General features: G+C 66.0%; 63 protein-coding genes (1 of these 63 cut by a window edge). 28 read left to right on the top strand and 35 right to left on the bottom strand.

What is annotated here, in order from left to right; all coding sequences use genetic code 11:
• Both purD and L0963_RS01415 read left to right on the top strand, forming a co-directional pair.
• Nucleotides 1-128, top strand: the end of a protein-coding gene (gene purD, locus L0963_RS01420) for a phosphoribosylamine--glycine ligase (protein WP_062901722.1). Its footprint begins 1,150 nt before the window's first position; 128 of the gene's 1,278 nt are visible here — the last part of the coding sequence; its start codon lies off the left edge, out of view; the stop codon is at nt 126-128.
• Between the two features lie 59 nt (nt 129-187).
• The gene (locus tag L0963_RS01415) at nt 188-817 is read left to right on the top strand and encodes a hypothetical protein (protein ID WP_062901721.1); all 630 of its coding nucleotides are present in this window, start codon (nt 188-190) and stop codon (nt 815-817) included.
• Nucleotides 818-838: 21 nt separating this feature from the next.
• On the opposite strand, the gene L0963_RS01410 is transcribed toward L0963_RS01415, so the two are convergent.
• From L0963_RS01410 to mdh, 9 genes are all read right to left on the bottom strand, one after another.
• Entirely contained in the window at nt 839-1,738 is a 900-nt protein-coding gene (locus tag L0963_RS01410; RefSeq protein ID WP_062901720.1) for an alpha/beta fold hydrolase, read from the bottom strand.
• A gap of 55 nt (nt 1,739-1,793) precedes the next feature.
• Nucleotides 1,794-2,042 carry a hypothetical protein gene (locus L0963_RS01405; RefSeq protein ID WP_202988223.1) on the bottom strand — a complete coding sequence of 83 codons (249 nt, stop codon included), beginning with the start codon at nt 2,040-2,042 and terminating at the stop codon, nt 1,794-1,796.
• Between the two features lie 96 nt (nt 2,043-2,138).
• Entirely contained in the window at nt 2,139-2,762 is a 624-nt protein-coding gene (locus L0963_RS01400; RefSeq protein ID WP_186402888.1) for a trimeric intracellular cation channel family protein, read from the bottom strand.
• A 139-nt stretch (nt 2,763-2,901) separates the two neighbouring features.
• Entirely contained in the window at nt 2,902-4,314 is a 1,413-nt protein-coding gene (gene lpdA / locus L0963_RS01395) for a dihydrolipoyl dehydrogenase (protein ID WP_062901718.1), read from the bottom strand.
• Between the two features lie 40 nt (nt 4,315-4,354).
• Nucleotides 4,355-5,587, bottom strand: coding sequence for a 2-oxoglutarate dehydrogenase complex dihydrolipoyllysine-residue succinyltransferase (gene odhB / locus L0963_RS01390; RefSeq protein ID WP_062901717.1), 1,233 nt, complete (start codon nt 5,585-5,587; stop codon nt 4,355-4,357).
• 31 nt (nt 5,588-5,618) lie between these two features.
• Nucleotides 5,619-8,441, bottom strand: coding sequence for a 2-oxoglutarate dehydrogenase E1 component (locus L0963_RS01385; protein ID WP_062903108.1), 2,823 nt, complete (start codon nt 8,439-8,441; stop codon nt 5,619-5,621).
• A gap of 80 nt (nt 8,442-8,521) precedes the next feature.
• Entirely contained in the window at nt 8,522-9,412 is an 891-nt protein-coding gene (sucD, locus tag L0963_RS01380) for a succinate--CoA ligase subunit alpha (protein WP_062901716.1), read from the bottom strand.
• Between the two features lie 27 nt (nt 9,413-9,439).
• Nucleotides 9,440-9,748 (bottom strand): hypothetical protein, encoded by a 309-nt coding sequence (locus tag L0963_RS01375; RefSeq protein WP_062901715.1) that lies wholly within the window; start codon nt 9,746-9,748, stop codon nt 9,440-9,442.
• Nucleotides 9,748-10,710 (bottom strand): malate dehydrogenase, encoded by a 963-nt coding sequence (mdh, locus tag L0963_RS01370; RefSeq protein ID WP_062901714.1) that lies wholly within the window; start codon nt 10,708-10,710, stop codon nt 9,748-9,750. The genes L0963_RS01375 and mdh overlap by 1 nt, the downstream gene beginning before the upstream one ends.
• A 355-nt stretch (nt 10,711-11,065) precedes the next feature.
• On the opposite strand from mdh, the gene L0963_RS01365 reads away from it, so the two are divergent.
• The gene (locus L0963_RS01365; protein WP_062901713.1) at nt 11,066-11,617 is read left to right on the top strand and encodes a phosphatase PAP2 family protein; all 552 of its coding nucleotides are present in this window, start codon (nt 11,066-11,068) and stop codon (nt 11,615-11,617) included.
• 82 nt (nt 11,618-11,699) lie between these two features.
• Nucleotides 11,700-12,743: a polysaccharide deacetylase family protein gene (locus tag L0963_RS01360; RefSeq protein ID WP_062901712.1), complete on the top strand. Its 1,044-nt coding sequence runs from the start codon at nt 11,700-11,702 to the stop codon at nt 12,741-12,743.
• Here L0963_RS01360 and zapE read toward each other — a convergent pair.
• Genes zapE through L0963_RS01345 form a run of 3 tightly spaced genes read right to left on the bottom strand, consistent with a single transcriptional unit; the run spans nt 12,714 to nt 15,102 of the window.
• Nucleotides 12,714-13,835, bottom strand: coding sequence for a cell division protein ZapE (gene zapE, locus L0963_RS01355; protein WP_062901711.1), 1,122 nt, complete (start codon nt 13,833-13,835; stop codon nt 12,714-12,716). The two genes, L0963_RS01360 and zapE, sit on opposite strands and share 30 nt — an antisense overlap.
• Entirely contained in the window at nt 13,832-14,323 is a 492-nt protein-coding gene (locus L0963_RS01350; protein ID WP_003041146.1) for a PaaI family thioesterase, read from the bottom strand. The genes zapE and L0963_RS01350 overlap by 4 nt, the downstream gene beginning before the upstream one ends.
• Nucleotides 14,320-15,102, bottom strand: coding sequence for a succinate dehydrogenase iron-sulfur subunit (locus L0963_RS01345; protein ID WP_003041149.1), 783 nt, complete (start codon nt 15,100-15,102; stop codon nt 14,320-14,322). Before L0963_RS01345 ends, L0963_RS01350 begins: the two co-directional genes overlap by 4 nt.
• A gap of 126 nt (nt 15,103-15,228) precedes the next feature.
• Between L0963_RS01345 and L0963_RS01340 the strand changes: the two genes are divergently transcribed.
• Nucleotides 15,229-15,921, top strand: a complete 693-nt coding sequence (locus tag L0963_RS01340; protein ID WP_234178492.1) for an HAD-IB family hydrolase — start codon at nt 15,229-15,231, stop codon at nt 15,919-15,921.
• Here L0963_RS01340 and L0963_RS01335 read toward each other — a convergent pair.
• On the bottom strand, nt 15,918-17,084 hold the full coding sequence (locus tag L0963_RS01335; RefSeq protein ID WP_062901709.1) for a hypothetical protein: 1,167 nt from the start codon (nt 17,082-17,084) through the stop codon (nt 15,918-15,920). The genes L0963_RS01340 and L0963_RS01335 overlap by 4 nt on opposite strands.
• A complete protein-coding gene (locus L0963_RS01330) occupies nt 17,081-18,490 on the bottom strand; it encodes a lipopolysaccharide biosynthesis protein (RefSeq protein WP_062901708.1) in 1,410 nt (469 codons plus the stop codon). Before L0963_RS01330 ends, L0963_RS01335 begins: the two co-directional genes overlap by 4 nt.
• 123 nt (nt 18,491-18,613) lie before the next feature.
• Between L0963_RS01330 and L0963_RS01325 the strand changes: the two genes are divergently transcribed.
• Nucleotides 18,614-19,699, top strand: coding sequence for a glycosyltransferase family 2 protein (locus L0963_RS01325; RefSeq protein WP_082819894.1), 1,086 nt, complete (start codon nt 18,614-18,616; stop codon nt 19,697-19,699).
• Entirely contained in the window at nt 19,696-20,715 is a 1,020-nt protein-coding gene (locus L0963_RS01320; RefSeq protein WP_186402881.1) for a glycosyltransferase family 2 protein, read from the top strand. Before L0963_RS01325 ends, L0963_RS01320 begins: the two co-directional genes overlap by 4 nt.
• 10 nt (nt 20,716-20,725) lie before the next feature.
• Here L0963_RS01320 and L0963_RS01315 read toward each other — a convergent pair whose 3' ends face one another.
• Entirely contained in the window at nt 20,726-21,508 is a 783-nt protein-coding gene (locus tag L0963_RS01315; RefSeq protein WP_217372708.1) for a nucleotidyltransferase family protein, read from the bottom strand.
• Nucleotides 21,505-22,428, bottom strand: a complete 924-nt coding sequence (locus tag L0963_RS01310; RefSeq protein ID WP_062901704.1) for an alpha/beta hydrolase — start codon at nt 22,426-22,428, stop codon at nt 21,505-21,507. The genes L0963_RS01315 and L0963_RS01310 overlap by 4 nt, the downstream gene beginning before the upstream one ends.
• 137 nt (nt 22,429-22,565) lie before the next feature.
• On the opposite strand from L0963_RS01310, the gene L0963_RS01305 reads away from it, so the two are divergent.
• From L0963_RS01305 to L0963_RS01290, 4 genes are all read left to right on the top strand, one after another.
• Nucleotides 22,566-23,396 carry a diacylglycerol/lipid kinase family protein gene (locus L0963_RS01305; protein ID WP_234178491.1) on the top strand — a complete coding sequence of 277 codons (831 nt, stop codon included), beginning with the start codon at nt 22,566-22,568 and terminating at the stop codon, nt 23,394-23,396.
• On the top strand, nt 23,396-24,241 hold the full coding sequence (locus L0963_RS01300; RefSeq protein WP_062901702.1) for a metallophosphoesterase family protein: 846 nt from the start codon (nt 23,396-23,398) through the stop codon (nt 24,239-24,241). Before L0963_RS01305 ends, L0963_RS01300 begins: the two co-directional genes overlap by 1 nt.
• Nucleotides 24,242-24,303: 62 nt before the next feature.
• Nucleotides 24,304-25,395 carry a hypothetical protein gene (locus L0963_RS01295; RefSeq protein ID WP_202988221.1) on the top strand — a complete coding sequence of 364 codons (1,092 nt, stop codon included), beginning with the start codon at nt 24,304-24,306 and terminating at the stop codon, nt 25,393-25,395.
• Nucleotides 25,392-26,435, top strand: coding sequence for a phosphotransferase family protein (locus L0963_RS01290; protein ID WP_217372710.1), 1,044 nt, complete (start codon nt 25,392-25,394; stop codon nt 26,433-26,435). The genes L0963_RS01295 and L0963_RS01290 overlap by 4 nt, the downstream gene beginning before the upstream one ends.
• Here the strand turns inward: L0963_RS01290 and L0963_RS01285 are convergent.
• From L0963_RS01285 to L0963_RS01265, 5 genes are all read right to left on the bottom strand, one after another.
• Nucleotides 26,432-26,992, bottom strand: a complete 561-nt coding sequence (locus L0963_RS01285) for a type 1 glutamine amidotransferase domain-containing protein (protein WP_062901700.1) — start codon at nt 26,990-26,992, stop codon at nt 26,432-26,434. The genes L0963_RS01290 and L0963_RS01285 overlap by 4 nt on opposite strands.
• A 141-nt stretch (nt 26,993-27,133) precedes the next feature.
• Nucleotides 27,134-27,631 carry a 30S ribosomal protein S9 gene (gene rpsI / locus L0963_RS01280; RefSeq protein ID WP_003041184.1) on the bottom strand — a complete coding sequence of 166 codons (498 nt, stop codon included), beginning with the start codon at nt 27,629-27,631 and terminating at the stop codon, nt 27,134-27,136.
• Entirely contained in the window at nt 27,631-28,110 is a 480-nt protein-coding gene (gene rplM / locus L0963_RS01275; protein ID WP_003041188.1) for a 50S ribosomal protein L13, read from the bottom strand. Before rplM ends, rpsI begins: the two co-directional genes overlap by 1 nt.
• A 177-nt stretch (nt 28,111-28,287) precedes the next feature.
• Complete coding sequence (locus L0963_RS01270; RefSeq protein ID WP_234178490.1) at nt 28,288-29,067, bottom strand: hypothetical protein; 780 nt, start codon at nt 29,065-29,067, stop codon at nt 28,288-28,290.
• The gene (locus L0963_RS01265) at nt 29,064-30,107 is read right to left on the bottom strand and encodes a COX15/CtaA family protein (protein ID WP_062901698.1); all 1,044 of its coding nucleotides are present in this window, start codon (nt 30,105-30,107) and stop codon (nt 29,064-29,066) included. The genes L0963_RS01270 and L0963_RS01265 overlap by 4 nt, the downstream gene beginning before the upstream one ends.
• 99 nt (nt 30,108-30,206) lie before the next feature.
• Between L0963_RS01265 and L0963_RS01260 the strand changes: the two genes are divergently transcribed.
• The 6 genes from L0963_RS01260 to galU all read left to right on the top strand — a co-directional run bounded on the left by L0963_RS01260 (nt 30,207) and on the right by galU (nt 35,132).
• Nucleotides 30,207-31,178 carry a M48 family metallopeptidase gene (locus L0963_RS01260; protein ID WP_062901697.1) on the top strand — a complete coding sequence of 324 codons (972 nt, stop codon included), beginning with the start codon at nt 30,207-30,209 and terminating at the stop codon, nt 31,176-31,178.
• Between the two features lie 84 nt (nt 31,179-31,262).
• A complete protein-coding gene (gene msrA, locus L0963_RS01255) occupies nt 31,263-31,796 on the top strand; it encodes a peptide-methionine (S)-S-oxide reductase MsrA (protein ID WP_058812172.1) in 534 nt (177 codons plus the stop codon).
• Nucleotides 31,797-31,936: 140 nt separating this feature from the next.
• A complete protein-coding gene (locus L0963_RS01250) occupies nt 31,937-32,479 on the top strand; it encodes a YfiR family protein (protein WP_234178489.1) in 543 nt (180 codons plus the stop codon).
• Nucleotides 32,476-33,684: a diguanylate cyclase domain-containing protein gene (locus L0963_RS01245; RefSeq protein ID WP_062901695.1), complete on the top strand. Its 1,209-nt coding sequence runs from the start codon at nt 32,476-32,478 to the stop codon at nt 33,682-33,684. Before L0963_RS01250 ends, L0963_RS01245 begins: the two co-directional genes overlap by 4 nt.
• A 20-nt stretch (nt 33,685-33,704) precedes the next feature.
• The gene (locus L0963_RS01240) at nt 33,705-34,214 is read left to right on the top strand and encodes an OmpA family protein (RefSeq protein WP_186402874.1); all 510 of its coding nucleotides are present in this window, start codon (nt 33,705-33,707) and stop codon (nt 34,212-34,214) included.
• A gap of 54 nt (nt 34,215-34,268) precedes the next feature.
• The gene (gene galU / locus L0963_RS01235) at nt 34,269-35,132 is read left to right on the top strand and encodes a UTP--glucose-1-phosphate uridylyltransferase GalU (RefSeq protein WP_062901693.1); all 864 of its coding nucleotides are present in this window, start codon (nt 34,269-34,271) and stop codon (nt 35,130-35,132) included.
• Nucleotides 35,133-35,180: 48 nt separating this feature from the next.
• On the opposite strand, the gene aqpZ is transcribed toward galU, so the two are convergent.
• On the bottom strand, nt 35,181-35,906 hold the full coding sequence (aqpZ, locus tag L0963_RS01230) for an aquaporin Z (protein WP_234178488.1): 726 nt from the start codon (nt 35,904-35,906) through the stop codon (nt 35,181-35,183).
• Between the two features lie 109 nt (nt 35,907-36,015).
• Nucleotides 36,016-37,299 (bottom strand): methyl-accepting chemotaxis protein, encoded by a 1,284-nt coding sequence (locus tag L0963_RS01225; RefSeq protein ID WP_186402873.1) that lies wholly within the window; start codon nt 37,297-37,299, stop codon nt 36,016-36,018.
• A gap of 173 nt (nt 37,300-37,472) precedes the next feature.
• On the opposite strand from L0963_RS01225, the gene L0963_RS01220 reads away from it, so the two are divergent.
• On the top strand, nt 37,473-37,778 hold the full coding sequence (locus L0963_RS01220) for a hypothetical protein (protein WP_062901691.1): 306 nt from the start codon (nt 37,473-37,475) through the stop codon (nt 37,776-37,778).
• A 59-nt stretch (nt 37,779-37,837) separates the two neighbouring features.
• On the opposite strand, the gene soxR is transcribed toward L0963_RS01220, so the two are convergent.
• Complete coding sequence (gene soxR / locus L0963_RS01215) at nt 37,838-38,308, bottom strand: redox-sensitive transcriptional activator SoxR (RefSeq protein WP_186402872.1); 471 nt, start codon at nt 38,306-38,308, stop codon at nt 37,838-37,840.
• An 88-nt stretch (nt 38,309-38,396) separates the two neighbouring features.
• Between soxR and L0963_RS01210 the strand changes: the two genes are divergently transcribed.
• Both L0963_RS01210 and L0963_RS01205 read left to right on the top strand, forming a co-directional pair.
• Nucleotides 38,397-38,792: a VOC family protein gene (locus L0963_RS01210; protein WP_062901690.1), complete on the top strand. Its 396-nt coding sequence runs from the start codon at nt 38,397-38,399 to the stop codon at nt 38,790-38,792.
• Nucleotides 38,793-38,854: 62 nt separating this feature from the next.
• A complete protein-coding gene (locus L0963_RS01205; protein ID WP_062901689.1) occupies nt 38,855-39,319 on the top strand; it encodes a pyridoxamine 5'-phosphate oxidase family protein in 465 nt (154 codons plus the stop codon).
• Here L0963_RS01205 and L0963_RS01200 read toward each other — a convergent pair.
• Nucleotides 39,316-39,801: a MarR family winged helix-turn-helix transcriptional regulator gene (locus L0963_RS01200; RefSeq protein WP_186402870.1), complete on the bottom strand. Its 486-nt coding sequence runs from the start codon at nt 39,799-39,801 to the stop codon at nt 39,316-39,318. The two genes, L0963_RS01205 and L0963_RS01200, sit on opposite strands and share 4 nt — an antisense overlap.
• A gap of 50 nt (nt 39,802-39,851) precedes the next feature.
• Nucleotides 39,852-40,838: a dipeptide epimerase gene (locus L0963_RS01195; RefSeq protein ID WP_234178487.1), complete on the bottom strand. Its 987-nt coding sequence runs from the start codon at nt 40,836-40,838 to the stop codon at nt 39,852-39,854.
• Nucleotides 40,839-40,862: 24 nt separating this feature from the next.
• Here L0963_RS01195 and L0963_RS01190 point away from each other — a divergent pair, with 24 nt between their 5' ends.
• From L0963_RS01190 to L0963_RS01180, 3 genes are all read left to right on the top strand, one after another.
• On the top strand, nt 40,863-41,258 hold the full coding sequence (locus tag L0963_RS01190) for a YkvA family protein (protein WP_062903106.1): 396 nt from the start codon (nt 40,863-40,865) through the stop codon (nt 41,256-41,258).
• 108 nt (nt 41,259-41,366) lie between these two features.
• A complete protein-coding gene (locus tag L0963_RS01185) occupies nt 41,367-41,930 on the top strand; it encodes a hypothetical protein (RefSeq protein ID WP_062901686.1) in 564 nt (187 codons plus the stop codon).
• Nucleotides 41,931-42,053: 123 nt separating this feature from the next.
• On the top strand, nt 42,054-42,506 hold the full coding sequence (locus L0963_RS01180) for a Dps family protein (protein ID WP_062901685.1): 453 nt from the start codon (nt 42,054-42,056) through the stop codon (nt 42,504-42,506).
• A gap of 78 nt (nt 42,507-42,584) precedes the next feature.
• On the opposite strand, the gene L0963_RS19775 is transcribed toward L0963_RS01180, so the two are convergent.
• A complete protein-coding gene (locus L0963_RS19775) occupies nt 42,585-43,382 on the bottom strand; it encodes a cold-shock protein (protein ID WP_062901684.1) in 798 nt (265 codons plus the stop codon).
• 260 nt (nt 43,383-43,642) lie between these two features.
• Between L0963_RS19775 and L0963_RS01160 the strand changes: the two genes are divergently transcribed.
• From L0963_RS01160 to L0963_RS01145, 4 genes are all read left to right on the top strand, one after another.
• Entirely contained in the window at nt 43,643-44,260 is a 618-nt protein-coding gene (locus tag L0963_RS01160) for a ribonuclease D (RefSeq protein WP_003041249.1), read from the top strand.
• Between the two features lie 16 nt (nt 44,261-44,276).
• The gene (locus L0963_RS01155) at nt 44,277-44,915 is read left to right on the top strand and encodes a hypothetical protein (RefSeq protein WP_062901683.1); all 639 of its coding nucleotides are present in this window, start codon (nt 44,277-44,279) and stop codon (nt 44,913-44,915) included.
• Nucleotides 44,912-45,490: an LptA/OstA family protein gene (locus tag L0963_RS01150; protein WP_062901682.1), complete on the top strand. Its 579-nt coding sequence runs from the start codon at nt 44,912-44,914 to the stop codon at nt 45,488-45,490. Before L0963_RS01155 ends, L0963_RS01150 begins: the two co-directional genes overlap by 4 nt.
• 103 nt (nt 45,491-45,593) lie before the next feature.
• The gene (locus tag L0963_RS01145) at nt 45,594-45,743 is read left to right on the top strand and encodes a hypothetical protein (protein WP_156000971.1); all 150 of its coding nucleotides are present in this window, start codon (nt 45,594-45,596) and stop codon (nt 45,741-45,743) included.
• A 48-nt stretch (nt 45,744-45,791) separates the two neighbouring features.
• On the opposite strand, the gene L0963_RS01140 is transcribed toward L0963_RS01145, so the two are convergent.
• On the bottom strand, nt 45,792-47,117 hold the full coding sequence (locus L0963_RS01140) for a hemolysin family protein (RefSeq protein WP_062901681.1): 1,326 nt from the start codon (nt 47,115-47,117) through the stop codon (nt 45,792-45,794).
• Between the two features lie 212 nt (nt 47,118-47,329).
• Between L0963_RS01140 and L0963_RS01135 the strand changes: the two genes are divergently transcribed.
• Nucleotides 47,330-48,019 carry an OmpA family protein gene (locus L0963_RS01135; protein ID WP_062901680.1) on the top strand — a complete coding sequence of 230 codons (690 nt, stop codon included), beginning with the start codon at nt 47,330-47,332 and terminating at the stop codon, nt 48,017-48,019.
• Nucleotides 48,020-48,077: 58 nt separating this feature from the next.
• Here L0963_RS01135 and L0963_RS01130 read toward each other — a convergent pair whose 3' ends face one another.
• Genes L0963_RS01130 through L0963_RS19770 form a run of 7 tightly spaced genes read right to left on the bottom strand, consistent with a single transcriptional unit; the run spans nt 48,078 to nt 54,167 of the window.
• Nucleotides 48,078-48,707 carry a MarC family protein gene (locus L0963_RS01130; protein WP_003041264.1) on the bottom strand — a complete coding sequence of 210 codons (630 nt, stop codon included), beginning with the start codon at nt 48,705-48,707 and terminating at the stop codon, nt 48,078-48,080.
• Nucleotides 48,704-49,378: a hypothetical protein gene (locus tag L0963_RS01125; protein ID WP_062901679.1), complete on the bottom strand. Its 675-nt coding sequence runs from the start codon at nt 49,376-49,378 to the stop codon at nt 48,704-48,706. The genes L0963_RS01130 and L0963_RS01125 overlap by 4 nt, the downstream gene beginning before the upstream one ends.
• Nucleotides 49,378-50,283, bottom strand: coding sequence for a bifunctional methylenetetrahydrofolate dehydrogenase/methenyltetrahydrofolate cyclohydrolase FolD (folD, locus tag L0963_RS01120; RefSeq protein WP_062901678.1), 906 nt, complete (start codon nt 50,281-50,283; stop codon nt 49,378-49,380). The genes L0963_RS01125 and folD overlap by 1 nt, the downstream gene beginning before the upstream one ends.
• The gene (locus tag L0963_RS01115) at nt 50,283-50,582 is read right to left on the bottom strand and encodes a YggT family protein (protein WP_003041270.1); all 300 of its coding nucleotides are present in this window, start codon (nt 50,580-50,582) and stop codon (nt 50,283-50,285) included. Before L0963_RS01115 ends, folD begins: the two co-directional genes overlap by 1 nt.
• A 45-nt stretch (nt 50,583-50,627) precedes the next feature.
• Complete coding sequence (argB, locus tag L0963_RS01110; RefSeq protein WP_186402864.1) at nt 50,628-51,536, bottom strand: acetylglutamate kinase; 909 nt, start codon at nt 51,534-51,536, stop codon at nt 50,628-50,630.
• Nucleotides 51,533-52,210 carry a queuosine precursor transporter gene (locus L0963_RS01105; RefSeq protein ID WP_003041276.1) on the bottom strand — a complete coding sequence of 226 codons (678 nt, stop codon included), beginning with the start codon at nt 52,208-52,210 and terminating at the stop codon, nt 51,533-51,535. The genes argB and L0963_RS01105 overlap by 4 nt, the downstream gene beginning before the upstream one ends.
• Before the next feature lie 43 nt (nt 52,211-52,253).
• Nucleotides 52,254-54,167, bottom strand: coding sequence for an alpha/beta hydrolase family protein (locus L0963_RS19770; RefSeq protein ID WP_234178486.1), 1,914 nt, complete (start codon nt 54,165-54,167; stop codon nt 52,254-52,256).
• Nucleotides 54,168-54,331 lie beyond the last annotated feature (164 nt).

The raw sequence follows: 54,331 nt of genomic DNA, 5'->3' as shown, positions 1-54,331 counted from the left end.
CCGCGACGGGCAAGAGTGTCACCGAAGCGCAGGCGCGCACCTATGCCGCGGTCGACAAGCTCGATTTCCCGAGCGGCTTCTGCCGCCGCGACATCGGCTGGCGCGAGGTCAACCGAGAGGCGCGCTGAGCGGTGCTGGACGCGCCACCCCCGTCGGCTTAGGCTGACAGTGAAACAGGGAGATCATCATGACGTGGCTTCAGGAAAATTGGATCATCGCGGTCGTCGGACTGGTCGTCGCGGTCGTCCTGCTGTGGTGGCTGTTCGGCCGCAAGCGGCCCGACGAAGCAGCGCCGCCCGCAGCGATGCCGGCCGAGCCGAAAAAACCGCTGGAAGTGGCGAAGCCCGACATCGTCAAAGCCGAACCAGCGCGCTTCAAGCCAAAGGAACCCGCGCCCGCGTCGCCGCCTCCGGTGCCGGCTGCACCGCCCACAGCCTCCGATATTCCGGCGGAACCCACCGTCCCGCCCGCACCCGTCGCGCATGCGCCCGAGCCCGAACCGGCCGCGCCTCCACCGGTCGCCCCTGCCCCGCCGGCAGAAGCCGCTCCCGCCCCTGCCGCCGCCAAAGCCGATAATCTGCAATTGCTGAAGGGCGTCGGGCCGAAAATGGCGACGCTGCTCGGCGGCCTTGGCGTCACCAGCTTTGCGCAGATCGCCGCCTGGACCGACGCCGATATCGCCGCGATCGATCCACAGCTCGGCGCGTTTCAGGGCCGCATCGTCCGCGACAATATCGTCGACCAGGCCGGCTATCTGGCGAAGGGCGACAAGGCGGGGTTCGAGGCGAAATATGGTGCCCTCGGCGGCGAGCTATAAGGCAAAAAGCCGCCCTATAGCTCAGGCCCGGGCAACCGCCCCGGCGTGACCGGCGATCGCATCGGCCAGCGTATCGACCAATCCCAGCGGCAAATCATGCCCCATGCCGGGGATGGTGAGCAGTCGGGCGCCCGGAATATTGTCGGCGGTATCGCGTCCGCCCGCCAGCGGCACCAGCGGATCGCCCTCGCCATGGATCACCAGCGTCGGCGCGTCGATCGACTTCAGCATCGGCCGCCGGTCGCCATCGGCGACGATCGCCGCCATCTGGCGCGCGACGCCCTGCGGATACCAGCCACGTTCGAAATCGCTGCGCACGCGCCGCTGCAACCGCTCCTCGTCGGGCGGGTAGCCGGGGCTGCCGATCACCTTGGCAGCGCGCACCGAATAGGCGATCAGATCTTCGGGATCGCCGCTCATCGGGCGGCTGGTCAGCACCTGCATCGCTTCCTTCTGCGCGCGCGGCAGGCGGGGATTGCCGGTCGTCGACATCACCGACGTCAGCGACAGCACGCGGTCCGGATAGCGCGCGGCGATATGCTGCGAAATCATCCCGCCCATCGACACGCCGACGATATGCGCCCGCGCGATGCCCAGATGGTCAAGCAAGGCCACGCCGTCGGCCGCCATGTCGGCGAGCGTGTAAGCGCTCCGCACCGGGAGGCGCAGCAGCGACTTCACGAACATCCATTTGAGATTGGGGACACCGGCCGCGTCGAAGCGCGTAGACAGGCCGACGTCGCGGTTGTCGTACCGGATGGTCCGAAAGCCGCGCGCATTCAGCGCATCGACAAATTCGTCGGGCCACAGTGTCAACTGCCCGCCCAGCCCCATCACCAGCAGGATCACCGGCGCATCGCGCGGCCCCTTGTCTTCGAAGGTGATGCTGATCCCGTTTACCGCTGCCTGCTCTGTCGCCATGCCGTCGCCGCTCCCCGATCGTCAAACCGCCACTGTGCCGCTGCGCGCGGCGCGGTCAAGAGGGCGCCCGTCTGCGAAAGCGAAACCGGGCCGGCTTCGTCGGAACCGCGCCACGCCGGATGCGCCGGCCGGCGCGCGCGCGCGACAGAAGGACGCGTCGCGCCGCATGCGCGCAAAACGGCAGCGCAAAGATCACCAGCGACAGGCCGATGATCCATCGCCCGGTGTGCGCCGTGTCGTGACAAGCATCCACGCAGTCGGACGCCGCCACCCCGGCGCCGAAATGAATCAGCAATGTCTTCAAGGTCGAAACTGGTCCCCACGACGCGCCTCTCCGCGCGTCACCGGATCCTCTACAGGATCAGCGTTAAGCGAGCGTTGCGGCTCCCACTGCCGCTATTCACCGCGATTCGGGGCGCCCCCTATACGTCGGAAGCGCCAAAGACCAGCGAATTGCTGCGCCGCGCAGGACGAAACCCGACGCGGCGCCCGCGACAGCGGCGACCGAGGTTGCGACGCCGAGCCAGGTCAGGATCAGAAACAGCCCGGAGGCTAGCGCTGCCGCGGTGACATAGATTTCGGGCCGCATGATGATCGACGGCACCCCGGCCAGTATATCGCGGATCGTCCCGCCGACACAGCCGGTGATGACGCCCATCATCAGCGCGGGAACCGGCGCCACGCCCCAGGCAAGGGCCTTGGCCGTCCCGAACACGGCATAGGCGGCGAGCCCGACCGCATCGGCCCATTCCAGAAGCTGCCCCTGCCACCAGCGTTCGGGGGTCACCCACACGACCAGCGCAATCGCGATGCACACCGCGCCGATCGCGCCGTCCTGAACCCAGAAGACCGGCGCGCCAATCAGCAGGTCGCGCACGCTACCCCCGCCGACCCCGGTGACGAGCGCAAAGAAGCTCGCCGTCACCAGCGTCTGGCGCAGCCGCACCGCCATCAACGCGCCCGACAGCGCGAAGACCGCGATGCCGGTCAGATCGAGAAGGCGAACGAGCGTCTGGGTGTCCATGGATCAGCGATGCTTCTTCGTCCCGCAGGCCGGTACCGGTGCCGGCAACCGCTTCGTCATGCGATCATCGGCGGCGCGGCGCAACGGAAATGGGGCGACGTCGCCGCCGCCCCATGCCCTACCCCAGTGGACGGGTAACTCAGATGTGGATCGGCTTTCCGGTCACTGCCATCGCGGCTTCCTTGATCGCCTCGCTGTGCGTCGGGTGTGCGTGACAGGTGTAGGCGATGTCTTCGGACGTCGCGCCAAATTCCATCGCCTGAGCTGCCTGCGCGATCATCGTGCCCGCCGGCACGGCGATGATCCAGACGCCCAGGACGCGGTCGCTCTTGGCATCGGCGATCACCTTCACAAAGCCGTCGGGTTCGTGGTTGGTCTTCGCACGGCTGTTCGCGAGCATCGGGAATTTGCCGACCTTGACCTTGTCCTTTTCCCCACCAGCCTTCTCAACAGCCTGCTCTTCGGTCAGGCCGACGCCGGCGATTTCGGGCCAGGTGTAGACCACCGACGGGATGACGTCGTGGTTCACGATGCCGGTCAGCCCCGCGATATTTTCAGCGCAGGCAATGCCTTCATCCTCGGCCTTGTGCGCGAGCATCGGGCCGGGAACGACGTCGCCGATCGCCCAGATGCCGTCGACGGCGGTGCGGAAATCATGATCGGTCTCGATCTGACCGCGCTGGTTCGTGGTCAGCCCCGCCTTGTCGAGCGCGAGGCCATCGGTGTTCGGACGGCGGCCGATCGAAACGAGGACGACATCGGCTTCGAGCGTTTCGGCGTCGCCTCCCGCGGCGGGCTCGAGCGTCAGCACGGCCTTCTTGCCTTTCACTTCGGCCCCGGTGACCTTGGTCTTCAGCTTGAAGTCCATGCCCTGCTTCTTGAAGATCTTGTTCGCTTCCTTGCGAACGTCGCCGTCCATCCCGGGCAGGATCTGGTCAAGAAATTCGACCACGGTGACTTTTGCGCCAAGCCGGCGCCAGACGCTGCCGAGTTCAAGCCCGATCACGCCGCCGCCGATCACGACCATGTGGCCAGGCACCTTCGCAAGTTCGAGCGCGCCGGTCGAATCGACGATCACGCCCTTGTCATTGTCGACCGCGACGCCCGGAAGGGGGGTCACCGACGATCCGGTGGCGACGATGATGTTCTTGGCGCGATAGGCCTTGCCCGCAACCTCGACGCTGTCCTTGCCGGTGAACTGCGCATAGCCCTTCAGCCAGTCGATCTTGTTCTTCTTGAACAGGAATTCGATGCCGCCGGTCAGGCCCTTGACCGCATCCTTGCGCTGGCCGTGCATCGCGCCAAGGTCGAGTTCGGGCGTCACCTTGATGCCCATCGCCGCCATCGCGCCGCCCGCCGCCGCCTCGAAATATTCCGACGCGTGCAGCATCGCCTTCGACGGGATGCAGCCGACGTTGAGGCAGGTGCCGCCCAGCGTTTCGCGCCCTTCGGCGCACGCGGTCTTGAGCCCGAGCTGCGCCGCGCGGATCGCCGCGACATAACCGCCGGGACCGGCACCGATGACAAGGACGTCGTAGTCGTAATCAGCCATTTGTTGTTCCTTTACCCCTCGGGGGATGGGGAGAAATCTCTTAGAGGTCGATCAGCAGCCGCGTCGGATCCTCGATCGCTTCCTTGATCGTTTTCAGGAAGGTCACCGCCTCGCGGCCGTCGACCAGCCGGTGGTCATAGCTCAATGCCAGATACATCATCGGACGGATCACAACCTGACCGTTGATCGCGACCGGGCGGTCCTCGATGCGATGGAGGCCCAGCACGGCCGATTGCGGCGGATTGATGATCGGGGTCGACATCAGCGAGCCGAAAACGCCGCCGTTCGAGATGGTGAAGGTGCCCCCGGTCATGTCGTCCATCGTCAGCGTGCCTTCCTTGGCGCGCTTGCCGAAATCGCCGATCGTCTTTTCGATGCCGGCGAAGGACAGGCTTTCGGCGTTGCGGATCACCGGCACGACAAGCCCGCTCGGACCGCTGACCGCGACCGAGATATCCATATAATTATTATAGACGATTTCGTCGCCATCGATACGGCCGTTGACCGCCGGTATGTCCTTGAGCGCAAGACAGGCGGCCTTGGTAAAGAAGCCCATGAAGCCCAGGCGCACGCCATGCTTCTTTTCAAACAGATCCTTGTAGCGGCCGCGCGCCTCGATCACCGCCGTCATGTCGACGTCGTTGAACGTGGTGAGCATCGCCGCCGTATCCTGCGCCGATTTCAGGCGGCGGGCGATCGTCTGCCGCAGGCGGGTCATCTTGACCCGCTCTTCCTGACGGCCCGGCGCACCCGTTGCAGCGGGCGCGGCGGCAGGTGCCGGGGCGGCCGCGGGCGCGGGCGCGGGCGCCGCATCGGGGGCGGCTTCGGCGGCCGCCAGCACATCTTCCTTGGTCAGGCGGCCGTCCTTGCCGGTGCCCTTGATCTTGCTCGGATCAAGCCCGTGCTCGAGGACGAGGCGGCGCACCGCGGGCGACAGGGTGACGACCGCATCCTCGCCGCCGGTCGCTGCGGGAGCGGGCGCCGCCCCTTCGGCCTTCGCCGCGGGCGCAGGAGCGGGGGCGGCGGCCTTGCCGTCGCCGGCCTCGATCGTCGCAATCACCGCCCCGACATTGACGGTATCGCCGACGGCGACGACCTGTTGCCCCATCACGCCGGCGACGGGCGACGGCACTTCGACCGCGACCTTGTCGGTTTCGAGGCTGGCAATCGGCTCGTCGAGCGCGACGGCTTCGCCGGGCTGCTTCAGCCACTCGCCGATCGTCGCTTCGGTCACGCTTTCACCCAGCGTCGGGACTTTGACTTCGGTGCTCATTGATGCAGTTCCTTAGGGCTTAAGCTCTGGCTCAGGCTTTATTCTTGTTGCGACGAATTTCGGCGCGGACATTGAGGCCCAGCGCGTCGGCGACGAGCGCCGCCTGTTCGGTCTGGTGACGGCTCATCAGGCCGGTGGCGGGCGAAGCCGCAGCGGCCCGGCCGGCGTAACGGGCGCGCATTCCCTTGTGGCCGGCGTCGATCAGCGATTCCTCGATCAGCGGCTCGACGAAGAACCAGGCGCCGTTGTTGCGCGGCTCTTCCTGCGCCCAAACGACCTCTTCGAGATTCTTCATCTTCTTCAGGCGGATGGCCAGCGCCTCGCCCGGGAAAGGATAAATCTGTTCGATCCGTATCACCGTCGTGTCGTCGAGCCCGGCGGCGTCGCGCGCCTCCATCAGGTCGTAACCGACCTTGCCCGAACACAGGACGACACGCTTGACCTTCGCATCTTCTGGCGGGGTGCGGTCCGACATGATGCGGCGGAAATGCGCTTCGCCGATGAAGTCCGAACGCTGCGACACGGCCAGCTTGTGGCGGAGCAACGACTTGGGCGTCATGATGATCAGCGGCTTGCGGAATGGGCGCAGCATCTGGCGGCGCAGGACGTGGAAATAGTTCGACGGGGTCGAAATATTGCACACCTGGATGTTGTCCCCGGCGCAAAGCTGAAGGAAGCGTTCGAGACGCGCCGAGCTATGCTCAGGCCCCTGCCCTTCATAGCCGTGCGGCAGCAGCAGCACGAGGCCGTTGGCGCGCAGCCATTTGGCTTCGCCCGCCGCGATGAACTGGTCGATCATGATCTGCGCGCCGTTGGCGAAGTCGCCGAACTGCGCCTCCCACAGCACGAGGCTCTTCGGATCGGCCATCGCATAGCCATATTCGAAGCCGAGCACGCCATATTCGGAGAGAGGGCTGTCGAGCACCTCGAACCGGCCGTGTGGCACGGTGGTCAGCGGGATATATTTATGCTCGTCCTTCTGGTCGACCCAGACGGCGTGACGCTGGCTGAACGTCCCGCGGCCCGAATCCTGGCCCGACAGGCGCACCTGATAGCCTTCGCTGAGCAAAGTGCCGAACGCGAGCTGTTCGGCGGTCGCCCAGTCGAACACCTCGGCATCGTCCCTGTTCGCGAACATCGCGGCCCGGGCGTCGATCACGCGGCGCAGCGTCTTGTGCACCTCCAGATCGTCGGGGATCGTCGTCATCGTGCGGCCGATGGCGTCGAACAGCTTTTCCGATACGCCGGTCGAAATATTACGCCGGGCATTTTCGGGATCGGCAGGCGCGTGCAAGCCCGACCAGCGACCGGCGAACCAGTCGGCCTTGTTCGACTTGTAAGTCTTCGATGCTTCGAATTCGTCTTCGAGCCGCGCGACGAACTCGGCGCGGTGCGCTTCGGCATCGCCAGCCGAAACGACGCCCTCTGCCTCGAGCCGCGTGGCGTAGAGGTCCGATACCGGCGGATGTTTGCGGATGATCGCGTACATCAGCGGCTGGGTAAAGCTCGGCTCGTCGCCTTCATTGTGACCGAAGCGGCGATAGCACCACATGTCGATGACGATGTCGCGCTTGAACTGCTGACGGAAGTCGATCGCCAGCTTGCACGCGAAGGTCACGGCTTCGGGATCGTCGCCGTTGACGTGCAGGATCGGCGCCATCACGCCCTTTGCCACGTCGGACGGATAGGGCGACGAGCGCGCGAACTGCGGGCTGGTCGTGAAGCCGATCTGGTTGTTGACGATAAAGTGGATGCAGCCGCCGGTATTGTAACCGCGAATGCCCGAAAAGCCGAGGCATTCCCACACGATCCCCTGCCCCGCAAAGGCGGCGTCGCCGTGGATCAGCACGGGCAGCACCTGGCTATGTTCGGCCAGATCGTCGCGCATCACCTGCTGCGCGCGCACCTTGCCCAGCACGACGGGATCGACCGCTTCGAGGTGCGACGGGTTGGGGACCAGCGACATATGGACCGACACGCCGTCGAACTCGCGGTCGGTCGAGGTGCCGAGGTGATATTTGACGTCGCCCGAACCGCCGACATCCTCGGGGTTCGCGGTGCCGCCCTGAAATTCGTGGAAGATGACCTTGTACGGCTTGGCCAGCACATTGGCGAGGACGTTCAGGCGGCCGCGATGGGCCATGCCGTAGACGATTTCCTTCACACCATATTGGCCGCCATATTTGATGATCGCCTCGAGCGCAGGGATCATCGATTCGCCGCCGTCGAGCCCGAAACGCTTCGTGCCGACATATTTGCGCGCGAGGAATTTCTCCCATTCCTCGGCCTCGATCACCTTGTTGAGGATCGCCTTCTTGCCGTTGGCGGTGAAGTCGATCGACTTGTCGGCGCCTTCCATCCGCTCCTGGAGGAAGCGGCGCTCCTCGACATCGGCGATGTGCATATATTCAAGGCCGACGTGCCCGCAGTAATTGGCCTGCAGGATCGACACCACCTCGCGAATCGTCGCCTTCTCGAGCCCCAGCGTGCCGCCGAGGAAAATCGGACGGTCCTGGTCGGCCCCGACGAAGCCGTGATATTCGGGCGTCAGATCGGCCGGCAGTTCGCGGTGGGTCAGGCCCAGCGGATCGAGCGTCGCCGCAAGGTGCCCGCGCACGCGATAGGTGCGGATCAGCATCATCGCGCGGATCGAATCGTCGGCAGCGCGCTCGACTTCGGCATTCGAGAGCGGCGCCCCCGCCTTCGCCGCGGCCGCCTTGACCGCGACCTGCATCTGCTGAGGGTCGAGCGCGGCGGTCAGATCATCGCTGTCGATCAGGGGCCAGTTCTTCGGCGCCCAGCTGGGCCCGGCCTGGACTTCATCGACGTCGAAGCTTTGTCGTTCGAGGTTCATCTGCGATTCCACGGGGAGGAAGGGATGGGATATTCGGGGAAAGGTAGCCCGCCGGCATCAGGCGCCGGCGGGCCATCCGATCAGACGCGTTCCTTCAGCACTTCGGCAAGCGTCGTGCCGAGTTCCGACGGGCTGGCCGACACGGTGATGCCGGCGGCTTCCATCGCCGCAATCTTGCTTTCGGCATCGCCCTTGCCGCCCGACACGATGGCGCCGGCGTGGCCCATGCGGCGGCCCGGAGGCGCGGTGCGGCCCGCGATGAAACCAACCATCGGCTTCTTGCGGCCGCGCTTGGCTTCGTCGATCAGGAACTGCGCCGCCTGCTCCTCGGCGTCGCCGCCGATTTCGCCGATCATGATGATCGACTTGGTCGCTTCATCCGCGAGGAAGAGTTCGAGGACGTCGATAAAGTTGGTGCCGTTGACGGGGTCGCCGCCGATGCCGACCGCGGTGGTCTGGCCGAGCCCGGCGTTGGTGGTCTGGAACACCGCCTCATAGGTCAGCGTGCCCGAACGCGAGACGACGCCGACGCTGCCCTTTTTGAAGATGCTGCCCGGCATGATGCCGATCTTGCATTCGTCGGGGGTCAGCACGCCAGGGCAGTTGGGGCCGATCAGCCGCGACTTCGAACCCGACAGCGCGCGCTTCACCTTGACCATGTCGAGCACCGGAATGCCTTCGGTGATCGCGACGATGAGCTCGATCTCGGCGTCGATCGCCTCGAGGATCGAATCGGCCGCGAACGGCGGCGGCACATAGATGACCGACGCGGTCGCGCCGGTCGTCGCCTTCGCTTCGGCGACGGTGTCGAACATCGGCAGGCCGATATGCGTCGTGCCGCCCTTGCCCGGCGTCACGCCGCCGACCATCTGCGTACCATAGGCAAGCGCCTGTTCGGTGTGGAAGGTGCCAGTCGCACCCGTCATCCCTTGCGTGATGACCTTGGTATTCTTGTCGATGAGGATGCTCATTTATCTATTCCTATCATTGTTCCGGCATCAGCCGCGCGCCGGCGCCTCTAGCAAACTGAAAAAGCGACGCCCCAACGGCCAGAGCAAAATCGCGAGACATTCGAGAAGTAGAACTCCCGTAATTCCGTCTGCGATTCCCGCGTAGGCGGCCCGGTTTCCATAAACCGGCGGAGCGCCGTAAGCGGACACCCATACGAACGCACAATAAGACGCCGCAACGACACAAACCGCTCTAAGCGTCGCGGCACCCGCAAGCTTGAAAATCAGAAACTGGATGCCGCCGACCACAATGATCGGCGCCCCAATCAGGATTACAAGAAGCAGGCCCACGTCCATCAGGCGAGGCTGGGATCCAGATTCTTGCACGCGTCGAGCAGTTCCTTCACCGCGTCGACCGACACCTGCAGGCCCGCCTTGTCGGCATCGTCGAGTTCGATTTCGACGATCTTCTCGACGCCGCCCGCACCGATCATCACCGGCACGCCGACATAGAGGCCATCGACGCCATACTGGCCATCGACATAGGCGGCGCAGGGCAGGATGCGCTTCTGGTCGCCGAGGTAAGCTTCGGCCATCGCGATGCCCGAGGCGGCCGGGGCATAGAAGGCCGAGCCGGTGCCGAGCAGCGCGACGATTTCGCCGCCGCCGCCGCGGGTGCGCTTGACGATCGCGTCGATCTTGTCCTGGCTTGACAGGCCCATCTTCACGAGATCAGGAACGGGGATGCCGTTAACGGTCGAGTAGCGGACGACCGGAACCATCGTGTCGCCGTGGCCGCCGAGGACGAAGGTGTTCACATCCTTCACCGACACGTCGAATTCGTCGGCGATGAAGTGACTGAAGCGCGCCGAGTCGAGCACGCCAGCCATGCCAACCACCTTGTTGTGCGGCAGACCCGAGAATTCTCGGAGAGCCCAGACCATGGCGTCGAGCGGGTTGGTGATGCAGATGACGAAAGCGTCAGGGGCATTCGCCTTGATGCCTTCGCCCACCGCCTTCATGACCTTCAAATTGATGCCGAGCAGGTCGTCGCGGCTCATGCCCGGCTTGCGGGCGACGCCGGCGGTGACGATGATGACGTCGGCGCCCGCAATGTCGGCATAATCATTGGAGCCGGTGATCTTCGCGTCGAAGCCGGCGATCGGCCCGACCTGGGACAGGTCGAGCGCCTTGCCCTGCGGCACGCCTTCGACCACGTCGAACAGGACAACGTCGCCCAGTTCCTTCTGCGCGGCGAGCAGCGCCAGCGTCCCGCCGATATTCCCGGCTCCGATCAAAGCGATCTTCTTGCGTCCCATGGCGCGCGGCACTCCCTTCCTGGCAAAGCCCGGCAGTGATTTCCAGATCGGCGGGGCCACGGGCCAAAGCCGCCTGCCGATCCCAAAGACTCGCGACGCCCTACGCCGATTCCGTTAACGAAACAACCGCGAAAAGGACGAAAAACCGCGTTTTTATGCAAATAGTTCGCAATAGCGTTATTGCAAGATCGGGTACGATTCAGACCCAGAACACTGACGATCCTAAGCGATCGATACCGGCCGCGTGAACATCGCTTGCGCCGGTCGGCCACAAGCGTAAGACAGGCGGTGGCGATCTTGGGGCGTCGCCAGGCGGGGCCGTGCGCCCTGCGCCTGCAAAAGGATCGACGCCACCATGACCAAGAGAGCTTTTATCCCCGCGCTGTCCTGCGCCATCTTCCTGACCGCCGCCACAACGCCGCCCGCCCATGCCGGCGAAAAGACATGGAATGACGCGGGATCGATCACGCGCGACGCCCTGGTGATCGCCGCGTTCGGGGTTCCGCTTGCCCAGAGCGATTGGGACGGCACGCTGCAAGCCGGCGGCAGCCTCGTCGCTGCCGCCGGCGTAACCGCCGGTCTGAAGCAGGCCTTTCCCGAGCGACGCCCCGACGGAAGCGACAACAAGGGCTTCCCCTCGGGCCATACGTCGGTTTCCTTTGCGGCGGCCGCGACGCTGCAGAACCGTTACGGCTGGAAAGTGGGGCTTCCCGCGCAGGCGCTTGCCACCTTCGTCGGATTGAGCCGCGTCGAAGCCAGAAAGCATCATGTCCATGACGTGCTGGTCGGCGCCGCGATCGGCGAGGCATCGGGCTTTCTGATCACGCGCCGCGCAAGCGACCGGGTTCAGGTCTTTCCGTGGGCAGATGCCGGAGGCGGCGGCGTCGCGATGACGATGCGCTTCTAGAAGGTCGGCCTGAACGATCGCTGCGGGGCGGTCGCAGCGGCAGCTTAACGCTTCGTTACACCGCTGCTGATAGCGCGAGCGGGTGACGCGCGCGATCATCAGCTTCGATACCGAATTGTCCGCCGGGCTCCATCGCCGCGGCGCATGCGCGCGCACCAATTTCGAAAGCTCGATCCTCGGGCGCTGCCGCGACGGCGATTTCGGCATCCATTTCCAGATGGACATGCTCGACCGCTTCGGTCTGAAAGGCGTCTATTTCGTCGACCCCATGCCCGCGCTTGTCCACGGCCCCGGGATTGTCGATGCGATCGTCGGCCCGATCCTGGCGCGCGGCCATGAAGTGCAGCTCCATCTCCACACCGAATGGCTGGAGTTTGCGCGGTTCAATCCGGTCGGCAAGCTGCGCGGCCGCAATATCGGCGATTTCCCCTTCGCAGCGCAAAAGAGGCTGATCGCGCTCGCCCGCGACATATTGACGAGTGCCGGGGCGCCCCGACCGACCGCCTTCCGCGCCGGCAATTTCGGCGCCAACGACGATACACTGCGCGCCCTCGCCGCGCTGGGCTTCCGCTTCGACAGCAGCTTCAACGCCGCCTGGCAGGGGCTCGGGTGCGACATCACGCTCGATCCTGCCAATCTGGGCATGCGCGTCCATCATGGCATCTGCGAAGTGCCGGTCAGCGGCCTGCGCGACCGCGCGAACAGCTTCCGTCCCGCGCAGCTGTGCGCCATGTCCGAAGAGGAAATGCGCGACGCGCTCGATCATGCGGCGGCGAGCGGCGCGATCCAGTTTTCGGCTTTCAGCCACAGCTTCGAATTGCTGAGCCGCGACCGTCAGGTTCGGAACGGGCTCGCAATCGCTCGGATGGAGGCGCTGTGCCGGGCAGTCGCCGACGATCCGCGAGTCCGCAGCGGGGGCTTCGCGACCCTTCCCGCGCCGCCGACCCGCCCCGGCCGCATCCCGGCGGCGGCGCCCAAGCCGCTCCGCACGCTGCGGCGCGTCGCCGAGCAGACGGTCGGACATATCGCGCACGAAATCCGCTATGTTCGCGATGTCGTCGCCATGACCATCAACTCGTCGCGGTGGGGCAAGGTACTATGCGGTGTCATCCTGGCCGTGGCCTAGCGCCAGATATTCGTCGGACTGCATTTCGGCGAGACGGCTCGCTGTGCGCTCGAACTCGAAGGCGCCATCGCCGGCCACATAGAGCGCATCGGGCTCGGCCGCGGCGCTCGCGAGCAGTTTGACCTTATATTCGTAGAGCGCGTCAATCAGCGTCACGAAGCGCGCGGCCTCGTTGCGGTTCTCGGGGCCCATGCGCGGGATGCCGACAATGATCACCGCGTGAAAATGCCGCGCGACGGCCAGATAATCCGATGCGCCGCGCGCCTCCGCACAAAGGCGCTTGAATGAAAAGACCGCCACGCCCTTCAGCGCCTTGGGCACATGCAGCGTCCGCCCGCCGCCGACGTCGAGATCGAGCGAGGGTACGTGCGCGCGGTCCTCGGGCGGATAATCGGTCAGGCGAAAGAAGGCCGCTGACAGCGCCTCGGTCGCCGCCGCGTCGGCTGGCACGAACCAGCGCTTGCCGTCGCCAAGCCGGTGGCGCCGGTAATCGGTGGGGCCATTAAGGCCCATCACGTCGAGCCGTTCCTCGATCAGTGCGATGAAGGGCAGGAAATGCTCGCGGTTGAGACCGTCCTTGTAGAGATCGGCGGGCGGGCGGTTCGACGTCGCGACCACCGTCACCCCGTGCGCGATCAACGCGGTGAACAGGCGCGAGAGGATCATTGCATCGGCGCTATTGTTCACCACCATTTCGTCGAAGGCGAGGCAGCGGACATTTTCGACCAGCGAGGCCGCAACCTGCGGGATCGGATCGCCGCTCTCGCTTTTGCGCACCTCGCGCATCCGCGCGTGGACGTCGAGCATGAAGGCGTGGAAATGGACGCGCCTTTTGCGCTGGATGGCCAGATGGTCGTAAAAAAGGTCCATCAGCATCGACTTGCCGCGGCCGACGGCGCCCCAAAGATAGACACCGCGCGGCGCGTCGGGTTTGCGCCCGGCGATCCGCCACAGGATGCTGCCGCGCGGCGGCGCCGCCTGCAGATCGGATTGCAGCGCGGCAAGGCGTTCTGCCGCCGCCCGCTGTTCGGCGTCAGGCTTCAGCTCGCCCGCGGCGACCAGCGCGTCATAGGCGGCAAGCAATCCTGTCACTTGCGGCTTGCCTTGCGGATCGTCCCCGCAAAGCTCAGCACGATATGCTCGTCACCCGGTCCCTGAACGACCAGCCCGCGCAGGAAGATCAGCCGCCCCGTCTCGCGCACCTGCTCGACCACCGCATCGAGCGGTTCGTCGAGGCGGCCGCCGCCGACGAACTGCGTCGACAAATCGAGCGTCACCGAATGGCCGGCCTCGAGCGATCCGAACTGGTGCGAGGCGGCGAAGAGGGCAATGTCGACCAGCGCCAGCGTTACCGCGCCATGGACATTGTCGCCCAGATTGCTGTGTTTGCGCGTCGGCAGCATCCGCACGCGGGCGCGCGGCCGGCCATCCTCGGTCGGGCTTTCGAGGCGCACCGACAGCGGTTCGATAAAGGCGTTGAACCGGCTCGCGTCCTTGAGGTTCCAGCTGATCCAGCCGCCCTCCAGCGCCTCGGCACTGAAATGATCCGCGCGCTTGGGGTCCTCTATTCCGTCGTTCACACCTGCCGCTCGGCCTCGAGCTTCTTGATCTCGGCGATCGCGCGTGCGGGGCTCAGTCCCTTGGGGCACGCGTTGGCGCAATTCATGATCGTGTGGCAGCGATAGAGGCGGAACGGATCTTCGAGATCGTCGAGCCGTTCGCCAGTATATTCGTCGCGGCTGTCGGCGAGCCAGCGATAGGCCTGAAGCAGGATCGCGGGCCCAAGGAACTTGTCACTGTTCCACCAATAGCTGGGGCAGCTCGTCGAACAGCAGGCGCACAGGATGCACTCGTAAAGGCCGTCGAGCTTCTCGCGTTCCTCGGGCGACTGGAGCCGCTCCTTGCCGCTGGGCGTCGTCGACTTGGTCTTCAGCCACGGCTCGATAGAGGCATATTGCGCATAGAAATGGGTGAAATCGGGGACGAGGTCCTTGATGACCTCCATATGCGGCAGCGGCGTGATCTGGATGTCGCCCTTCAGATCCTCGATCGCGGTGGTGCAGGCGAGACCGTTCTTGCCGTTCATGTTCATCGAACAGCTGCCGCAAATGCCTTCGCGGCACGAACGGCGGAAGGTCAGCGTCGAATCCTGCTCGCTCTTCATCTTGATGAGGGCATCGAGCACCATCGGGCCGCATTTGTCGGTGTCGATCTCGAACGTGTCGAAATGCGGATTCTGGCCGCTGTCGGGATTGTAGCGATAGACCTTGAATTTTTTGACGTTGCTCGCGCCCTCGGCCTTGTGGACCGTGCCGCCCTTCTGGACGCGGCTGTTCTTGGGCAGACGAAATTCGGCCATATCGCGGGCTCCCTATGCAATCGCGGGCTGCGTAGCCCCATTGAACCGCCGCGACAAGAGGGTGTGCGGCGGCGCACGCGCGAAAGCGGTGGCGGCACGCAAAGCGAGCGGCTAGGCCCGGCGGCGATGAGCGACGCCGCAGCCCCCTTTCGCATTGCCGTCTATGATCTCGATCGCACCGTGCTGCGAATGCCGACGTTCACGCTCTTCCTTCTGTGGGCGGCCGCGCGCAGCGCGCCATGGCGCCTTCTGCTGGCGCCCGTTTTCCTCGGGCTGCTCGCGGGCCATGCGCTCGGCCTCTACAGCCGCGATGCGTTGAAGCCCGCGGCGATCGCCTTGATGCTCGGGCGGCGACTGCCGGCGGAGCGAATGGCGCGCCTGGCTGCGGACTTTGCCGCCTGGCGCGTTCCCGCCGACGTTCAACCGGGGGCCCGAGCGGCCATCGCCCGCGACCGCGCCGCCGGTTACCATCTGCTGCTGGCAACCGCGGCCCCCGAATTTTACGCAGCCGCCTTGGCCGAGGCGCTGGGCTTCGATGCCTGCATCGCCACCCGGCATCGGCGCGCCGCGGACGGAGGCTGGCTCGCGGCGGTCGACGGCACCAATTGCTATGGGCCGGAAAAGGCGCGCCGCGTCGCCGAATGGCTTGCCGCCGACCCGCAACGCGCCGCGCATCATATGCGCGCCTATTCGGACCATGCGAGCGACGCACCGCTGTTCGCGCTAGCCGACGAGGCCTTTGCGATCGGGCGTCGCGGCCGCATTGCCAAAGCGGCACGCGACAACGGCTGGACGCTGATGGATTTCGGGACGGGCTAGCGCCCCTCGACGAAAGCCTCCAGCGCCGCGGCGCCCCGCGCAACCGACGCCTCGCCCGCCCGGTGGTCCATTGTGTAGGCGAACAGCCGATCCTGCTCGGCGCGGTGCAGCGCCGCACTTTCGCGCCAGTGCGGAATCCGCTCGGCAAGCTCAGCGGGGCCATACAAGACCTCTCCGTTGCGCCAGAATTCATAGCGTTCGGCCACGCCGTCGGCGGGCTTGCCGTTCGGATCGAGAAAATAGCAGGCGCCGCGGTGCAGCAGAAACTCGTAAACCTGGCTGCTAACATCGCCGATGTAGACGTCGGCTGCCATCGTGTAGCTCATGTCGAAGAGATTGGGGCCGTCGACGTCGATCAGGATATTGTCGGCCGCGCGGAAGCGGTCGGCGATGTCCGGCCGGAGCTTGGCGGTCCGATATTCGAGCGAATAATGCAGCCGCTTGCGGAACAGCATCACATGCGGCGCGACGATCAGATTATAGTCGCGATGCGCGAGGAAAAAATCCATCACCGCCTCGCCCATGCCGTACCAGGACGACAGGTGCGGATCGAAGTGCGGATTATAGAGAAAGACCGGGCGATCATTGTCGAAGAAGCGCTTGCGCACCGCCGGATCGATCGTATCGAACTTGGGATAACCGATGACCCGGCACTTGTCGGCGGTCGTTATGCCGTGGCGCACCATTTCGTCGACTAGCTTCGGTCCGCTGAGCAGCATGAGGTCGAACTGCGCGAGTTCGGGGTGATAGGCGACACTCCGATCGCCCGATCCGTGCGGCACATAGGCAAAGCGCGGCCCCGCCGCCCCCAATCGGCGCCGGACGCGCAGGCAGGTGCGTTCGGTCGATACTACCAGGTCGACACTGCGAAACAGATCGAGATGCCGGTAAAGACGCGCGACACGCAGCACCGGCGCCACCTTGTTGATCGGCGCCAGCAGCCGCTGCTCCGCCGTCGGCAGGTCGAGCATCCGCCATTCGATACGGTCGTGCGCCGCCGCCGGAATGATCTCTGCCACCTTGTGCCGGATCGCCTCGACGCCGCATGCGACGACGACCTGAACCGTCGGCGCGTGCAGCGCGAGTTCGCCCGCTATGCCTGCGATATGCGCCGCCTGATGCGCCGCATCATGGTTGAACAGGAACAAGATACGCTTCGTCATGACGGCATCCGGCTTTCGCGAAGGACGAGGAAGCTGGCGCCGAACAGCAGCAGCAAGGTCACGGTTTCGGCCAGCACCTTGGACCAGGCGGCGCCGATCGCGCCCATCTCCGGCAGCATCAGATAAATGGCGGCGATCAGCGTGGCCGTGCCCGCCAGCCTGATACCGATGATGAGGCGCGATCGTCCGGCCGCCATCAGCATCGGTTCGCAGCTGACTGTCGCCATTTGAAGGCAGGCTGCGAGGCCGAGCACAAGTAGGAACGGATAGGCGCCCAGAAACGCCGGACCCGACATGAGCAGCAACAGCGGCTTGCCGAGCAGCACGATTGCCGGTGCGAGCAAAAGAAACAGGCCGAGCGCGATCAGCGTCAACCGGACATAGAGCGACGCCACGCCGCGCAGCCCCTGTTTGACGTAGATATTCGTCATCTCGGTGTAACTGGCGAGGCCGATGAACCCGGCCATGATCGTGATCGACTGGGTCAATTGATGCGCAAGGCGATAGATGCCAGCTTCGGTGGCGCCCGCGAACGAGCCGACCAGCAAGACCGGCAGTTGCTGCGCCACCGTATAGGCCATGGTTCCGAAATTGGATGCGACCATCAATTCGGGAAGCCCCTTGTTGTCGCGCCACACGCGCCACCAATGCCGGCCGTCGGGTCGGCCATAAGCGCGGCGACACGACCGGTTGGCGAGCCACCAGAAGACGAGCGTGCTCGCCATCTCCGAACCCGCCCACACGATCAGGAAAATCTCGAGCGACGGGTGCGTCAAAAAGGCGACAACGGCACCCAGCGTCTTCAGCGTGGGCACCACCGCTTCGGCGAGGAAGGTTTGCGAAAATTCGGAGTGAAGCCGCAATATCCCGCGCGGCACGTTGCGGATCGAAAGCATGAACAGCACGACATAGGCGAACGCCGTCCAGACGAGCTCGGCCGGCATGCCCAGCAACCCCCGCCCCAGCCAGAGGATCAGCGCCGCCGCGCCAATGCCGAGCAGCGCCATCGCCAGATCGACCGCGGTGCAAAAGCGGATGAGGCGCGCCAGGGCCGGATGATCGCCGCTGTGGATATGTTCCTGGCCATATTTGACCAGCACCTGCCAGATGTTGAAATTGAGGATCGCCTGCAGGACCAGCGTCGAACTGAGGATCAGGGCAAAGGAACCATAAGCGGCCGGCCCCAGGCCGCGCGTGACGATCGCAAGGTAGAAGAGGCTGAGGATTGCGCCATAACCCTTGCCGCCGAGAATCCAGCTCAGGTGGGTCATGATGCGCCGGAAAGGTCCCTGGTCGCCCGTGTCTGCAGCGGGCGCGCCGAGGCGCCGTACCGCCGCAATACCCTTACCGATCCAGGTCCGATAGAAGAGTGGCCGGCGGTCGGCCGGGGGCGGAGCGGGTTCCATGCGCGCGGCCTATATCGCCTTTGGCGTCGTTTTCCATCCATTTGCACAGCCAAATCGACGGAAAACGACTTCCCTTTCACTCTGCTGATCTAGTAACGCGGGACGGGGCAGAGGCGTTCGGGAATGGAAACGGGAATGCGCGTGGGTCTGTCCGCACATATCGAAGGGGGAACCGCAGGCGGTGCGCCACGCAGCGAGCGCCGGTGGCTGAGCATCCTGATCCCCGTCTATAATGTCGAGCCTTATCTGCGTGATTGCCTGGCGTCGCTGTTGCCCCAGCTCCCGCCGGAGGGGGTGGAGGTGATCCTGCTCGACGACGCTTCGACCGATGGCTCACTGGGGCTGTGTAGCGAAATCTGCCCGCAGTCCCACCCGCAAGTCCGGCTGATGCGCCATGTCAGCAACGCGGGATTGAGCGCGGCGCGCAATACGATGCTCGACGCGGCGCGGGGCGATTATATCTGGTTCATCGATTCGGACGATGAAGTCATGCCGGGCTCGATCGCCAGGCTCCGGGCTATTATCGACCGCTATGCGCCTGATCTTGTCCTTTGCGATTACGCGCGCGGCGGCCGGCATCTGAGCAGCTTCGCCGGCCCGTCCGGTCGGCCCAGCGATGATCGGGAGACGTTGCTGCAAGGCGTTTTTGCGCAGCGGCGGCTGCACAGCTGGAGCAAGATCGCGCGCCGGTCGCTCTGGGGTGACGACCTGCGTTTCCCCGCCGGACGATGCTTCGAAGATATAGCGACGACACCGTGGCTGCTGCTCCGGGCCCGAACCCATTATCACGCAGCCGAGGCCTGGGTGCGCTATCGCGACCGTCCCGACAGCATCATGGGGTCGCTGCGCCGGTCGCGGGGACGCTTCGACGATTGCCGGAACGACGATCTGGCAATGAGTCTCGCCGGCTTCGACGCGGCGACGCGCGAGGCGCTGCCCGCCATGAGCGACGTCACCCGGCACCACATCGCGCATTTCTGGGCGAAGGAGTTCACCAAAATCTGCTGGCGGCTCCTGTCGAGCAGCGCCTTTCACGTGCCCTGGCGCGACCTGCGTCGCAAGCTTGCCCGCTACCGCGGCATGATGGACGCCGAATCGCCGATCGCTTTTGCGACGCTCGCGCGCCTTTACAGAAGCCGCGGGCACTTGCCGCGCGCGGTGGTACTATCCGCCTGCCTGTGGCTGGGACAAGCGGACGATGCCAGGTGAACGACGATGCGGCGGACGGCAACAGGCCATGGCTCAGCATTCTCATGCCAGTCTTCAACGTCGCGCCCTGTCTGGCCGAAACGCTTGCCTCGATCGCCGCGCAGCTTCCGGCGGCGGGAGTGGAACTGCTGCTTCTGGACGATCGGTCGAACGACGGATCGGACGCGATCGGCGCGCGGATCTGTGCTGAGATCGGACCGGCGGCAAGCTTGCATCGGCAGGCGGAAAACGGCGGGGTCGCCGCAGCGCGCAATCGCCTGCTCAACTTGGCGAGGGGCGATTATGTCTGGTTCATCGATGCCGACGACGTGCTGCTTCCTGGCGCGATCGCCGCGCTACACGCGATCGTCATGCGCGATGCACCCGATCTGGTCCTCTGCGATTATCGCAAACGGGGCCGCGACGAGGCGGCTTTCACGGGAACTGCGCGCCGCATCGTGACTGACCGCGAAGCGTTGCTTTATGGCCTGTTCGCTCGCCGCCGGATGCATTTATGGACCAAGATCGCGCGCCGCAACCTATGGCATGATCTGCGCTTTCCGCCCCTCGCCTGCTTTGAGGATATGGCAGTCGTCCCGCATCTGTTCTTGACGGTGCGCAGTCATTATTACGAGCCCGCGCCGTGGATCGACTACCGTGTGCGGGAGGGCAGCCTGACCGGGCTCGCGACCCGTACGGCAGGACATTTCGACACGGCTGGCAATGACGCGCTGACAGCGGTTCTGGCGGACATCATGGCGGCGGTGACGGCCGGTCTGCCCGCCATGCACGATGACATGCGCTACTGCCTCGCCCAATTTTGCGCGAAGGAATATACGAAAATCGGCTGGCGTCTCGTCAGCACGCGCGCCGGCCGGCTTCCGTGGCAGGCGCTGCGCCGCGAGCTGCGACGCTACCGCGATCTCACCGAGGCGGCCTCGCCGATGCCTTTCGCTGCGCTGCTCCGCACGCACCGACAGCACCACAAATTCGGGCGCTGGTTCGTTCTGGCCCTGTTTGTGCGTCTGGCCGCATAGGGCCCTGACCCTAGCCGCGCTGGGCCAGAATGCGTTCAATCAGCGTCACGTCCGACGGCTTGTCGGCGTCGATACAGGCTTCGGCGTCGGACATCGGCACCACGCGCGCGGTGAGGCCGAAGCGGCGCCCGGCGCGGGCGACGCCGCCCTGGATCGTGAACAGCCGCAGCAAAGCCCCCGCGAGCAGCCACGGTCCGAAGGCGGCAACGATCTTCAGCCCCTTCTTGCGGTCGCGTTCGATCCGTCCCCAAAAGTCGAGCAGCGGCAGCACGCGCTGCCCGCGCAGGCGAAAGAGATTGGCGCCCGACCACCAGCCGCGACGAAATTTGAGCCAGGTCCGCCGCGATTCGGGGTAGCGCGCGAGCAGCGCGCGCCGCTCGACCATCGCAACTGCGACATCGCTGCCCGCTGCGCCGGCGAGGAATTCGGCGATAATCGCGGGCGTCAGCAGCACATTGTCGGCCGTCGTCACCAGCACCGGCGCGTCGCCTTCGGGCAGCGCAGCAGCGAGCGAAGCGCTGATCCCCTGTCCCGAATCGGCAAAGTGCAGGTCGGGCACGGCCGCCAACATGGGCTCGCGCGCCAGTTCGGCGCTGTTCTGCGCGAGCACCCGGATCGCGCCCACCTCGGGCGCGGCACGCAGCGCGGCGATGACATGGGCAAGCATCGGCCGTCCGCCGACCGGCAGCAGCGCCTTGGTCGATACGCCGCTGCCGATCAGCAGCGGGTCGGCACCGGGGCGGCTTCCGGCGAGGACGATGGCAGAAATCGGACCGGGCGTCGGAGCTGTCATTGCGCCGCCGCCGCAGGCGCGACCCGGCGCGCCGTCACGCCGCGCAGAAAGTCGGTGGCCTCGTCGAGCACCGGCCCTTTCGCGCGAAAGGGGGCCGCAAGCGCCATGACGATGCCGGTGTGCCCCATGCCCGGATAGACGCGCAGCGTCGCCGATCCGCCCAGCCGTTCGATCGCGGCGGAAAGGTTCCGGCTGTTGCGCGGACGCACCGTTTCGTCCTCGTCACCGCTTGCCAGCCATAGCGGGGGCGCATCGCCGCGCGCATAGTGGATCGGCTGCGTCTTTTCGGGCGGGCGCACCTTGCCCATCGCGCGGTCGGCCATGCCGCCCTTTTCGAACGGCAGGAAATCATAGGGGCCCGCGAGGCCCGCAACGCCGCGGATCACCGACGCGTCGCACTTGGCCGCGCGCATCCATACCGGATCGAGCGCGAGCATCACCGCATTATAGGCACCCGCCGAATGGCCCATCAGTGCGATGCGACCGGGATCGCCGCCCAGTTCGCCGATGTGGCGGTGGGTCCACGCGACCGCCGCCGCGGCGTCCTCCAGAAAGTCGGGCCAATGCGCCCTGGGGACCAGCCGGTAATCGGGGATCACGACGACGAAGCCCTGGTTGGCCAGCGCCCGGCCGGCGAAGCCATAGCTTTGCCGTTCACCGCTGCCCCAGCCGCCGCCATAGAAGAAGACCACGACCGGCAGCCGGTCGCCCGCCTGCGCCTGTTCGGGCACCCAGATATCGAGCGACTGCCGCACCCCGCGGCCATAGGGCTGGTCCGCAAGGAGCAGGCGCGCGCCCTTGCCGCTGCCGAGCAGCTTGTCGGCAAGGTCGAGCGACTTGGCACCGCCCGCAACGATCGCCCTGGCTCCGCCGCCGAACAGCAGCAGGAGCAAGCCGATGAGAAGAAGGAATTTGATCAACCGCCGTTGTTCCCTGACCGTCCGATCCGCCATTGCTTCACCCCGCGACCCGGCCCGTCTCCGCGCCCTACAGATGTCGGCGAGCGCGAACAAGCGCCGTGCGCGTTACCTTTTCGCGCGTCGTGCGTTGGGCGGGCATGACCAGCCCCTTTTCGCGCCCCGCCCTGATCTGCAACGACCGGAGCGGCAGCTATGACGAGAGCATCCACCGCCAATTGATTGACGCGTGCGCAGCCGCAGGCGCGCGCGTCGCGGCAAGCTTCGTCCTGCCGAAGGACGATCTGCCCGACGCGGCGGCGCTGCGCGCAAGCGACATCGACCTGCTGATCGTGTGGACCGGCGACGGGACGATCAATGCCGCCGCGACCGGTTGCGAAGGCTGGCACGGCCCGCTGCTGCCGCTGCCCGGCGGGACGCTGAACCTCCTGTCGAAACAATTGCATGGCGACCATCCGGCTCCCACGATTCTGGAGAGCGCGCTAGCGAGCGGCGGGCGACGCGCGCCGGTCCCGACCATCCGATCGGCGGCGCGAGAAGCGTTCATCACCGTCGTTGCGGGGCCGGCAACACGCTGGGCCGAGGTCCGCGAAACGATGCGCAGCCAAGGGCTGATCGAGGCGAGCCGCGAAGCGCCCGATGCGCTCGAGGAAATGCTCAACGCCCCCGGGGTGCAGGTGGCGGGATCGGGCGCCGTCTATCCAGCGATCATCCTGACCCCGACCCGTGACGGCATTACCGCCGACGGCATAGTGGCGGACGCCACGGGCGATGTGCTGCGCCACGGGCTCGCATGGCTCGGCGGCGATTTTCGCGATGGTCCGCACGAGCGCGTTGCGACCGCGGAAACGATCATCCTCCAAAGCGATCGCATCATCGCGCTCGAATATGACGGCGAACTGGCCGAAATCCCCTCGCCGGCCCGCTTCTCGATCGGGCAGAGCGCGATCGACTTCATCGCGACCGCCTGATGCGCCTCTTCCATATCAGCGACCTGCACTTCGGTCTTGAAGATCGCGACGCGCTCGCCTGGTTCCGCGAATGCGTCCGCCGCGAACAACCCGACGCGGTGTTGATAACCGGTGATCTGACGATGCGGGCGCGGAGTCGCGAGTTCGCCGCCGCCTGCGACTGGATCATGTCACTCGACCTCCCCGTGACGGTCGAAGTCGGCAACCACGACCTGCCTTATTTCAACCCCGTCGCGCGATTCCTGCACCCCTATCGCCGGATTCGGCGGATCGAGGCGCTGGTCGAACGCGAGCTCGACTTTCGCAATCTGGCCGTCGTTCCGCTGAAAACCACGGCGCGGGCGCAATGGCGGCTCGATTGGTCGAAAGGCTGGGTGACGCGCAAGGCGCTTGCCCGCACACTCGCCGCGATCGATGCGCTGCCGCGCGGAACGCAGATACTGGTAACGGCACACCACCCGCTCACCGAAGCGGGGACCAAGGGGCGCGCGCTGACCCGCGGCGGCGGGGCGGCTCTTGCCGCCCTTGCCGATCGCGGCGTCGCCGCCGTACTGACCGGCCATGTCCATGACGCCTTCGATCTGATCGCCGACACCCCCGCAGGCCCCATCCGCATGATCGGCGCCGGCACCCTGTCGCGCCGGATCCGGTCGACGCCGCCGAGCTTCAACGAATTGCGTATCAGCGGCGGCGAAATTTCGGTCCGCGTCCGCAATCTGGCGCGGGTGCCGACTCCCGACATGCTGATCGACGCCATACCGCCCGACGCACGGCCGCCACGCGAACCCGGCGAGCCCATTGCACCCGTCGGCGCGGTGCCGCCGACCGATCCGCCCGTCCATTGACGCATCGGGATTGACGCAGTGCCGCGTCCCGTTAGGTTGCACAAAAAAACGGGATGAGGATCATGCTGACAAAAGGCGACGATTATCCGCTGCACCAGACCAGCGAGCCGATTGCGTTCGCCGGGACGGACCGCAACTTCTACGACCGCTATTTCTTCAACGGCTACAGCGCCGACGGCAGCGTCTTTTTCGCCGCCGCGATGGGGTTTTATCCCCAGCTCGGCATCGTCGATGCCAGCTTTTGCGTGATCGCCGACGGGGTGCAGCATAATCTGCGCGCCAGCCGTCGTTCGGGCGGCGAACGGCTCGACCTGTCGGTCGGCCCCATCGCCATAGCGATTGACGAACCGCTGCAAAAAGTGACGCTGCGGATCGCCGCCGACGATGGACCGCTGGCCGCCGAACTGACGTTCACCGGACGGCATTTTCCGATCGAGGAACCGCGCTTCATCCGCCGCAACGGTACGCGGCTGTTCATGGACTATACGCGGATGACGCAGAACGGCCGCTGGTCGGGATGGCTTTCGGTCGAGGGCGCGCGCACCGATCTCGGCGCGGGTTGGACGGGTACGCGCGACCGGAGCTGGGGGGTGCGTCCGGTCGGCGCCGCCGAACCGCAACCGCCGCCGGAGGGCAATTTCAACCAGTTCTTCTGGCTGTGGACGCCGTGCAATTTCGACGCTCTATCGCTCTTCTTCCACAGCAACGATGATGGTGTCGGCGCGCCATGGAACCGGCGCGGCGTGATCAGCGGCGACGACGGAACCGAACGCCATTTCGATGCGCCCGGCTTTGCCATCGACTGGCAGAGCGGGACGCGCCGGGTCGCGCGAATGACCGCCGATCTCGGCGGCGGCCGCGCCCTGACCTTGACCCCGGCGGGTCCGGTGTTCGCGATGAGCGGGCTCGGCTACACGCATCCCGTCTGGGGTCACGGGCTCGACCATGGCGCCGAGCTTGCCGTCGCACATGACCGGCTGAACGAGGCCGAGCGCGGCTGGGGCAATCCGCTGGCAATGCACATCCAGGCTTTCGTGACCGCAGACTTGGTCGACGGCGGGCGGACGCACCGCGGCGTCGGGGTGCTCGAACAATTGTTCGTCGGACCGCACAGCCCGACCGGATTGACTGGCCTGATGGATCCCGCTGCATGAGATTTCCGACCGCGCCGGAGGCAATGACGGCCGACTGGATCGCCGACAAGCTGGGTCAGCCCCAGGGCGCGCTCATAGGCTTTAGCGCTGCCGCCATCGGCACCGGGCAGATGTGCGACAGCTTTCGTCTGACGCTCGATTGGTCGGACGGCACCGGGCTGCCACCAACGATCGTCGCCAAATGCCCGAGCCATGACGAGGCAAGCCGCAATATCGCGGCGCTCACCGCCACCTATGTCAAGGAAGTGAGCTGGTATCGTGAACTGGCAGCGGGCAGCGGCGTCGTGGCGCCGCACTGCTACCATGCCGATATTGCGGACAATGACGTCGACTTCATCCTGCTCCTCTCCGACCTCGCGCCGGCGCGGCAGGGCGACCAGCTCGCCGGCCTCGGTCTTGCCGGGCTCGCGCCGTGCATCGACGCCGCGGCGGGGTTGCATGCGCTGTTATGGAACGACGTCCGCGCGGATGCGCTGCCATGGCTGAACCGCGACACGAGCCAAATCGTCCGCGCGCTGTTTCCCGGACTCTATGAGGGGTTTCGCGAGCGCTACGCGGGTCGGCTCGACCGCGACGCGCTCGATCTCGGCGCCGGGATCGTCGATCGTCTCGACGCCTATCTGACCCGCACGCCGGCCGCGCGCACGATCGTTCACGGCGACCTGCGCATCGACAATATCCTCTTCGCCCCCGACGGAGCGCGTTGCTGGCTGGTCGACTGGCAGACATTGGGCCGTGGCAGCGGCGCGACCGACATCGCCTATCTGGTGGGGACGAGCATCGCCGATCCCGCCGAACGCGCGGCCGCCGATCGCGCCGCCTTCGACGCCTGGATCTCTGCGCTGCGCGCGCGCGGCGTGGAACCCGACGAGGCGGAATTGTGGGACGATTACCGCGTCGGCGCGCTCAGCGGATATTTCATGGCGGTGTTCGCGTCGATGAACGTCGAACGCACCGAACGCGGCGACGAAATGTTCGCGGTGATGGCCGAGCGCCCCGCGCGGCAGGCGATTGCGCTGGGCAGCCTCGATCTCCTTTAGGTGGCGACGCGGCTGTCGGCGACTGCTTCGACGATCGCAGCGCAAAAGGCGTCGAGGTCGTCGGGGCAGCGGCTGGTGATGATCCCGCGATCGACAACCACGGCTTCGTCGAGCAGCCTTGCACCGGCATTGCCGATGTCGGTGCGGATCGATTTGTAACCGGTCATCCGACGACCTTCGGCCAGTCCGGCCTCGATCAGAAGCCATGGCGCATGGCAGATGGCGGCAATCGGCTTACCCGCCTTGGCGAACGCGCGGATGAGGTCGATCGCCGCGTCCTCTACGCGCAGCAGATCGGGATTGATCTGCCCGCCGGGGAGCACCAGCGCGTCATAATCCTCCACCTCGACGTCCTTGATCAGACAATCGACCGCGACCTTGTCGCCCCAGTCGTCGCCGTCCCAGCCACGAATATCGTCCGTCCCCAGCGAGGCGATGCTTAGGTCGGCGCCTGCCTCCTCAAGCTGCTTCAACGGCACTTCGAGTTCGGATTGTTCGAAACCATCGGTCGCCATGATCAATATCTGGCGGCCGCTGAGCGCTGCGGCGTTCGGCATGGGCTTTCTCCTTCGATGTTGTTGCCAAACCAACGCGCCGCCATCGCCCGATGTTGCAGTCGGCGCCTAGAAAGCACCACGCAAAAAGGGCGGCCCGTCGCCGGACCGCCCTCCTTTTCTCCACCCGTCGGCGGAAGAAACTTAGCGCTTCGAGAACTGGAAGCTGCGGCGGGCCTTCGCCTTGCCGTACTTCTTACGCTCGACCGCGCGGCTGTCGCGAGTCAGGAAGCCGGCCGCCTTGACCGTGCCGCGAAGCGCCGGTTCGAAGCGGGTCAGCGCCTGCGCGATGCCGTGCAGAACGGCGCCTGCCTGACCCGAGAGGCCGCCGCCCTTGACGGTCGCGACGACGTCATACTGGCCGGCGCGTTCGGTCAGACCGAAGGGCTGGTTGATGACGAGGCGCAGCGTCGGGCGCGCGAAATAGACTTCCTGGTCGCGGCCGTTGACGGTGATCTTGCCCGTGCCGGGCTTGACCCACACGCGGGCGACGGCGTCCTTGCGGCGGCCGGTCGCATAAGCGCGGCCCTGCTTGTCGACCTGCTTTTCGCGGAGCGGAGCCGTCGGAGCGGCCGGAGCGACGGTGCCTTCGACGGCGCCGGCGAGATCCTTGAGATCGGTCATGGTCTGTTCGTCAGCCATTATGCACCCACCTTGTTCTTGCGGTTCATCGACGCGACGTCGATCACTTCGGGGCTCTGCCCTTCGTGCGGATGTTCGCTGCCGGCGAAAATGCGCAGGTTGCGCATCTGCTGGCGGCCGAGCGGGCCGCGCGGGATCATGCGTTCGATCGCCTTTTCGAGCACGCGCTCGGGGAAGCGGCCTTCCAGAACCTTCTGGGCGGTGACTTCCTTGATGCCGCCGGCATAGCCGGTGTGCTTGTAATAGACCTTGTCGGACAGCTTCTTGCCGGTGAACTTCACCTTTTCGGCGTTAATGACGATGACATTGTCACCGCAATCGACGTGGGGGGTAAAGCTCGGCTTGTGCTTGCCGCGCAGGATATTGGCGATGATCGAAGCGACGCGGCCAACAACCAGGCCGTCGGCGTCGATCAGCACCCATTTCTTCTCGACCGTACCGGCGTTCGCCGACTGGGTCGTCTTGGTCAGCGCCTTCATGGCACGCTCCTTGACAGAGATGGACGGGAGTGACCGGCCGGAAGGCCCGCCAACCCGAAAACAAACCGCGCCGCCCGACCCCAGGGGGACTCAGCGGCGCTTCGACGCGGGCCAATGGCGCTAGACAGACCGAAAGTCAAGCTGAGAGCGGCTTTGCTGACGGGTATTATGATACCATCAGCTGGGATCACCCGGCTCGAGTGCCCTGATCCGCTCCTCGACCAGCTTGCGATCGGCGGCGTTTCCGGTCGTCAGGAAGCTCTGGCGGCGCTCCTCGGCGAGCAGCCCGGTCCCCAGATCGATCGTCCAGCGCGTATCGACCTTAATCGGCTGCGCCGGGCCGGCAGCGGGCGGCTCGCTCGCCGATATGGTGCGCCGACCGGCAACCGTCACGGTCATGATCGGGCCGTCGGCGCCGTTCGGGATCGCGCCGTTTGCGGGCACGACGAGGGCACGGATGTCGGCACTCGCCAGCTTGTCGCGCTCGGCTGGCGGCAAGGTGGCGATGATCTGCGCGGCCCGCTTCGCCTCGGGGCGGCCGGACGCATCCGCAAGCGCCTGCGCCCGGTCGACGACGCGGCGCCACAGTCCTTCGGGGTCGACCATATCGACCGAGCTGCCGTCGGCGAGGACGAAATAGGTCAGCGTCTCGCCAATCAGCGGGTCGATCATCAGCCGCAGCGTGCGCACGACTTCGGGATGCGCGTCCGACTCGACGCGGTCGAACCGCGCCAACAACTGATAACCGCGCCCGACGCGCCGCCACCGCAAATCATAAATGAGCGCAAAGCTGGTGAAGCCGCCGTCGCGGCTCAACCGCCGCGTTGCGACGCGGTAGGTGAGCGGACGATCGAGCGGCGGTGCGAACGCGAGTGCGGCAACCTGCTGCGTTTCCGAAGGGACCGGAGGCTCCGGCGCCTGCGCCGCAAGCAGCAACAGCGCGCCGAGGACGATCATGCCGCTGCGCGACCGAGCCGGTGGAGCGCGGCGGCAGTCGTCGCGACGAGAATGGCGCCCGTCACCTGGTGCAACACCGCAATCCACATCGATACGCCGGTCACGACCGTCAGAATGCCGAGCGTCATCTGCGCCGCGACGACCAGCAGCAGCAGACCGGCCTCGCGCCGAGACCCTTGCCGGGCGAGCGAGCGCGCCAGCAACAGCAACGCGCCCGCCGCGACCCACGACCACCAGCGATGGAGGAAATGGATGAGGAAGGGATCGTTGGTGACGGCGAGCCAGGTCCCACCCGACCAGTCGATACCTTCGGGAACAAAATGATCATTCATCAGCGGCCAGGTGCTCGCGACATAGCCCGCATTGAGCCCGGCAACCCACGCGCCGAGCAGGAGCTGGATGATCAGAATCGCAATGACTGCAATCGCCGCGCCCGTCAGGCGCGCCGGGCGCGCACCGGGATCGCGCGCCAGCAGCGCAAGGTCGCGCGCCGTCCAAACGAGCCCCGCAAGCAGGAACAACGCGGTCAGGAGGTGCGTCGCGAGCCGGAAATGGCTGACATCGGTGCGATATTCGAGTCCCGACGCGACCATCCACCAACCGATCGCGCCCTGCAGGCCGACAAGCGCGGCGAGCGCGAACAGCCGCCAGCCATAGCCGGCCGGAATCGCGCGGCGCCACGCGTACCAGGCAAGCGGCACCAGCAAAGCCATGCCGACCAGACGGCCAAGGATCCGGTGCAGCCACTCCCAGAAGAAAATCCCCTTGAAGGCCGCGAGCGACATGCCGAGGTTGATCTCCTTATATTCGGGGATCTGCTTGTATTTTTCGAACTCGGCCTGCCATCCGGCCTCGGTCAGCGGCGGCAGCACCCCCGATACGGGCTTCCATTCGGTGATCGACAGCCCCGATTCGGTCAGCCGGGTGATGCCGCCGACGGCGACAACCATGATGACGAGGATGGCGACGGCCCACAGCCAGCGCGCGAGCGCGGCGGGGCGGGGATGGAGCGGCCGGGCCGATGACGAAGCGTTCAACATCGCCCCGCCCTATCGGCGCTTGCCGGGCGATAGGCAAGAGGCGGCGGCGCCGCTCGAAATTCATGGCTCCGACAGAAAGGCGCTGATAAGTCGGCCCCCATGCTGCGCCTGTCCGCCGCCCTTCTGCTTGCCATCGCCGCCCCCGCCGCCGCGATGGCCGAGCCCTCTCCCTATCCGGCGCTCGCGGCGCTCGAGGCGCGCGTCGCGACCATCGGCTACCGCCTGACGACGGGCAATGCCCCATGGTGCGCGAGGGTCCAGCCGCAGTTCGGCTGGCTATGGGGCGATCCGCGGCTTTATTCCGACGCGCAGCGCCCGGATGCCGAGGCCGCCTATGACGCCGCGGACACCGACACGCCGTTCCTCGCCGCGGTCGCCGCGGGCTCGCCCGCTGCCGCCGCCGGGCTGCATGCGGGGAGCCTGGTGCAAGGCCTGGCCGGTTCCCTGCCGCCGCAAGGCGAGGGCAGCGACGCCTATGCCCGCATCGCCGCCCTCGAAAGGCTTTTTGCAGGCCTGCCGAGCGACCGGCCCGCCATGCTCGACACCGGCAAGGCTCCGGTACGGATCGTACCGGTGGTCGGCTGCGCGACCGATTTCCGCGTCGACGCCCGCGACCGCCCCGACGGGGCCGCCGACGGCCGGCTCGTCGTCATTTCCGCAGGGCTGGCGCAATTCGCAAAGGACGACGCCGAGCTGGCGGCCGCCGTCGCGCACGAACTCGCGCATAATATTCTTAGGCACCGCGCCCGGCTCGACGCCGCGGGGGTCGATCGCGGACTGTTGCAGCAGTTCGGCCGCAATGCGCGGCTGTTCAAGCAGACCGAGATCGAAGCCGATCGCCTCTCGCCCTGGCTGATGGCGAATGCCGGCTATGATCCGCGCGCCGCAGTCCGCTTCTGGACCGCTTTCGGCCAACGTGCCGGCCGTCCGCTGCTTCAGGCGGGAACCCACCCTCGTTGGGAGGACCGCGCCGCCTCGATCGAAAAGGAGGTTCGGGCGATCGACGCGCTGCGCGCGGCGGGGCAGCCGCTCGCGCCGCCACTCATCGGCGCACCGCCGCCCTTGGAATAAGGAGCGCCCGATCCTATCTGGACGTCTCCCACCCTATCCAAGGCCCACTCCATCAAAGGGGCACCCCATCAAAGGATCGACGCGATGACAGAGACCGCCATTTTTGCCGGAGGCTGCTTCTGGTGCACCGAAGCGGTATTCAAATCGCTGGCGGGGGTCGAAAGCGTCGAAAGCGGCTATATCGGCGGGTCGGTCGCCAATCCGACCTACAAGCAGGTGTGCAGCGGTGATACCGGCCATGCCGAGGCGATCCGCATCGGATATGATCCGGCGGCCATTTCCTATGCCGATCTGCTCGACGTGTTCTTCGCGACGCACGATCCGACGCAACTCAATCGCCAGGGCAACGACATCGGCACCCAGTATCGCAGCGCCATCTTCCCGCTCGACGAAACGCAGGCCGCCGCCGCCGAGGCCGCAATCGCGCGCGCGCAGCCCGACTGGCCCGCGCCGATCGTGACCCGCATCGAACCGGCTTCGACCTGGTATCCGGCCGAGGATTATCATCAGGATTATTGGGACGGCGAAGGCCAGCGCAACCCCTATTGCATGGCGGTAATCCCGCCGAAGCTCGCTAAGCTGCGCAAGGGCTTTTCGGAGCGGCTGCGCGAGGCCTGAAGCCGTCGGTCATCGTCCGGCCGACTGTTGCAATATGGCCGCATGGCGTCACTTTTCCTTGACTTAGCGGCGCTTTTCTCTAGCGGACGCCGCCTCGCGGGGGCAGGATCACCCCCATCCGAGGTGGGGACCGCTACAGCGTGCTGATACCATTGCTTCTGATCGGCTCGTCGATGACGGCGCCGCAGCTCGCCATGCAGGCGGCGGCGCAAACTGTCGTGGATGACAGTCCAGGCGGCATGGCGCTGGCGGTCAACCGCATGCTCGGCGGCATCGTGACCTATGCGACATGGCCGAACGAGGCGTCGGGCGCGCCGCGCACCATGTGCATCATCGGCACGCCGCGCCTGACCGAACGTCCGGCGCCCGACCTGCCCGGCCGCGGATCGGTGAGCGTCCGGCGCATCAGCGCCGCAGCGGCAATCGGCGGGGCGGGCTGTCATATGCTCTATCTCGGGCAGATGCCCGTGGCGGACCGGCAACGCCTGATCGGCTGGGTGCACGGAAAGGCGATCCTGACCGTCACTGACGATGACAACAACTGCAACCTCGGCGCGATGTTCTGCCTGAGCGCGCAGGGCCAGCGGCTCAGCTTTTCGGTCAATCTCGATTCGATCGGCCGCGGATCGGTGCGCGTCGATCCGCGCGTGCTCAAGATCGGCAGCGACGGGGGGCCGCAATGACGCCGGCTCCTGCCCCCGAACGCAGCGGCGCGCACACCACCCTGCAAAAGCTGCTGTCGCGCTTTCATTTCGGGGTGACGCTGCTTGCGGTCGCCCTATCGGGGATCACCATCCTGCTCGCCGGGATCACGACGCTGCGCGGCTATGCAGATCGGAACATGGAGCTGGCGGCGCAGGTCGCGGCCTATGGCGTCGAACCCGCGCTCGTCTTCAACGATCCCCAAGCGGCGCGCGAGGGGTTGCAACCGCTCACCCGAATTCCCGGCATCGCGCGCCTGCGCGTGCTTGACGACAAGGGACGGCTGCTCACCGAATGGGTGTCGCCGCACGGCGATGCAATGCCGATGCTGACGGGCTTTTTCTTTCCGCGGCCCTTTGCGACCACCGTCCAGCGCAACGGATCGGTCATCGGGACGATCGAGGTGTGGGGCGACAGTTCGACGCTGACCCATTATGTACGGCTCGGCCTGCTCGCCGGTCTCGCCTGTCTGCTCATTACCGCGATCGGCACGGTCATCCTCGCCCGGCGCTTCGAATATGAGCTGGTCAAGCCGCTCGGCGAGATTGCTACCGTCGCGCACGATGTCCGGCTGCACCGCCGCTTCGACAAGCGGGTGCAGGGGCTCGGCATTGCCGAGCTTGACCGGCTCGGCGGCGACATCAATGCCCTGCTCGACGAGCTGCAGGGCTGGCAGGGGCATATGGAAAGCGAAAAGGCGCTGCTCGCCCACCGCGCCTCGCACGATCCGCTCACCGCGCTGCCCAACCGCGCGGCGTTCGACGAAGCGCTGGCGGCGAGGCTGGCTGCGGGTGCCGCCCGCTTTGCGCTGCTGTTCATCGATGCCGACAATTTCAAGGCGGTGAATGACGGCTTTGGTCACGCCGCCGGCGACGCGGTGCTCGTCGCGCTGTCGCAGCGGATCAAGGCGCTGCTTCACCCGGGCGATTTCGCCGCGCGCATCGGCGGCGACGAATTCGTGATGATCGTCGATCCGGCCGGACATGACGCACAACCCGACTCGCTCGCCGAGCGCCTTCGCGCGGCCATCGCCGATCCGATCACGCTGCCCGGCGGCGACAGCTACCGCCTGTCGGTGAGCATCGGCGTTGCCGTGCATCCTGCCGACGGCACCGATCCCACCGCGATGCTGACCGCGGCCGACGCCGCCATGTATGCCGACAAGCTCGGCAAGCTTTCGAAATGACGACCCCCCGGAGACCTGCAATGACCCATGCCGCCCCCCGCCACCTTCGCACCTTGTTCGCGCTGGCCGTCGCCGCATTGCTCGCAGCGTGCCAGAGCATGCCGGCGCCAAAGGGCTTCAATGCCGCACAGATCGCGGTGCTGAAGGAAGAAGGCTTCATCCCCGCCCCCGCGGCCGCCGACGACAGCTGGCAGCTCACGATGGCCGATCGCCTGCTGTTCGCGACCAACGAAAGCGCAATCCAGCCCGAACAGACCGAACGCCTCGGCACGCTTGCCCGGCGCCTGATCGCGGTCGGCATCCCCAGCGCGCGTGTCGAAGGTCACACCGATTCAACGGGCGCTCCCGACTATAACCAGAAGCTCTCCGAAGCCCGGGCCCAGGCCGTTGCCGCGCCGCTGATCGCGGGCGGAATGCAATTCGCCCCCGGCCAGATTATCGGACGCGGCGAAACCATGCCGCTGTCTTCGAACGACACGCCCGAAGGCCGGCAGGACAATCGCCGCGTCGTCATCATCGTGACGCCCTGAAGCGCCGTCGGCCCTGCCTTTCCACACTGCCCGATCCGCGCTAGGAGCCCGGCCATGAAACCGATCCGCAAAGCCGTCTTTCCCGTCGCCGGCCTCGGCACGCGCTTCCTGCCCGCGACCAAGGCGATCCCCAAGGAAATGCTGCCTGTCGTCGACCGGCCGCTGATCCAATATGCGGTCGACGAGGCGCGCGAGGCGGGGATCGAGCAGATGATCTTCGTCACCGGCCGCGGCAAGAGCGCGATCGAGGATCATTTCGACATCGCCTTCGAACTCGAACGCACGATGTCCGAACGCGGCAAGGATTTGTCGGTCCTGGAACCCACGCGGCTCGGTCCCGGCAATTGCGCCTACGTCCGCCAGCAGGAGCCGATGGGGCTGGGCCATGCGATCTGGTGCGCGCGCGACATCGTCGGCGACGAACCCTTCGCGATCTTCCTGCCCGACGAATTCATGCACGGCAGCCCCGGCTGCATGAAGCAGATGGTCGATGCCTATCACAAGGTCGGCGGCAACCTGATCTCGGTGCTCGAAGTGCCGCACGAACAGGTGTCGAGCTATGGCGTGATCGCGCCGGGCCGCGCCGACGGCGCCCTGACCGAAGTCCGCGGCCTTGTCGAAAAGCCCGCGATCGACGATGCCCCGTCGAACCTTATCATCTCGGGCCGCTATATCCTTCAGCCCGACGTGATGCGCGTGCTCGAAAGCCAGGAAAAGGGCACAGGCGGCGAAATCCAGCTCACCGACGCCATGGCGACGATGATCGGCCGGCAGCCCTTTCACGCGGTCACCTTCGACGGCGCCCGTTACGACTGCGGATCAAAGGCCGGCTATATCCAGGCCAATCTGGCGATCGCGCTCGAACGCCCCGACATGGCCGCCGACGTGCGCGCCTTCGCGCTCGATCTGCTCAAATAGGAAGTGCAGGGCGGAAACCGGCGGGGACGCGCCCCGCCGGTCCGTCCGTCATTCGCCCTCGATATCGGGCTTGGGAAAGCGATCGGCGCCCAGCGTCTTGTAGAGCCAGCCGCCGGCAAGCCCGCCGGCGAGAGGTGCGAGCCAGAACAGCCAGAGCTGCTGAAGCGCCAGCCCGCCGACAACGAGCGCCGGGCCGGTGCTGCGCGCCGGATTGACCGAGGTGTTGGTCACCGGGATCGAGATGAGGTGGATGAGCGTGAGCGCGAGGCCGATGGCCAGCGGCGCGAAACCCGCGGGTGCGCGGCCGTCGGTCGAACCCATGATGACCCACAGGAAGCCGGCGGTCAGCACGACCTCGATAATCAGCGCCGACCAGATGTCGTAATGGCCGGGCGAGCCGTCGCCGAAACCGTTGGCAGCGAGGCCCTTGGTCGCAAGATCCAAATCGGGATTTCCGCTCGCGATATAATAGAGGAGAAAAGCGGCGACGATCGCGCCCAGCACCTGCGCGACGACATAGAGTGGAATGTCGCGCGACTGAAAGCGGCCGCCGGCCCACAGGCCGACCGTGACCGCGGGGTTGAGATGGCAGCCCGAGATATGGCCGATGGCATAGGCCATGGTGACGACCGTCAGGCCGAAGGCGAGCGCGACGCCGAGCAATCCGATGCCGACATCGGGAAAGGCCGCCGCTAGAACCGCGCTGCCGCAACCGCCGAAGACAAGCCAGAATGTGCCGATAAACTCGGCCAGACCCTTTTGCATATTGGTCATATGGACCCTCCCTCCCGCCCGGGGCCGGAAGCGCCGCGGGCGCGGGAGCAACCTATCACAGCCCATGCCCCCGGCAAGTCTTTGTAAACCATATGTCCCGCGGCGGGATTCAGGCCGCAGCGACGGTCTCGACGAACTGGCTCGCGCGCTGATGCAACGATCGTGCTGCGCGGGTCAGCCCCGACGACAATTCGCCGAGCGCAATCGCCTCCTGTCCGACCGCCGCGGCGCCGCGGCCGATCTGATGGACGCGCGTGTCGATCTCCTTCCCCGCGGCAACCGCCTGCTCGACATAGCTTGCGATCAGCAGGGTCGTCGCGCTCTGGCCGTCGACCGCCGTATCGACGGCATCCGAAAAGGCGTTGTTCGCCTCGATCGCGCGTTCGACCTCGGCAAAGCCTTCGGCAACCTGCCCGACGATTTCGCGAATATGGTCGATGAAGGGCGAAATGTCGCTTGCCGCGGCACGGGTCTGCGCCGCGAGATTCTTCACTTCCTGGGCAACGACAGCGAAGCCGCGCCCCGCCTCCCCCGCGCGCGCCGCCTCGATCCCGGCGTTGAGCGCCAGCATGTTGGTGCGGCTCGCCATGTCGATGATCAGGCGCAGCATATGCTCGATCGACTGGCTCGCCTCGCGCAGCGCGGTCGCCCGCTCGCTCGCCGACCGGACGCGCGCATGGGCGTGACGCCGCACGTCGCGCGCCCGGGTGCCGTCGGCGACGATGCGCGCCATGCTGGCGGCGAGCCCCCTCCCCCGATCCCCAAGCTCCTGAAGCCCCGCGAGCGTCTGGGCGGTTGCGCCCGCGACCGACACCGCGTCGCGCCCCGTCTCGTCGGCACGCGTCCCCAGCCCCTGCGCCACCGCCTCTGCCTCACGCGCCATCTCGGCGAGCGTCGCGGTCAGCGCGCTGATATCCTGTTCGAAGCGGCGCCCGCTTGCTTCGACCGTCGCGGCGCGCGCGCTGCGTTCCTGCGCCACCTCGATCTCGCGCAGCATGGCCAATTTCGACAGTTGCGCCGAGTCGAGCGTTTCGACGAAGCGGCCGCGATCGACAAGCACGAGTTCCTGCGCCGCCGACTGCGCGGCGATCCTCAGCAGCGCGGCGGTGCTCTCGCCGACATCGGCGATCTGGCACGGATCGATGAGCGAGGCGATCGATCCCCCGATCGACGGGTTTTGCATCAGCGAAAACCAATAGGGACAAAAGAGCAATTCGCGCACGCGCTGTTCGCGGATGATTCCGACCGGATGGCCCGCGGCGTCGACGATCGTCAGGACGCGCAACTGCGGCTGCGCCCGGAAAATGTCGATCACCGCCGACAGATGCGCATCGTGAGCGATCGCCATCGAATGTCCGGTCGCGGGGGCCAATAGCGGATCGGGGGGCGTCATCTGTCTCTCTTGACTGCAAAGCGATGCAGGGCGACCTAGGCCAAGAGGGTTAATGCGAATTTAACTATTTGTTTCAGTGATATGACAGAAGCGCCGAAAGGCTGCACTTTTGGCCGCAAGCCGCTGGCCATTGCTGCGGCAATGTGCAACGCCGGACGCCGAGGAGAAGGACGATGCGGATATGGTTCGGGGCGATGCTGGCGCTGCCCCTGCTTGCGGGCTGTGTAAGCACCGTGAAATCGGTCGTCACCGCGCCGGTGAAGGCCGCAGGACAGGTCGTCGACTGGTCGACCACCAGCCAGGACGAGGCCGACCGCAACCGCGGCCGGGCGATGCGCGAACGCGAGGAGAGGCTGGGCAAGCTTTCGCGCCAGCGCGACAAGGCGGCTGAAAAATGCGAGCGCGGCGACCACGATCAATGCCGCCGCGCCGAAGTGCTGAACCATGAAATCGAAGCGGTGATGGCCGAACCGATGTAAGCCCGGCGCGACCTGGCCGCCTCCGTGGCAACAGCGAATAATCCCTACTTCCTTGCGCGCTATCGCGCATCGGCAATGTCGCCCGATCGGTCGCCCAGCAGATAGCGCGGGCCGGCGCCGCGCTGCGCCGCCTTGTCCCGGGCGTTATAAAGCCCGCATTTCTTCAGGCTCAGGCAACCGCAACCGATGCAGCCGTCCAGCAGGTCGCGCGTCCGTTCCAGCGCCGCGATCTGTGCGTCGATCCGCGCGCGCAGGCCGGTGCTGATCCGGCGCCAGTCGGCGGCATTGGGGGTACGTTCCGAAGGGAGGCGCGCCAGTTCCGCCGCGATCTCGTCGAGGCTGAGCCCCATCTGCTGCGCGATAAGGATAAACGACAGGCGCCGCGTGTCGGCGCGCAGAAAGCGTCTTTGTCCGCCCGCCGTGCGCAGCGACGCGATCAGTCCCTTCGCTTCGTAGAAACGGATCGCCGACACCGCAACGCCGGTTCGTGCGGCAAGCTCGCCGATGGGCAGAAGGTCGGCACGGTGCACGAAAGCCCCTTCGCGAAATATGCTTGATCTAAAGCTTAGTTGAACTTTCATATCTGTCTGCGTCAACCCGAATCAGGAGTTTCAGCCCGTGACGCATCCCTTTATCGAACATGTGAATCTGACCGTCAGCGACCCCGAACGCAGCGCCGCGCTGATGGCGCGGATCTTCGGCTGGCACGAACGCTGGCGCGGGCCGGCGCGCGACGGCGGCATGTCGATCCACGTCGGATCGGATGAGGCCTATGTCGCATTCTACACCGGTCCCGACGGCCTTCATGCGAACGCGCATTTCGCGAAAGGCGAACCGCTCAACCATGTCGGCATCCAGGTCGACGATCTCGATGCGATCGAGGCGAAAGTGGTCGATGCCGGTTTGCGCCCTTTCAATCACGGCGTTTACGAACCCGGGCGCCGCTTCTATTTCTTCGACCTGGACGGCATCGAATATGAGGTGGTGAGCTACGCCGCGCGGCCCGCGCGCTAAAGCGCGCAACATCGGGGCGGCTCCGCGCGTTAGCATGACACAAGCAGAAAGGAGCCTCCCCGATGAGCAAGGACATCAAACAGCGTTTCTGGAAGGAAATGGCCGACAATCCCTATCTGATGGTCGCGCTCGACGCCGGTCACGCCCATGCGATCCCGATGACCGCGCAGCTCGACAAAGACAATGACGGCTATTTCCATTTTTTCCACGCCAAGAGTGGCCGTCTCGCCGCAGGCGGGCGCGCGATGGCGCAATATGTCGCCAAAGGCCATGACCTGTTCGCATGCGTCTCCGGCACGCTGACTCCGGTGACCGACCGTGCGACGATCGACAAATATTGGTCGAAGCCGGTCGAGGCCTGGTACGAAGGCGGCAAGGATGACCCGGACCTGCTGATGCTGCGCTTCGATCTCGACGATGCCGAAATCTGGACCGCAGAGGCCGGGATCAAGGGTCTGTTCCGCCTGATGACCGGATCGACGGTGAAGGAAGGCGAACTCGGCAGCCATGCCGAGGTGGCGCTTTAGGACGAAGAAGCCGCATCGCGCTCGCGGGCCTCGATCCCCATCTCGACCAGCGCATAGAGGACGCGGCGCGCGGCGGCGACGTCCTCGGCGCCGACCCGCGCCGCGAGCTTCGCGTCGATGGCATCGCGCGCCTGACCCTGGATCGTCGCCGCCTCGGCGCCGCGCTCGGTCAGGCGCACAGTCAGTCGGCGCCGGTCGGCGGGATCGGCCTGGCGCTCCAGATAGCCGCGCATGACGAGCGTATCGACAAGCTGCCCCGCCGCCTGCTTCGATATGCGCAGATCGCGGATCAGAGCCCCCAGCGGCACCTCCTCCGCCCCCAGCGCCAAACCGCCGATCACATAGAGCCCGTTTGCCGGGATGTCGTCAAATCCGGCGCGATCAAGCGCCCGGCGCATTGCTCCGCCATAGATGGTGCGCGCATGGCGCAGAAGGGCGGGCATAACGATCTCGCGGTGGCGGGCGGTGTCCGAATTGCTCATTCGGCGAATATTTCCCGCTTCGGCCATTTAGTCAATATAATTTACTATCATTAAAATGGACTAATTTCGCCATTGGCGAAGCTGAAGCCATCGGCGCGATCGCGCGCCAGCAAGGCGGGGCCGTCGAGGTCGACCCATCGCGCCCGCTGCGCGAGCAGATACGCCGGCGCGATCGCCAGGCTGGTCGACAGCGTGCAGCCGACCATGATGCTCAGACCCGCCGCGTCGGCGGCATCGGCCAGCTTGAGTGCCTCGGTCAGCCCGCCCGCCTTGTCGAGCTTGATGTTCACGCCGTCGTAAAAGGCCCCGATGCGCGGCACATCCGCAGCGACATGACAGCTTTCATCGGCGATGAACGGCAGCGGGGAATAGATGCCGTCGAGCAGCACGTCGGTGCCGACCGGCACCGGTTGCTCGATCATTTCGACTCCGAGGTCGGCGAGCGCCTCGACCTCAGGAAGCAGGTCGAGCGCGCCCCAGCTCTCGTTCGCATCGACGATCAGGCGGGCGCCGGGCGCCGCGCCCCGCACCGCGGCAACGCGCGCGCGATCTTCGGCGTCGCCGGCCAGCTTGATCTTGAACAGGCGATAGCCCGCCATCACCGCTTCCTCGGTTCGCGCCGCCATCGTGCCAGGGCCGCCGAGCGAAATGGTGAAGGCGGTGACGCGCGGCGCCGGCGCTTCGCAGCCGGCGAGCTGCCACAGCGGGACGGCGCGCTGGCGCGCTTCGAGATCCCATAGCGCACAGTCGATCGCGTTGCGCGCCGCACCCGCCCCCATCAATTCCTGCACCGCTGCCCGCGCGGCCGCCGCGCCCAGTCCCGCGAGATGCGGCATGACGCGCAGCAGAGCGTCGCGGCAGCCGGCCGCATCTTCGCCCTGATAGTAGATCGGCGTTCCCTCGCCGCGCCCGGCGACGCCGTCTTCCTCGACTTCGGCGACGACGACATCGACATGGTCGCTTGCACCGCGGCTGATGACGAATTCGCCCGCGACGGGCCAACGCTCGACGCGTGCGCTTTTCAGTTGGATAGCCATGCAGGAAGACTAATGTGCGACGCGATGACGGGCAAATCCCTTTCCGAACGCATCGGCGATCTGGGCCATCGGCTTTCCGTCGAGGCGCACGCCGCGTGGCTCGCCGCGCGGGACCCGCGGACGCCACTGATCGCCAGGCTGCTGGCGGTCGCCGTCGCTGCCTATGCGCTGTCGCCGATCGATCTGATACCCGATTTCGTCCCTGTACTCGGCTGGCTCGACGATCTGCTGATCGTCCCAGCGGGTCTGTGGCTGGTCCGACAGATGATCCCCGATCCGCTGTGGAGCGAATTGCATGCAGCGGCGGAGCTTGCGAGCGAGCGCCCCTCGAGCCGCGCGGGCATGGCCTTCATCCTTCTGTTGTGGGCAGGGCTGCTCTACCTCGTCTATTGGGCGGTCCGGACCTCGCCTTGGCATTGACGGGCGGGATTCGAAGTCGGGAGGCGGCCGGCATGCGCATCCTCCGCGCCCTGCGATGCTTATGCCGCCCCGTTTCTTCGCTGCCATAGCTGGAGTAGGCTGGTCGTCATGGATGCCATCATGCTTGCCCTCGTCGCGGTATTGCTAGCCAACGCCGATGGCCGAACCGGACGTTTGCTGTCGCAGGTGATGGCGGCGCGCGGGGATCGCCGCGCCGTCGTCGCGATTGCCTTTGCCGCCTTTCTGGCCAATGCGACCATCGCGGCGGTCGCGGGGACGGCAGCAAACCGGGTGATCGGTCAGGGTATCGTAGCGCTGCTGCTCGCCTTCGCGTTGCTCGGTGCGGCGGTCGCGCTCGTCTGGCGGGGGCGCCTCGGCCCGGCGGTCCAGAGTCTGGAGGAAGCTCCGTTGCCCTCGCTCGCGGCACGGCTGTTTCTGGCTCAACTCGGCGACCGCAGCCATTTCCTGATCGGCGCGCTGGCGGCGACGAGTGGCGCCGGGCTGTGGGCGGCCGCGGGGGGGCTGATCGGCTGGACGCTCTCGCTGGTCCCGTTCCTCGCTTTTGGCGCCGCGCTCGCCGATCAGGCCGCGGCACGGATCGCCCGGTTGATGAGCGCCGCGATTCTCACGCTATGGGGCCTCAACGCCGCGATGCGCGCCTTCGGTCTCTGACAGAAAATCCGATTATGGTGCCCAGTAATCGATTTTATCGATCACAGCATCGAACAGGCTTCATGGGCAGCTTTGCCGCTACGGCACTATATTGGCCGGGAAGCAGAAAAAGGAGGCTTTCCCATGTCCAACAAGAATCAGCCTGCCGTTGCGGATGCGCTGAACGCGCTGCTCGCCGACAGTTTCGCGCTCTATCTGAAAACCAAAAATTATCACTGGCACGTCAAGGGCCCCAGTTTTCGCAGCCTGCACCTTCTGTTCGACGAGCAGGCGGCCCAGATCCTCGCGACGACCGACCTGATCGCCGAGCGTGTGCGCAAGAATGGCGCAGCGACGCTCCGCTCGATCGGCGACATCAGCCGTCACCAGTCGATCAAGGACGACGACGCAGCGAGCGTCGACGCCGAAACGATGGTGCGCAACCTTGCCGCCGACAACGAGACGCTGCTCGCCCAGCTCAAGGATGCCAAGACGGCGGCCGAAGCCGATGGCGACATTGCGACGAGCGGCCTGGTCGATGGCTGGGCGGACGAAACGCAGCAGCGTATCTGGTTCCTGAAGGCCACCCTCGCCTGAGGGGCTGCGCAGACCACCGGTAACGAAAAAGGGCGGCCCTTTGCGGGGCCGCCCTTCGTTCATCCGGTGGACGCCGAATCAGTCCTGCGTCGGCTGGAGGTTCACCGCGGCGAATTTGCCGCGATCATCCACCTCGATGTCGAAAGCGACGCGGTCGCCTTCTTCGAGGCCCGCCATGCCGGCGCGCTGCACCGCGCTGATGTGGACGAAGGCATCCGCCTGTCCGTCATCGCGCGCGATGAAACCGAAACCCTTGGTCGTGTTGAAGAATTTCACCGTGCCCGACGTGCGTTCGCCGGTCAGCTGACGCCGGCCGCGCGCACCGCCCGCAGCGGGACGATCCTCGCGCGGACGCGGGGCGAAGTCCTCGACAGGCATCGGTTCGCCTTCGATCTTGAGATCGATGGCCGACACCTTGCCGTTGCGTTCGACGAGCGTGAAACCGAGCGGCTGACCCGATGCGAGGCCCTGCAGTCCCGCCTGTTCGACCGCGCTGATGTGCACGAACACGTCTTCACCGCCATCGTCGCGCGCGATGAAGCCAAAGCCCTTCGAGGGGTTGAAGAATTTCACTTGGCCCTGGCCTTCGCCGACGACCTGTGCCGGCATGCCGCCGCGGGCACCGCCGCCGCCACCGCCAAAGCCGCCGCGACCGCCGCCGGCGAAGCCGCCGCGATCGCCACCGCCGAAACCACCACCACGATCGCCGCCGGCACGATCGCCGCCACCGAAGCCGCCGCGATCACCGAAACCACCGCGGTCGCCACCGCCAAAGCCGCCGCCGCCATAAGGTGCCGGTTCGAAACTGTCGAAATTGCCGAAGTCGTCGCGCTTGCCGCGTCCGCGATGGCCACGGCGATCCTTGTTGAAACTCATTGCTTAGTAGTCGCTTTCGGTCGTCCACACCCGATTGAACCGGCTCCTTGCGCCGGACGGGGACGCAGTTCACCATGGGCACAGACTCGCCCCGTGCCGCTAACGGCGCAATATATAACCTATATGAACGGCATCTGCGAACAGAAAATTCAAAGCCGCGATCGGCGGATTTCCAAGCTTTGCCGTAGCGCTGGCGCCGAGGGGCGGTACCGCGAAAACCAGTCATTGAGCGGCGCCGCCGCTTCGCCTAAGGCAAGTCGATGACCGTATATTTCCACGAAGAAGATCTGCCGGAAGGCGCGATCGGCCCCGGCCCCGTCGCGATCGACACCGAAACCATGGGACTCAACCCGCTGCGCGACCGGCTGTGCCTCGTCCAGATCAGCGACGGCAAGGGCGACGAGCATCTGGTGCGATTCGGCCCCGGCAGCCGCTATGACGCACCGGTCCTCAAGGCGATCCTCACTGATCCTGACCGGCTGAAACTGTTCCATTTCGCCCGTTTCGATATTGCCGCGATGCAGCAGGCGCTCGGCGTTGTCACCGCCCCCGTCTATTGCACCAAGATCGCGTCGAAGCTGGTGCGCACCTACACCGACCGCCACGGGCTCAAGGAACTGGTCCGCGAACTGCTGGGACAGGATGTATCGAAGCAGCAGCAGTCGAGCGACTGGGGCGCTGCCGAACTGAGCGAGGCGCAGCGCGACTATGCCGCGAGCGATGTCCGCTTTCTGCACGCAATGAAGGAGGTGCTCGACGCCCGCCTCGCGCGCGAGGGGCGCACCGAACTCGCACAATCCTGCTTCGATTTCCTCCCGACGCGCGCCGCGCTCGACCTCGCCGGATGGCCCGAGGTCGACATCTTCGCGCATAGCTGACGGGAAGCCGCCGCGGGTGTCCGAACGCGCCGAAATCGACCGCACGATGCGCCGCCTGTGGGCGGCCAGCGGGTCGCGCCACGACCGCGTGGTGCGCATTTTGCGCTACGGCCTGCCGCTCGTTATCGGCGTCGTTGCGGCGGTGCTCGTCTTTTCGCCCTTCACCCAGCGCAGCGAGGTCAGCTTCCTGCTCGCCAAGGACAAGGTCGAGGTGGCGAAGGAGCGGATGAAGGTCGTGCGTGCCGAATATCGCGGCCAGGACACCAAAGGCCAGCCCTTTGCGCTCATCGCAGAAAGCGCGGTGCAGAAAAGCTCGACCGAACCGATCGTGCGGATGAACGGACTGTCCGGGGCAATCAAGCTGGCCGACGGCCCGGCGACGATCGCCGCCGCGAACGGACAATATGACATGGACAGCGAAAAGGTGACCGTGCCGGGACTGGTACAAGTCAAGGGCGCCGACGGCTATCGCATCGATGCGAACAATGTCGCTATCGACCTCAAGAATCGCAGCCTCGTCGGTACCGGCGGCGTCAATGGCGCGTTGAACATCGGTAATTTTTCGGCCAACGAACTGACCGCCGACCTTGACCAGCGGATCGTCCGCCTGTCGGGGAACGCCCATCTTCGGATCAACCAGGGAGCGCTCAAATGAAGGGGCTTTGGACCGTGAAGAGCCTGACGCTGGCCGGCGCCAGCTTCGTGCTGACCAGCCTCGCGATTCTGGCAAGCGGACATGGCGGCGGCGCGGCCTATGCGCAGGCGCTGGCGAATCACAACAGCAACGCCCCCGTCGATTTCGACGCGGGCAGCATCGAGGTGCAGGATCGCGCCGACCGCGTCGTACTGGCGGGCGGCGTGCGAGTAACGCAGGCGGGGTTGACCGTGGTCGCACCGCGCATGACCGTCGCCTATACCCGCGCCGGCAACACCGACGTCAACCGGCTCGACGCGACGGGCGGCGTCACCGTCACCAAGGGCAATGAAACGGCAAAGGGCAATGTCGCGATCTACGATCTCGACCGGCGGCTGATCACGATGGTCGGCAATGTCCAGTTAACGCAGGGCGCGAACCGCCTGTCGGGCGGACGACTTGTAATCGACCTCAACAGCGGACGCGCGACGGTCGACGGTCGCGGCGCTGCCCGCGGCCCCGACGGCAATCCGGTCACCGACGGTTCGGGCGGCCGCGTCAAGGGCACCTTCAGCGTACCGCAAAGAAACCAGTAACGCTGTCCGTTAAGCGTCGCGCAAGCCGCGCGCGCAAGAATGGTTTCGGGGACCAGACCCATTGCGGTGCCGGGGGGCGGCCGTGCGATCAAGGCGTGCTCCGATGCGTTATGCCCCCCTGCTTCCTGTCCGCCGCCCGATGTTCGGACGGCGCCACGCGACGCCCGAAACCGAGCCGGTCCGTCCGACCCGCGAGGAGCGAAAACTCGCGGAAGCGGTGATGCATCATGTCGGACCGACGCGACCCCGATAAACGGCCAGTTGCCACTTCAGTCCCGGCCGTTGAGGCCGCGAACCCCGATCAATCGCCCTCGGCTTCGACCTTGGGCTTGCGCACTTCGCTGACCAGCAGCTTGTCGATCTTGCGGCCGTCCATATCGACGATCTCGAACCTCCAGCCGCGATCGGTGAAGGCCTCCCCTTCCTCGGGCAGATGCTTGAGGATCGCGAGCGCGTGGCCCGCGGCGGTCGCATAGTCGCGGTCGTCGTCGAGTTCGATCCCCAGCCGCTCGGCCATCTGGTCGGCGGGCATCGACCCGGCGATCAGCAGGCTGCCATCCTCGCGTTCGACGACGAAGGGTTCGCTGCCGATATCCTGATCGGACGCGAACTCACCCGCGATCGCCGACATCAGGTCGGCGGGCGTCACCAGTCCATCGAAATGGCCATATTCGTCGTGAACGAGCAGCATCGGCACTTCGGCAAGGCGCAGCGCCGCGAGCGCGTCCATCGCATCGATCTGGTCGTGGATGACCGCGGCGCGGCGCATCAGCCGCTCGAGGTCTATCGGGTCGCCACGGAACAGCGCCGCCGCGATGTCGCGCGCTTGCACGACTCCGACGATATCGTCGACCGACCCGCGCGCGACCGGCAGACGGCTGTGCGGCGTTTCGAGCAGCTTGTCGCGCACACCCTTCGCGTCGAGCGTGATGTCGATCCAGTCGACATCCTTGCGCGGCGTCATCACTTCGCGCACCGGCCGGTCGGCAAGCCGCACGACGCCCGAGATGATCGCGCGCTCGCTCTCCTCGATCACGCCCGATTTCGACGCCTCGGCGACGATCAGGTGCAGTTCCTCGGCGGTCACCTGATCGTCCGATTCGCGCTTGAGACCGAGCAGGCGGAACACCAGACCCGAACTGTTGTTGAGCAGCCAGACCAGCGGAGCCGCAATGCGCGCAAGCCAAAACATCATCGGCGCGACGAAGATCGCAATCCGTTCGGGTGCGCGCAGCGCGAATTGTTTGGGGACAAGCTCGCCCGCGATCAGCGAGGCATAAGTCGTAAGCGCGATGACGAGGGCGAACGCAACCGTGCGCGCGGTGTCGGCATCAAGGCCGGTCCATGCCTGCAACCGTTCGGCGACGGGCTGGCCCAGGCTGGCCCCCGAATAGGCGCCCGTCAGCACGCCGATCAGCGTGATGCCAACCTGCACCGTCGACAGGAAGCGGCCGGGGTCGGAGGCAAGCTGACGCGCGATCCGCGCTCCACTGCTGCCGCGCTTCTCAGCGGCCTGCAACCGCGGGTCGCGCGCCGAAACGATCGCGAGTTCGGACATGGCGAAAACGCCGTTGAGCAGGATAAGGATCAGGATGATCGCCACATCCGCCCAGGGAAAAGGGGTCATTGGGCGGTCGTACGGCGCTGGCGCGCCCGGCCCCTGTCAGCTTCGGTCATGCCGGTCCTATAGGCCAAAGCCGCGGTGCTGCACAATGGCGACGACATCGGCACGCTCAGCCAGCGTTCAGCATGAATGACGGAACGGAAAGCGCGATCATATGTTATCCTTGTGGTCGTGGCATCGCATGGACCGGCGATGCCCAAAAAAGGGAGCCAGAAATGAACAAGAGGACGATCAAGCTAGCGGCCGTCGCCAGCCTTGGCGCGCTCACGCTGACCGGTTGCGTCACCGACCCCGAAACGGGCAAGCAGCGCATCTCCAAGGCCGCGATCGGCGGCATCGGCGGCGCGCTCGGCGGCTATCTGCTCGGCGATCTCGTCGGCGGACGCAATGACCGGACCGAAAAGATCCTTGGCGCGGGCATCGGCGCCGTCGCCGGCGCGGGCGTCGGCTATTATATGGATCAGCAGGAAAAGAAGCTGCGCGAACGCACCGCGGGCACCGGCATCGATGTCGAACGCCAGGGCGACCAGCTCGTGCTCAACATGCCCGGCGACGTGACATTCGACCTCAACAGCGCGGTCGTGAAGTCGCAGTTCCGGGGCGCGCTCGACAGCGTCGCCTCGACCCTGTCGGAATATCCGAGCACCTATATCGACGTTTACGGCCACACCGATTCGCAGGGCAGCGAAACCTATAATCAGGGGCTGTCCGAACGGCGCGCGGCGTCGGTCGCCGACTATCTGGCAGGTCGCGGCGTCAACCGCGCGCGCATGGCGACGATGGGCTATGGCGAAACGCAGCTCAAATGCGCACCCGAACGCACGCAGGCCGACTATCAGTGCAACCGCCGCGTCGAAATCCGCATTGCGCCGGTGACGCAGGCGGACGTGGCCGCCGCACGATAAAGTCCATTCCCGTGGACGATGGAAAGGGCGTCGCCGGGAGGCGGCGCCCTTTACCGTGTCAGGCGAGGCTCGAGAAGCTCGCTTTCAGCCCGTCGATGACGAACTGCGCCGCGAGCGCCGCGAGCAGCACGCCGAGCAGGCGGGTGATGACGGCCTCGCCCTTGTTGCCGATCAAGCGCATGAACGGTCCGGCGAGCAGCAGCGCGGCGAGCGTCAGCAGAAGCACGAGCAGCAGTGCGCCGAAAATCACCAGCGCGCGGTCAAGCCCGCTGTTCTGCGACACCAGCAGCATCACCGACGCAATCGATCCCGGCCCCGCGAGCATCGGCATCGCCATCGGAAACACCGATACATCTTCGACCTCGGGCGTTGCCATCAGCTTTTCGGCGCGCTGTTCGCGGCGCTCGGTACGCTTTTCGAACACCATGTCGATCGCGATGATGAACAGCATGACCCCGCCCGCGATGCGGAAACTGTCGAGATCGATGTGCAGGAAACTGAGCAGCGCCTCGCCGAACATCGCGAAGAAGATCAGGATGAAACCGGCGATCAGTGTCGCGCGGATCGCCATCGACCGGCGCTGCGCCGCGCTGGCTCCCGTCGTCAGACTGGCGTAGATGGGCGCGCAGCCGGGCGGATCGATGACCACGAAAAGCGTCACGAAGGCCGAGATGAAAAGGTCGATCATGGCTGCTTCGGAGCCGCTATGCGGTCATCGATAACGGTCGTCATGTCATGCCCGTCCCACAGCCGCACGGTGATGCTGCGCGATCCGTCGGGGCGCACGACCGAAGTCCAGTTCAGAGTCTGGTCGCGCGACATGCCGACCATCATATCATCACCCTCCGCGGCGGCGGTCACCGTGGCGCCCGGCTTGCCGGTGCAGGTCGCCTGCTTCGATTCGATGAAGTCGGGCGCTGCGCGCGGGGTCGCAAGCGCATCGCCCGAATCGAGCAGCCAGCGCATGTCGCCCTTCATCGGATCGCGCGACCACACGGTGGTGAAGAATCCCTGCGCCGCACCCTTCTGCCATGCGCCCGTCGTCACGCCGCTGTTGCCGTCACAGCTTACGAACACCTTGTGCGGTTGCCAGCGCACCGCCTCGGCCGGATCCTTTTGCGTCTTCAGCCAGTCGCGGGCGTTGACCCGTTGCGGCACGAACATCACCGCTTCGGGCGCCGCGGTTTCGCGAAAGGCCGTCCATTGCCCCTTTTCCTGCGCCAGCCGCGCGAAGGCGATTTCCGCCGCGATAAAGCCGCTCGGATTCGCCGAAAGCGGGCGCTTGCGCGCCTCCGGCCCCTGCTGCGCGCAACCGACGAGCGCCGTCAGCACAAGCCCGGCAAGGAGTAGTCGGCGCATCAGAAACCCTCCGGATCGGCGAGGCCGGCGCGGCGGTGCGCGGCGACCAGCGTGTTGCGCAGCAGGCAGGCAATCGTCATCGGGCCGACGCCGCCGGGCACCGGGGTGATTGCGCCCGCCACCGTCGCCGCGCTGGCGTAATCAACGTCACCGACGAGCCGCCCCTTGGTCGCGCCCGCTTCGGGCGGCAGGCGATTGATGCCGACGTCGATGACTGCCGCGCCGGGCTTGATCCAGTCGCCCTTGACCATTTCGGGCCGGCCGACCGCCGCCACGACGATATCGGCGCGGCGGACCAGATCGGGCAGATCGCGGGTGCGGCTGTGCGCCATGGTCACGGTGCAATTGGCGCCGAGCAGCAGCGCCGCCATCGGCTTGCCGACCAGAATCGAGCGGCCGATCACCACCGCATCCTTGCCGCCAAGATCGCCGAGCACATCCTGCAACAGCAACAGACAGCCAAAGGGTGTGCAAGGCACCATGCCTGGGATGCCGAGCGCGAGCCGTCCGGCACTGACCGGGGTCAGCCCGTCGACGTCCTTTTCGGGATCGATCGTCGCCACCGCGCGCTGCTCGTCGAGATGACCGGGCAGCGGAAGCTGGAGCAAGATGCCATCGACCGCGGGATCGGCGTTGAGCGACGCGAGCAGCGCCTCGACCTCGTCCTGGCTCGCGGTTGCGGGCAGGCGATATTCGAAACTCGCCATCCCGGCGGCGACCGTCGCCTTGCCCTTGGAGCCGACATAGACGGCGCTCGCCGGATCGTCGCCGACGAGCACGACCGCCAGCCCCGGCACGCGGCCGGTCGCGGCTTCGAACGCCGGGACGGCGCCGGCAATGCGCGCGCGCAAACCCGCCGCGAAAGCCTTTCCGTCGATGATGCGCGCCTCGGTCGCGACGGACATCAGGCCATTCCGCTCGAATAGGCGAGGCGCGCGAGATAGCCCAGCACCGGCCCCTGAATGATGATGATCAGGATCAGGACGAGCATCGGCGTCAGGTCGAGCCCGCCAAAATCGGGCATGATGCGCCGGAACGGCCGGTAGAGCGGCTCGGTGATGCGGTCGAGCATCATCCACAGCTGCGCCACGAAGTCATTGTGGGTGTTGATGACGTTGAAGGCGATCAGCCACGACATCACCGCCTGCGCGATGATGAACCACCACAGGACCGTCAGGATGATGTCGACGATCTGGATGAGCATGAGAAGCAAGGCGGGTCTCCGTAAAGGGGGGTCTTGCAGGCCCTCTTAGCGGTGAATGAGCGTGCCTGCACCCCTTGCGGTGAAAATTTCGAGCAGCATCGCGTGCGGCACCCGGCCGTCGAGGATAACCGCGGCATCGACCCCCGCATCGACCGCCGCGACGCAGGTTTCAACCTTCGGAATCATGCCGCCGGTGATCGTCCCGTCGGCCTTCAGCCCGTCGATCGCCGGACGGTCGAGATCGGTCAGCAGAGCACCCGACTTGTCGAGCACGCCGGCCACGTCGGTCAGCAGGAAAAAACGCCGCGCGCCGAGCGCGCCGGCGATCGCCCCGGCCATGGTGTCGGCGTTGATATTATAGGTCGCGCCATCGGCGCCGAGCGCGACGGGAGCAACGATCGGAATAAAATTGTCGGCCGACAACCGCTGCAGGATCGTCGGGTCGACCGCGACGGGTTCGCCCACGAAGCCGAGGTCGACGTGGCGTTCGATCCCCGAATTGGGATCGGGCTCGGTACGGTGGACCTTTTCGGCCAGCACCAGATTGGCGTCCTTGCCCGACAGACCGATCGCGCGGCCGCCAAGCCCGGCAATCCATCCGACGATTTCCTTGTTGATCTTGCCCGCCAGGACCATTTCGGCGACCTCCGCGGTCGCGGCGTCGGTGACGCGCAGCCCGCCGACGAACTGCGATTCGATGCCGAGTTGCTTGAGCATCGCGCCGATCTGCGGCCCGCCGCCATGGACGACGACAGGGTTGATCCCCACCGCCTTCAGCAGCACCACATCCTCGGCAAAATCGCGCTGCGCCTCGGGATCGCCCATCGCGTGGCCGCCATATTTGATGACGAAGGTTTCGCCCGCATAGCGCTGAAGATAGGGCAGCGCCTCGACGAGCGTTTCGGCCTTGGTCAGCAGATCGGGCATGGTCGTGGGATCGGTCATCGTCATCATTCCGCGGTCTTCGCGTCGAGGCTGCGGCCGAGCGCGACGAGGCCGGTGATCACCGCCGGAATGACGACGATCGACAGCGCGACCTTCGCCAGCATCTGTCCCGCCATCAGATTGGCGATCGGAAAAACGCCGTAAAAGGCGATGGTGACGAACAGCAGCGTGTCAACGATCTGGCTGAGCGCGCTGGCGACTGCGCCGCGGATCGCGAGCCAGGTCGACCCCGTCCCCGCGCCTTCACGGCCGCGCAGTTTGGAAAAGATGGTCACGTTCAGAAACTGCGACGTGCCATAGGCGACGATACCCGCTGCCATCAGGCGCGGCGTTTGTCCCAATATCATTTCGAACGATGCCAGCCGGGCCGGGTCCATCTCGGGCGCGGCGGGGACGAAATAGACGAGCGAGGTCAGCATGATCGACAGGATCAGCGGCACGAAACCCCACAGCACCAGCCGGTTCGCGGTCGCCTGCCCGTGCAGTTCGGACACGGTGCTCGAGAGCGCGACGAGGATCAGGAACGGGAAAATCCCGGCCTCAACCGCAAGACCGGCGCCCAGCGCGACCTGCTTGTTCCCGAGCACGCCGGCGAGCACGACCATGCCGCCATAGATGATCGTGAACAGGAAAAGCGAAGGGGTGATCGTGCGCGGCAGCGCGGTCGAGGTCGGTTCGGTCATCGGCGCCCGATAGTCGCTTTTGCGACGCGTGGAAAGATGCCGGTCAATCGGCGGGATTATACTTGGCGAGGAAGGATTCGATCGATTGCAGCAACATCAGGCGATCGGCCTCGCGCGTGAAATAATGATCGGCGAGCGGCAGCGAGACGAAGTCCACCGTCCTCCCCGCCTTGGTCATTGCCGCATACATGCGCGCTGACTGGCTGTGATCGACTGTCACATCCTTCTTGCCGTGGATCAGCAGCAGCGGCGTCTTGATCCGGTCGATGGCGTTGATCGGCGACACCGCCGCGAAGTCGGGGGTCATGCGCTTCCACTGCGTCCGGTACAGATTGGCGCGCAGCGTGCCGCCGAAATCATTGACCTCGCGCCGCAGATTGGCGACCCCGGCGATCGAGATCGCGCAGCGATACTGGTCAGGATCCTTGGCGATCCCCCACATCGCTGCATAGCCGCCATAAGAGGCGCCGACGATGCACACGCGCTTGGGGTCGGCGATCTTTTCGGTGACCGCCCAGCGCACGCCGTCGGTCACATCATCTTGCATCGCAAAGCCGAGCTGCCCCTCGCCGGCCTTTTCGAACTCGGCGCCATAGCCGGTCGAGCCGCGGAAATTGGGCTGCAATACCGCATAGCCGCGTTCGGCGAGGAACTGCGCCCAATAATCGTAGGTCAGCTCGTCCTGACCCCACGGTCCGCCGTGCGGCAGCACGATGAACGGCAGGTTGGTTGCCGCTCGGCCCCGCGGCATCGTCAGCACGCCCTCGATCGCCAGCCCGTCGCGCGCCTTGTACCGGACGAGCTTCGCGCGCGAGAGGCGCTTCGCCCCGATCTGTTCGTTCATTGCCGCAAGACGCGACAAATCGCCGGTCGTCGAATCATAATAATAGAGCAGCCCCGGATTGTCGGGGGTGCTGATCCGCACCAGCATTTTCTTCAGGTCGCGGCTATAGCTGTCGATCCGGACACGCGCCGCGCGGGCCGTCGCGTCCAGCGTATCCTGATGCGCTGCCATCGCCGGGTCGAGCCAGCGCACCGGTTTCAAGTCGTCGGCGACGTGAACGCCGAGCAGCCTCGATCCGTCGGGCGCGCGAATGGCGCCCGATATGTCGCCCGCGTCGGGCGCAACGACCGTGCGGACTTCGGCACCGGTAGCAAGATTGACCTCGGCAATCGCGGTCTTGCCATCGCCCCGGTCCTTGTACACCAACCCGTTGTCGGTGCCGTCGACGAAGAGGATCGGCACCGTCAGCCGCTCGTCATCGCGTAGCGAAGCGCGCTCGATCGACCGGAAAGCCCCTTCTCCGACGCTACGATAGAGCAGCGTGGCCCGGGTCGTATCATCGCGATAGCCGATGCCGTAGCGCACCCGGCCGAGATGGTCGGCGCCCCATTCCATAACCCCGGTGCGCGACCGCAGTTCGGTCTTCTTGCGCCCCGTCTTCACATCGATGCGGTATACGGCGGGCCAGAAATCGGCGTTGTCATATATCGAGTCCTGCCCCGCGACCAGAATTTCGCTGCTGCCGTCTTTGGGCAGCCAGACGACATCGGACGCATTCTGGCCCTTGAGATCCCATAACAGCCGCGTGATCTTGCCCGAGGTCCGGTCGATGGCGATGATGCGGGTGACGTACCAATTGTCGGCCTCCACCGGCATCAACGCCCGCAGGCCGACGAGAAGATGATCGTCGTTGACCCAGGTCAGCCAATCGATTTCGGTCTGGTCGGGAACCGCAATAATGACCGATTTGCTCTGATCGCCCAGCACGGGAAGGATGCCGATCCGCTGTTCCCCACGGACCGCGAACAGGCCCGCCATATGCGTTCCGTCAGGCGATAATTCGGTATTTTCCGCAAAGGGAAGCTGCGCAAAGGCGGCCGTGGGCAATGGCGGAGCGGGGGTCGATGCGATCGTGGCGGGCGCCTGCGCCGCCGCGGGCACGGCCGCCTGCACCAGCGCGCATATCGCCAAAACTGCATGTCCCGCAACGCTAGTCCGCATCATATTCCCCCTGTTTCAGCGCTGCCTATCAAGCCGTCACGGAGCCGCCAAGCGGGATCGCTGCCGTTATGGATGACTGCAATGCTCCGCCGCCCCCCTTGCCCGATCCGCAAAGC

Origin of the sequence: Sphingopyxis sp. NFH-91, from assembly GCF_021401285.1 — a bacterium.
GTDB lineage: Bacteria > Pseudomonadota > Alphaproteobacteria > Sphingomonadales > Sphingomonadaceae > Sphingopyxis > Sphingopyxis terrae_A.
Note: the sequence above shows the minus strand (reverse complement) of the source record. Positions and strands in the feature narration are given on the sequence as shown.

Bases quoted from the DNA above. Each gene is read 5' to 3' on its own strand.
- L0963_RS01220 (WP_062901691.1), top strand. From the start codon at position 37,473: ATGCGGATATGGTTCGGGGCGATGCTGGCGCTGCCCCTGCTTGCGGGC.
- L0963_RS01345 (WP_003041149.1), bottom strand. From the start codon at position 15,102: ATGGCCGAATTTCGTCTGCCCAAGAACAGCCGCGTCCAGAAGGGCGGC.
- galU (WP_062901693.1), top strand. From the start codon at position 34,269: ATGAAACCGATCCGCAAAGCCGTCTTTCCCGTCGCCGGCCTCGGCACG.
- L0963_RS01410 (WP_062901720.1), bottom strand. From the start codon at position 1,738: ATGGCGACAGAGCAGGCAGCGGTAAACGGGATCAGCATCACCTTCGAA.
- sucD (WP_062901716.1), bottom strand. From the start codon at position 9,412: ATGAGCATCCTCATCGACAAGAATACCAAGGTCATCACGCAAGGGATG.
- L0963_RS01375 (WP_062901715.1), bottom strand. From the start codon at position 9,748: ATGGACGTGGGCCTGCTTCTTGTAATCCTGATTGGGGCGCCGATCATT.
- L0963_RS01400 (WP_186402888.1), bottom strand. From the start codon at position 2,762: ATGGACACCCAGACGCTCGTTCGCCTTCTCGATCTGACCGGCATCGCG.
- L0963_RS01335 (WP_062901709.1), bottom strand. From the start codon at position 17,084: ATGACGAAGCGTATCTTGTTCCTGTTCAACCATGATGCGGCGCATCAG.
- lpdA (WP_062901718.1), bottom strand. From the start codon at position 4,314: ATGGCTGATTACGACTACGACGTCCTTGTCATCGGTGCCGGTCCCGGC.
- L0963_RS01160 (WP_003041249.1), top strand. From the start codon at position 43,643: ATGACCGTATATTTCCACGAAGAAGATCTGCCGGAAGGCGCGATCGGC.
- L0963_RS01385 (WP_062903108.1), bottom strand. From the start codon at position 8,441: ATGAACCTCGAACGACAAAGCTTCGACGTCGATGAAGTCCAGGCCGGG.
- L0963_RS01340 (WP_234178492.1), top strand. From the start codon at position 15,229: ATGAGCGACGCCGCAGCCCCCTTTCGCATTGCCGTCTATGATCTCGAT.
- L0963_RS01190 (WP_062903106.1), top strand. From the start codon at position 40,863: ATGACGGGCAAATCCCTTTCCGAACGCATCGGCGATCTGGGCCATCGG.
- L0963_RS01265 (WP_062901698.1), bottom strand. From the start codon at position 30,107: ATGTTGAACGCTTCGTCATCGGCCCGGCCGCTCCATCCCCGCCCCGCC.
- L0963_RS01270 (WP_234178490.1), bottom strand. From the start codon at position 29,067: ATGATCGTCCTCGGCGCGCTGTTGCTGCTTGCGGCGCAGGCGCCGGAG.
- L0963_RS01105 (WP_003041276.1), bottom strand. From the start codon at position 52,210: ATGACCGAACCGACCTCGACCGCGCTGCCGCGCACGATCACCCCTTCG.
- L0963_RS01205 (WP_062901689.1), top strand. From the start codon at position 38,855: ATGAGCAAGGACATCAAACAGCGTTTCTGGAAGGAAATGGCCGACAAT.
- L0963_RS19775 (WP_062901684.1), bottom strand. From the start codon at position 43,382: ATGAGTTTCAACAAGGATCGCCGTGGCCATCGCGGACGCGGCAAGCGC.
- argB (WP_186402864.1), bottom strand. From the start codon at position 51,536: ATGATGACGATGACCGATCCCACGACCATGCCCGATCTGCTGACCAAG.
- L0963_RS01330 (WP_062901708.1), bottom strand. From the start codon at position 18,490: ATGGAACCCGCTCCGCCCCCGGCCGACCGCCGGCCACTCTTCTATCGG.
- rplM (WP_003041188.1), bottom strand. From the start codon at position 28,110: ATGAAGGCGCTGACCAAGACGACCCAGTCGGCGAACGCCGGTACGGTC.
- L0963_RS01245 (WP_062901695.1), top strand. From the start codon at position 32,476: ATGACGCCGGCTCCTGCCCCCGAACGCAGCGGCGCGCACACCACCCTG.
- L0963_RS01300 (WP_062901702.1), top strand. From the start codon at position 23,396: ATGCGCCTCTTCCATATCAGCGACCTGCACTTCGGTCTTGAAGATCGC.
- L0963_RS01200 (WP_186402870.1), bottom strand. From the start codon at position 39,801: ATGAGCAATTCGGACACCGCCCGCCACCGCGAGATCGTTATGCCCGCC.
- L0963_RS01115 (WP_003041270.1), bottom strand. From the start codon at position 50,582: ATGCTCATCCAGATCGTCGACATCATCCTGACGGTCCTGTGGTGGTTC.
- L0963_RS01135 (WP_062901680.1), top strand. From the start codon at position 47,330: ATGAACAAGAGGACGATCAAGCTAGCGGCCGTCGCCAGCCTTGGCGCG.
- mdh (WP_062901714.1), bottom strand. From the start codon at position 10,710: ATGGGACGCAAGAAGATCGCTTTGATCGGAGCCGGGAATATCGGCGGG.
- rpsI (WP_003041184.1), bottom strand. From the start codon at position 27,631: ATGGCTGACGAACAGACCATGACCGATCTCAAGGATCTCGCCGGCGCC.
- L0963_RS01195 (WP_234178487.1), bottom strand. From the start codon at position 40,838: ATGGCTATCCAACTGAAAAGCGCACGCGTCGAGCGTTGGCCCGTCGCG.
- L0963_RS01415 (WP_062901721.1), top strand. From the start codon at position 188: ATGACGTGGCTTCAGGAAAATTGGATCATCGCGGTCGTCGGACTGGTC.
- odhB (WP_062901717.1), bottom strand. From the start codon at position 5,587: ATGAGCACCGAAGTCAAAGTCCCGACGCTGGGTGAAAGCGTGACCGAA.
- L0963_RS01240 (WP_186402874.1), top strand. From the start codon at position 33,705: ATGACCCATGCCGCCCCCCGCCACCTTCGCACCTTGTTCGCGCTGGCC.
- L0963_RS01130 (WP_003041264.1), bottom strand. From the start codon at position 48,707: ATGATCGACCTTTTCATCTCGGCCTTCGTGACGCTTTTCGTGGTCATC.
- L0963_RS01145 (WP_156000971.1), top strand. From the start codon at position 45,594: ATGCGTTATGCCCCCCTGCTTCCTGTCCGCCGCCCGATGTTCGGACGG.
- L0963_RS01140 (WP_062901681.1), bottom strand. From the start codon at position 47,117: ATGACCCCTTTTCCCTGGGCGGATGTGGCGATCATCCTGATCCTTATC.
- L0963_RS01290 (WP_217372710.1), top strand. From the start codon at position 25,392: ATGAGATTTCCGACCGCGCCGGAGGCAATGACGGCCGACTGGATCGCC.
- L0963_RS01365 (WP_062901713.1), top strand. From the start codon at position 11,066: ATGACCAAGAGAGCTTTTATCCCCGCGCTGTCCTGCGCCATCTTCCTG.
- msrA (WP_058812172.1), top strand. From the start codon at position 31,263: ATGACAGAGACCGCCATTTTTGCCGGAGGCTGCTTCTGGTGCACCGAA.
- L0963_RS01150 (WP_062901682.1), top strand. From the start codon at position 44,912: ATGAAGGGGCTTTGGACCGTGAAGAGCCTGACGCTGGCCGGCGCCAGC.
- folD (WP_062901678.1), bottom strand. From the start codon at position 50,283: ATGTCCGTCGCGACCGAGGCGCGCATCATCGACGGAAAGGCTTTCGCG.
- L0963_RS01295 (WP_202988221.1), top strand. From the start codon at position 24,304: ATGCTGACAAAAGGCGACGATTATCCGCTGCACCAGACCAGCGAGCCG.
- L0963_RS01125 (WP_062901679.1), bottom strand. From the start codon at position 49,378: ATGCGCCGACTACTCCTTGCCGGGCTTGTGCTGACGGCGCTCGTCGGT.
- L0963_RS01305 (WP_234178491.1), top strand. From the start codon at position 22,566: ATGACCAGCCCCTTTTCGCGCCCCGCCCTGATCTGCAACGACCGGAGC.
- L0963_RS01285 (WP_062901700.1), bottom strand. From the start codon at position 26,992: ATGCCGAACGCCGCAGCGCTCAGCGGCCGCCAGATATTGATCATGGCG.
- L0963_RS01325 (WP_082819894.1), top strand. From the start codon at position 18,614: ATGGAAACGGGAATGCGCGTGGGTCTGTCCGCACATATCGAAGGGGGA.
- aqpZ (WP_234178488.1), bottom strand. From the start codon at position 35,906: ATGACCAATATGCAAAAGGGTCTGGCCGAGTTTATCGGCACATTCTGG.
- L0963_RS01225 (WP_186402873.1), bottom strand. From the start codon at position 37,299: ATGACGCCCCCCGATCCGCTATTGGCCCCCGCGACCGGACATTCGATG.
- L0963_RS01260 (WP_062901697.1), top strand. From the start codon at position 30,207: ATGCTGCGCCTGTCCGCCGCCCTTCTGCTTGCCATCGCCGCCCCCGCC.
- L0963_RS01185 (WP_062901686.1), top strand. From the start codon at position 41,367: ATGGATGCCATCATGCTTGCCCTCGTCGCGGTATTGCTAGCCAACGCC.
- L0963_RS01180 (WP_062901685.1), top strand. From the start codon at position 42,054: ATGTCCAACAAGAATCAGCCTGCCGTTGCGGATGCGCTGAACGCGCTG.
- L0963_RS01315 (WP_217372708.1), bottom strand. From the start codon at position 21,508: ATGACAGCTCCGACGCCCGGTCCGATTTCTGCCATCGTCCTCGCCGGA.